The sequence below is a fragment of the Micromonospora sp. NPDC047812 genome (genome assembly GCF_040704175.1).
In the GTDB taxonomy this organism is placed as follows: domain Bacteria; phylum Actinomycetota; class Actinomycetes; order Mycobacteriales; family Micromonosporaceae; genus Micromonospora.
In genome coordinates this window covers 113,922-170,864 of the sequence record NZ_JBEYRY010000008.1, presented here as the reverse complement: position 1 = coordinate 170,864, position 56,943 = coordinate 113,922, and the positions used below count along the sequence as shown (strand labels likewise).

Annotated in this window: 49 protein-coding genes and 3 pseudogenes (2 of these 52 running past the window's edge); 23 read left to right on the top strand and 29 right to left on the bottom strand. The window is 74.8% G+C overall.

Features of this window, described 5'->3' with window-relative positions; all coding sequences use genetic code 11:
- Positions 1–487, bottom strand: a pseudogene (locus tag AB0883_RS25355) (transposase); its annotated part reaches 413 nt to the left of the window's first position; the annotation flags it as partial.
- Between the two features lie 21 nt (positions 488–508).
- Complete coding sequence (locus tag AB0883_RS25350; protein ID WP_366643744.1) at positions 509–784, bottom strand: transposase; 276 nt, start codon at positions 782–784, stop codon at positions 509–511.
- 59 nt (positions 785–843) lie between these two features.
- Between AB0883_RS25350 and AB0883_RS25345 the strand changes: the two genes are divergently transcribed.
- On the top strand, positions 844–2,004 hold the full coding sequence (locus tag AB0883_RS25345) for an NADH-quinone oxidoreductase subunit D (RefSeq protein WP_366643742.1): 1,161 nt from the start codon (positions 844–846) through the stop codon (positions 2,002–2,004).
- 68 nt (positions 2,005–2,072) lie between these two features.
- On the opposite strand, the gene AB0883_RS25340 is transcribed toward AB0883_RS25345, so the two are convergent.
- The 4 genes from AB0883_RS25340 to AB0883_RS25325 all read right to left on the bottom strand — a co-directional run bounded on the left by AB0883_RS25340 (position 2,073) and on the right by AB0883_RS25325 (position 6,792).
- Positions 2,073–3,785, bottom strand: coding sequence for a hypothetical protein (locus AB0883_RS25340; protein ID WP_366643740.1), 1,713 nt, complete (start codon positions 3,783–3,785; stop codon positions 2,073–2,075).
- 169 nt (positions 3,786–3,954) lie between these two features.
- Positions 3,955–4,959: a glycine betaine ABC transporter substrate-binding protein gene (locus tag AB0883_RS25335; RefSeq protein ID WP_151456517.1), complete on the bottom strand. Its 1,005-nt coding sequence runs from the start codon at positions 4,957–4,959 to the stop codon at positions 3,955–3,957.
- Between the two features lie 253 nt (positions 4,960–5,212).
- A complete protein-coding gene (locus AB0883_RS25330; protein ID WP_121401579.1) occupies positions 5,213–5,935 on the bottom strand; it encodes an ABC transporter permease in 723 nt (240 codons plus the stop codon).
- 173 nt (positions 5,936–6,108) lie between these two features.
- Complete coding sequence (locus tag AB0883_RS25325) at positions 6,109–6,792, bottom strand: ABC transporter permease (RefSeq protein ID WP_311413184.1); 684 nt, start codon at positions 6,790–6,792, stop codon at positions 6,109–6,111.
- Between the two features lie 2 nt (positions 6,793–6,794).
- Between AB0883_RS25325 and AB0883_RS25320 the strand changes: the two genes are divergently transcribed.
- Positions 6,795–7,796, top strand: a complete 1,002-nt coding sequence (locus AB0883_RS25320; RefSeq protein WP_366643736.1) for an ATP-binding cassette domain-containing protein — start codon at positions 6,795–6,797, stop codon at positions 7,794–7,796.
- 12 nt (positions 7,797–7,808) lie between these two features.
- On the opposite strand, the gene AB0883_RS25315 is transcribed toward AB0883_RS25320, so the two are convergent.
- The 7 genes and pseudogenes from AB0883_RS25315 to folP form a co-directional block, all read right to left on the bottom strand.
- A complete protein-coding gene (locus AB0883_RS25315) occupies positions 7,809–8,306 on the bottom strand; it encodes a hypothetical protein (protein ID WP_366643734.1) in 498 nt (165 codons plus the stop codon).
- A gap of 60 nt (positions 8,307–8,366) precedes the next feature.
- Entirely contained in the window at positions 8,367–8,681 is a 315-nt protein-coding gene (locus AB0883_RS25310; RefSeq protein ID WP_366643733.1) for a hypothetical protein, read from the bottom strand.
- A gap of 54 nt (positions 8,682–8,735) precedes the next feature.
- The gene (locus AB0883_RS25305; RefSeq protein WP_366643732.1) at positions 8,736–9,950 is read right to left on the bottom strand and encodes an ABC transporter permease; all 1,215 of its coding nucleotides are present in this window, start codon (positions 9,948–9,950) and stop codon (positions 8,736–8,738) included.
- Positions 9,951–10,071: 121 nt separating this feature from the next.
- The gene (locus AB0883_RS25300; protein WP_121401747.1) at positions 10,072–10,614 is read right to left on the bottom strand and encodes a DUF3180 domain-containing protein; all 543 of its coding nucleotides are present in this window, start codon (positions 10,612–10,614) and stop codon (positions 10,072–10,074) included.
- A 19-nt stretch (positions 10,615–10,633) separates the two neighbouring features.
- Entirely contained in the window at positions 10,634–11,161 is a 528-nt protein-coding gene (folK, locus tag AB0883_RS25295; protein ID WP_366643730.1) for a 2-amino-4-hydroxy-6-hydroxymethyldihydropteridine diphosphokinase, read from the bottom strand.
- Positions 11,158–11,523: a dihydroneopterin aldolase gene (folB, locus tag AB0883_RS25290; protein ID WP_366643776.1), complete on the bottom strand. Its 366-nt coding sequence runs from the start codon at positions 11,521–11,523 to the stop codon at positions 11,158–11,160. Before folB ends, folK begins: the two co-directional genes overlap by 4 nt.
- 81 nt (positions 11,524–11,604) lie before the next feature.
- A pseudogene (gene folP, locus AB0883_RS25285) lies at positions 11,605–12,441 on the bottom strand (dihydropteroate synthase); the annotation flags it as partial.
- Between the two features lie 343 nt (positions 12,442–12,784).
- Here folP and AB0883_RS25280 point away from each other — a divergent pair.
- The 7 genes from AB0883_RS25280 to AB0883_RS25250 are packed head-to-tail and all read left to right on the top strand — an operon-like array spanning position 12,785 to position 21,231.
- The gene (locus AB0883_RS25280; protein ID WP_121401588.1) at positions 12,785–13,099 is read left to right on the top strand and encodes a hypothetical protein; all 315 of its coding nucleotides are present in this window, start codon (positions 12,785–12,787) and stop codon (positions 13,097–13,099) included.
- Between the two features lie 13 nt (positions 13,100–13,112).
- A complete protein-coding gene (locus AB0883_RS25275) occupies positions 13,113–13,475 on the top strand; it encodes a hypothetical protein (protein ID WP_121401589.1) in 363 nt (120 codons plus the stop codon).
- A gap of 49 nt (positions 13,476–13,524) precedes the next feature.
- Positions 13,525–16,938 (top strand): ATP-binding protein, encoded by a 3,414-nt coding sequence (locus AB0883_RS25270; RefSeq protein ID WP_366643727.1) that lies wholly within the window; start codon positions 13,525–13,527, stop codon positions 16,936–16,938.
- A gap of 1 nt (position 16,939) precedes the next feature.
- On the top strand, positions 16,940–18,895 hold the full coding sequence (locus tag AB0883_RS25265) for an MFS transporter (RefSeq protein WP_366643725.1): 1,956 nt from the start codon (positions 16,940–16,942) through the stop codon (positions 18,893–18,895).
- Positions 18,892–19,449, top strand: a complete 558-nt coding sequence (locus AB0883_RS25260) for a hypothetical protein (RefSeq protein WP_366643724.1) — start codon at positions 18,892–18,894, stop codon at positions 19,447–19,449. Before AB0883_RS25265 ends, AB0883_RS25260 begins: the two co-directional genes overlap by 4 nt.
- Positions 19,446–20,615 (top strand): M23 family metallopeptidase, encoded by a 1,170-nt coding sequence (locus AB0883_RS25255; protein WP_366643723.1) that lies wholly within the window; start codon positions 19,446–19,448, stop codon positions 20,613–20,615. The genes AB0883_RS25260 and AB0883_RS25255 overlap by 4 nt, the downstream gene beginning before the upstream one ends.
- Positions 20,616–20,628: 13 nt before the next feature.
- A complete protein-coding gene (locus AB0883_RS25250) occupies positions 20,629–21,231 on the top strand; it encodes a hypothetical protein (protein ID WP_366643721.1) in 603 nt (200 codons plus the stop codon).
- Positions 21,232–21,235: 4 nt separating this feature from the next.
- On the opposite strand, the gene AB0883_RS25245 is transcribed toward AB0883_RS25250, so the two are convergent.
- A complete protein-coding gene (locus AB0883_RS25245; RefSeq protein WP_366643774.1) occupies positions 21,236–21,790 on the bottom strand; it encodes a hypothetical protein in 555 nt (184 codons plus the stop codon).
- Positions 21,791–21,985: 195 nt separating this feature from the next.
- Here AB0883_RS25245 and AB0883_RS25240 point away from each other — a divergent pair, with 195 nt between their 5' ends.
- Positions 21,986–24,535: an FtsK/SpoIIIE domain-containing protein gene (locus AB0883_RS25240; RefSeq protein ID WP_366643720.1), complete on the top strand. Its 2,550-nt coding sequence runs from the start codon at positions 21,986–21,988 to the stop codon at positions 24,533–24,535.
- The gene (locus tag AB0883_RS25235) at positions 24,532–25,287 is read left to right on the top strand and encodes a hypothetical protein (protein WP_366643719.1); all 756 of its coding nucleotides are present in this window, start codon (positions 24,532–24,534) and stop codon (positions 25,285–25,287) included. Before AB0883_RS25240 ends, AB0883_RS25235 begins: the two co-directional genes overlap by 4 nt.
- Before the next feature lie 81 nt (positions 25,288–25,368).
- On the opposite strand, the gene folE is transcribed toward AB0883_RS25235, so the two are convergent.
- The 4 genes from folE to AB0883_RS25215 all read right to left on the bottom strand — a co-directional run bounded on the left by folE (position 25,369) and on the right by AB0883_RS25215 (position 29,402).
- On the bottom strand, positions 25,369–26,031 hold the full coding sequence (gene folE / locus AB0883_RS25230; RefSeq protein WP_366643772.1) for a GTP cyclohydrolase I FolE: 663 nt from the start codon (positions 26,029–26,031) through the stop codon (positions 25,369–25,371).
- A 38-nt stretch (positions 26,032–26,069) separates the two neighbouring features.
- Positions 26,070–28,094, bottom strand: a complete 2,025-nt coding sequence (gene ftsH, locus AB0883_RS25225; protein ID WP_366643718.1) for an ATP-dependent zinc metalloprotease FtsH — start codon at positions 28,092–28,094, stop codon at positions 26,070–26,072.
- A gap of 493 nt (positions 28,095–28,587) precedes the next feature.
- Complete coding sequence (hpt, locus tag AB0883_RS25220; RefSeq protein WP_366643717.1) at positions 28,588–29,163, bottom strand: hypoxanthine phosphoribosyltransferase; 576 nt, start codon at positions 29,161–29,163, stop codon at positions 28,588–28,590.
- A gap of 101 nt (positions 29,164–29,264) precedes the next feature.
- Positions 29,265–29,402: a hypothetical protein gene (locus AB0883_RS25215; protein WP_199729671.1), complete on the bottom strand. Its 138-nt coding sequence runs from the start codon at positions 29,400–29,402 to the stop codon at positions 29,265–29,267.
- A 150-nt stretch (positions 29,403–29,552) separates the two neighbouring features.
- Between AB0883_RS25215 and AB0883_RS25210 the strand changes: the two genes are divergently transcribed.
- Positions 29,553–30,509 carry a helix-turn-helix domain-containing protein gene (locus tag AB0883_RS25210; RefSeq protein WP_366643716.1) on the top strand — a complete coding sequence of 319 codons (957 nt, stop codon included), beginning with the start codon at positions 29,553–29,555 and terminating at the stop codon, positions 30,507–30,509.
- 33 nt (positions 30,510–30,542) lie between these two features.
- Here AB0883_RS25210 and AB0883_RS25205 read toward each other — a convergent pair whose 3' ends face one another.
- From AB0883_RS25205 to dacB, 4 genes are all read right to left on the bottom strand, one after another.
- Positions 30,543–32,183: a gamma-glutamyltransferase family protein gene (locus tag AB0883_RS25205; RefSeq protein WP_366643715.1), complete on the bottom strand. Its 1,641-nt coding sequence runs from the start codon at positions 32,181–32,183 to the stop codon at positions 30,543–30,545.
- Between the two features lie 69 nt (positions 32,184–32,252).
- On the bottom strand, positions 32,253–33,245 hold the full coding sequence (gene tilS, locus AB0883_RS25200; protein ID WP_366643713.1) for a tRNA lysidine(34) synthetase TilS: 993 nt from the start codon (positions 33,243–33,245) through the stop codon (positions 32,253–32,255).
- 10 nt (positions 33,246–33,255) lie between these two features.
- Positions 33,256–34,326, bottom strand: a complete 1,071-nt coding sequence (locus AB0883_RS25195) for a zinc-dependent metalloprotease (RefSeq protein ID WP_366643711.1) — start codon at positions 34,324–34,326, stop codon at positions 33,256–33,258.
- A gap of 129 nt (positions 34,327–34,455) precedes the next feature.
- Positions 34,456–35,883, bottom strand: coding sequence for a D-alanyl-D-alanine carboxypeptidase/D-alanyl-D-alanine-endopeptidase (gene dacB, locus AB0883_RS25190; protein WP_366643771.1), 1,428 nt, complete (start codon positions 35,881–35,883; stop codon positions 34,456–34,458).
- Between the two features lie 506 nt (positions 35,884–36,389).
- On the opposite strand from dacB, the gene AB0883_RS25185 reads away from it, so the two are divergent.
- On the top strand, positions 36,390–36,896 hold the full coding sequence (locus AB0883_RS25185; protein ID WP_358089485.1) for an inorganic diphosphatase: 507 nt from the start codon (positions 36,390–36,392) through the stop codon (positions 36,894–36,896).
- Positions 36,897–36,929: 33 nt separating this feature from the next.
- Here AB0883_RS25185 and eccD read toward each other — a convergent pair whose 3' ends face one another.
- On the bottom strand, positions 36,930–38,330 hold the full coding sequence (eccD, locus tag AB0883_RS25180) for a type VII secretion integral membrane protein EccD (RefSeq protein ID WP_366643709.1): 1,401 nt from the start codon (positions 38,328–38,330) through the stop codon (positions 36,930–36,932).
- Between the two features lie 101 nt (positions 38,331–38,431).
- Here eccD and eccCa point away from each other — a divergent pair, with 101 nt between their 5' ends.
- The 3 genes from eccCa to AB0883_RS25165 all read left to right on the top strand — a co-directional run bounded on the left by eccCa (position 38,432) and on the right by AB0883_RS25165 (position 44,769).
- Positions 38,432–42,400, top strand: coding sequence for a type VII secretion protein EccCa (gene eccCa, locus AB0883_RS25175; RefSeq protein ID WP_366643708.1), 3,969 nt, complete (start codon positions 38,432–38,434; stop codon positions 42,398–42,400).
- Positions 42,401–42,474: 74 nt separating this feature from the next.
- Positions 42,475–43,881, top strand: a complete 1,407-nt coding sequence (mycP, locus tag AB0883_RS25170) for a type VII secretion-associated serine protease mycosin (protein WP_366643707.1) — start codon at positions 42,475–42,477, stop codon at positions 43,879–43,881.
- 123 nt (positions 43,882–44,004) lie between these two features.
- On the top strand, positions 44,005–44,769 hold the full coding sequence (locus AB0883_RS25165; protein ID WP_366643706.1) for a phosphatase PAP2 family protein: 765 nt from the start codon (positions 44,005–44,007) through the stop codon (positions 44,767–44,769).
- 4 nt (positions 44,770–44,773) lie between these two features.
- Here AB0883_RS25165 and AB0883_RS25160 read toward each other — a convergent pair whose 3' ends face one another.
- The 6 genes from AB0883_RS25160 to AB0883_RS25135 all read right to left on the bottom strand — a co-directional run bounded on the left by AB0883_RS25160 (position 44,774) and on the right by AB0883_RS25135 (position 50,123).
- Positions 44,774–45,952 carry a MarP family serine protease gene (locus AB0883_RS25160; protein ID WP_366643705.1) on the bottom strand — a complete coding sequence of 393 codons (1,179 nt, stop codon included), beginning with the start codon at positions 45,950–45,952 and terminating at the stop codon, positions 44,774–44,776.
- Between the two features lie 63 nt (positions 45,953–46,015).
- A complete protein-coding gene (locus tag AB0883_RS25155) occupies positions 46,016–46,708 on the bottom strand; it encodes a CoA pyrophosphatase (RefSeq protein WP_366643704.1) in 693 nt (230 codons plus the stop codon).
- A 29-nt stretch (positions 46,709–46,737) separates the two neighbouring features.
- Entirely contained in the window at positions 46,738–47,361 is a 624-nt protein-coding gene (locus AB0883_RS25150) for a TlpA disulfide reductase family protein (protein WP_366643769.1), read from the bottom strand.
- Positions 47,362–47,390: 29 nt separating this feature from the next.
- Positions 47,391–48,179: an endonuclease III gene (gene nth, locus AB0883_RS25145; RefSeq protein WP_366643703.1), complete on the bottom strand. Its 789-nt coding sequence runs from the start codon at positions 48,177–48,179 to the stop codon at positions 47,391–47,393.
- 61 nt (positions 48,180–48,240) lie between these two features.
- Positions 48,241–49,404, bottom strand: coding sequence for a CapA family protein (locus AB0883_RS25140; protein WP_366643702.1), 1,164 nt, complete (start codon positions 49,402–49,404; stop codon positions 48,241–48,243).
- Between the two features lie 56 nt (positions 49,405–49,460).
- Positions 49,461–50,123, bottom strand: coding sequence for an adenosylcobinamide amidohydrolase (locus AB0883_RS25135; RefSeq protein ID WP_366643701.1), 663 nt, complete (start codon positions 50,121–50,123; stop codon positions 49,461–49,463).
- Between the two features lie 218 nt (positions 50,124–50,341).
- Here AB0883_RS25135 and AB0883_RS25130 point away from each other — a divergent pair, with 218 nt between their 5' ends.
- The 7 genes and pseudogenes from AB0883_RS25130 to AB0883_RS25100 form a co-directional block, all read left to right on the top strand.
- Positions 50,342–51,019, top strand: a complete 678-nt coding sequence (locus AB0883_RS25130) for a Crp/Fnr family transcriptional regulator (RefSeq protein ID WP_089003062.1) — start codon at positions 50,342–50,344, stop codon at positions 51,017–51,019.
- 71 nt (positions 51,020–51,090) lie between these two features.
- Positions 51,091–51,852, top strand: a complete 762-nt coding sequence (locus AB0883_RS25125; RefSeq protein ID WP_366643700.1) for a metallophosphoesterase family protein — start codon at positions 51,091–51,093, stop codon at positions 51,850–51,852.
- Positions 51,853–52,042: 190 nt separating this feature from the next.
- The gene (locus AB0883_RS25120) at positions 52,043–52,645 is read left to right on the top strand and encodes a TetR/AcrR family transcriptional regulator (RefSeq protein WP_357870949.1); all 603 of its coding nucleotides are present in this window, start codon (positions 52,043–52,045) and stop codon (positions 52,643–52,645) included.
- A 53-nt stretch (positions 52,646–52,698) separates the two neighbouring features.
- Positions 52,699–53,481: pseudogene (locus tag AB0883_RS25115) on the top strand (TIGR03084 family metal-binding protein); the annotation flags it as partial.
- A gap of 104 nt (positions 53,482–53,585) precedes the next feature.
- Positions 53,586–55,367: an acyclic terpene utilization AtuA family protein gene (locus AB0883_RS25110; protein WP_366643699.1), complete on the top strand. Its 1,782-nt coding sequence runs from the start codon at positions 53,586–53,588 to the stop codon at positions 55,365–55,367.
- Positions 55,364–56,503, top strand: coding sequence for an acyl-CoA dehydrogenase family protein (locus AB0883_RS25105; protein ID WP_366643698.1), 1,140 nt, complete (start codon positions 55,364–55,366; stop codon positions 56,501–56,503). Before AB0883_RS25110 ends, AB0883_RS25105 begins: the two co-directional genes overlap by 4 nt.
- Before the next feature lie 55 nt (positions 56,504–56,558).
- On the top strand, positions 56,559–56,943 hold the 5' portion of the coding sequence (locus AB0883_RS25100; protein ID WP_366643696.1) for a carboxyl transferase domain-containing protein. Its footprint extends 1,217 nt past the window's final position; only the first 385 of its 1,602 coding nucleotides appear in the window; the start codon lies at positions 56,559–56,561; its stop codon lies off the right edge, out of view.

The following is a 56,943-nucleotide window of genomic DNA, read 5'->3' as shown; positions in this document are numbered from 1 at the left end:
TTTCGCGCACGAGTCGAGTGGTGAGCTTGTGCAGGTGATCACGTCTGCGATCGCCGATGCGGGCGTGGACGCGGGCCACCTTGAGCCGGGCCTTGGCCCGGTTGTGGGAGCCCTTCTCCTTACGGGCCAACCCTCGCTGGACGCGGGCCAGCCGAGCCCGGTCGGCCCGTTCGTGCCGGGGGTTGGCGATCTTCTCCCCGGTGGACAGAGTGAGCAGGTGCTCGAGGCCGGCGTCGATGCCGACCGTGCTCTCGATGGTCGGGAGGGTCTCGATCCGGTCCTCACAGAGCAGGGACACGAACCAGCGGCCGGCCGAATCACGGGACACGGTCACGGTGGACGGGGACTGCCCTTCGGGCAGCGACCTCGACCAGACGATGGCCAACGGGTCGGTCATCTTGGCCAGAGTGAGCTGGCCATCTTTCCAGCGGAACGCGCTGGGGGTGAACTCGGCCGAAGCTCGCGACCTACGCTTGGCCTTGAAGCGCGGGTAGCGGGCGCGCTTGTCTCAGAACGCCGCGAAGGCGCCTTGCAGATGCCGCAGCGTCTGTTGCAGCGGAACGGAGGAGACCTCGTTGAGGAAGGCCAACTCCTCGGACTTCTTCCAGGCGGTCAGCATCGCGCTGGTCGCGTTGTAGTTGACCCGTTCCTGCCGCTGGTACCACGCCTCGGTGCGGGCGTGCAGGGCCAGGTTGTAGACCTTGCGCACACACCCGAACGTTCGGCTCAACAGCTCTTCCTGCTGAGCAGTCGGGTAGAAGCGGAACTTGAATGCCCGCTTCACCCTTGAAACCCCGTTTCTTCCCCGGGCCGAAGGCCCGGGACATCCGCAGAAGGAGCCTCATGACCACGGACGCCGGCGACCTCCGCGAGCTGACCGTCGGCACCGGGGCCGGCGGCGAGCAGCTCGGCACCGACATGGTGCTCAACATCGGGCCGCAGCACCCCTCCACGCACGGCGTGCTCCGGCTCAGGCTGGTGCTCGACGGCGAGCGGGTGGTGGCCTGCGAGCCGATCGTCGGCTACATGCACCGGGGCGCGGAGAAGCTGTTCGAGGTCCGCGACTACCGGCAGATCATCGTGCTGGCCAACCGGCACGACTGGCTCTCGGCCTTCTCCAACGAGCTGGGCGTGGTGCTCGCCGTGGAACGGCTCATGGGCATGGAGGTCCCGGAGCGGGCCACCTGGCTGCGGATGGCGCTGGCCGAGCTGAACCGGGTGCTCAACCACCTGATGTTCCTCGGCTCCTACCCGCTTGAGATCGGCGCGATCACGCCGATGTTCTACGCCTTCCGCGAGCGGGAGACCATCCAGGCGGTGATGGAGGAGGTCTCCGGCGGCCGGATCCACTACATGTTCAACCGGGTGGGCGGGCTCAAGGAGGAGGTGCCCGCCGGCTGGACCGGCCGGGCGCGGGCCGCCATCGCCGAGGTCCGCCGGCGGATGCCGGACCTGGACAACCTCATCCGGCGCAACGACATCTTCCTGGCCCGTACGGTCGGCGTCGGGGTGCTCTCCGCGGCGGACGCCGCCGCGTTCGGCGCGTCCGGGCCCGTCGCCCGGGCCTCCGGCCTCGACCTGGACCTGCGCCGCGACGAGCCCTACCTGGCCTACGACCAGCTGGACGTGCCGGTTGTAACGAAGACCGCCGGGGACTGCCACGCCCGCTTCGAGGTGCTGCTCGACCAGGTGTACGCCTCGCTCGACCTCGCCGAGCAGTGCCTGGACCGGGTGGACCGGCTCAGCGGGCCGGTCAACACCCGGCTGCCGAAGGTGCTCAAGGCCCCGGAGGGGCACACCTACGCCTGGACCGAGAACCCGCTCGGCATCAACGGCTACTACCTGGTCTCCCGGGGCGAGAAGACGCCGTGGCGGCTCAAGCTGCGCACCGCGTCGTACGCGAACGTGCAGGCGCTGGCCACCCTTCTCCCGGGCTGCCTGGTGCCGGACCTGATCGCCATCCTCGGCTCGATGTTCTTCGTGGTCGGCGACATCGACAAGTGACCCGACCGCGCCCGCCCGGTCGAGGGGCGGCGCGGCGGCTGCCGGTCGGGGCGGCCGGGCGGGCGGGGTCAGCGCCAGCGGTCGGCGTTGCGGGCGCCGCCCGCGCGGGGCTCGTCACCCTGCGGCGGGTAGCCGTGGTGCTCCTCCTGCCGCCGGCCGTACCGCTCCGGCCCGGGCTCCGCCCGACGAGTGCGGTGCGCCTCGGGCGGACCGGCGTCGTGCCGCGCCCCGGGCTGGTGTCCCCGCTGACGGGGCGGACGCCACTCGTCCGGCACCGGCACCCCGCCGGCCGGCAGGGCCGGGGCGTCGTCCGGCTCCGGCCAGCCGCCGCGCCACCCGTCGTCCGCCCGGTCCGGACCCCGGCGCGGCTCGTCCCGCCGGACCGCCGCCCAGCGGTCCGCGACCCGGTACTCGGTGCCGGTCGCGTCCGCGTGCACCTCGGCACGCCGCTCCCCGACCCGCAGCTCCCGACCCCGGTCGTCGTCCCGTACGGCGGCCCACCGGTCCCCGGCGCGCAGCTGCGACCAGTACTCCCCGCCCTCCGCACCCGGCTCGTCCGGCGGGTACGACCGGCCGCGCCCACGCGCTTCGGCCGGCGCCGCCCAGCCCGGTGCCTCCGCGCCGCCCCGACCCGGGTCGTCCCACTGCTGTCCCCGGTCGTCGTGCCGCCCCGGCCACTCGCGCTCGCCCCGCTCGCCGGACCACTCCCGGCCGCCGGGCTGGGCGGACCACTCCCGGCCGCCGGGCTCGGCGGACCACTCCCGGCCGCCGGGCTGGACCGGCCGGGGGCGGTCGTCCCGGGCGGCCCCGGGGCCCGGCCGCGACGCGTCGTCGTCCCGGCGTGGCCGGTCCTCGCGGCGGGACCGGTCGTCCGGTCCGCCGTGCCCGTGACCGGCCCAGGGACGGTCGTCCGGCTCACCCGGCCACGCCCGCTCCTCCTGCTCCGGCGACCAGCGTCCCGCGTACCCGCCGCCGTACCGGGCCGCCCGGTCGCCGGGAACGGACGCGGCGCCGTCCACGATGGTGTGCCGGGTGGTGACGTGCACGGTCTCGGTGTGCCGCACCACTCCGAGCGGCCGGGCCGAGGGCGGGCCCGCCGGCTCCGTCGGCCGGCCCGCCCCGTACACCCCGGCCGCTCCGCCGGCGGCCGGCCGGTCCGCGCCGTGCCCGCCGGCCGCACCCGTAGCCGGCCCGGCCACGCCGTACCCGGCGACCGGGCCGGGCGCGGGCCGCTCGGCACGCGGAGCCGGCTGCGGCATGCGGGCGGGCTCCTCGTCGTCCCGGTCGGCGCGTCCCCGGTGGGGCACCGCGTCGTCCTGGTCCGGCACCCGCCTGCGGCCGGTGACCGCGTCGTCGGCGGACGCCCGGGCCCGGCCGGCGCCGGCCGGGGCGTCGACGCCGGCCAGCGCGGCGCTGCTCGCGTCCAGCCGCCGACGCAGCGCGGTGACCTCATCCTGTGCCCGCTGGGCGTGGTCGAGCGCCTGGTTGCCGCGTTGGGCGGCGGCCACGATCTCCCCGCGCAACTCGCGGCGGAGCTGCTCGATCTCGTCCAGCAGCTCGTCGGTGCGGGCCGGGCCCGCGCCGTCGGCGCGCAACGCGATCGACAGGCCGATCAGGACCACGGCAAGGATGGCCAGCACGGCGGCGAACCGCAGCGGGCCGTTGCCGTCGGCGACGAGCAGGATCAACGCCGCCACCGGCGCCAGGGCCACACCGACCCAGAAGAGCACGGTCAGCAACGACGGGCTGCGCTTGTCGGCGGGGGCGACCGGGGCTGGCATGGGTCCGCAGCCTACCGAGGGCTGCCCCGCCGGGGAAAGGGCGAACAGGGCATCCGGCGTCTTCGCCGCCGATCGCCCCGCCGACCGTCGACCGACCGGGCGGGCCGGCAGCCGTCGGACCGCCCGTCGGCCCGCCGGTGGCACGGGGCCACCGGCGGCCGGTCGGGGATCAGCCGACGGCCAGCGCGCCGTCCGAGGAGAACACCAGGCCCACGCTCGCGGCCCCGGTCTTCAGCGCGTTCTTGGTCTGCGGGCCGCCCTGGTCCAGCGAGCTGAACGAGCCGGCCTTGAAGTCGTAGACCTGGACGAGCCCCGCCTGGCACTTCGGCCGCTGCGGGCACTCCGGCGGCCCGGCCAGCACCGTGGCCTGGCCGGAGCACTTGGCGGCCAGCTCGGAGAGCGTGCTGACGCCGTACTTGTCGGCGAACGCCTTCGTCACGGCAAAGGCGTTCTGGTCCTGCGCGGCGGCCGGCGTGCCGAAGACGAGGCCCGCCTTGTCGCCGGCCGCCTTCAGCGCCGCGACGGTCTTCTCCAGCTCCGGCGAGGAAACCGGCTGGGCGTCCTTGCCGTTGGCCTTGGTGTTGAGGAACTCGGCCATGGTCGCCGCGTACTCCGGGACGACCTGGATCTCGCCCTTCTCCAGCGCCGGCTCGTAGAGCTCGCGGTTGCCGATCTGCTGCACCTTGGCGTCGTAGCCGGCGGCGGTCAGGGCGATCTTGTAGAGCTCGGCCAGGATCTGGTTCTCCGTGAAGTTGGCCGCGCCGATCACGATCTGCCCGCCGGGGCCCTTGGCGATGCCGGCGGTGACGCCGTTGGCCGCCGCGAACTCCTCGGCCGCCTTCTGGGCCGTCTTGCGGTCGACGTCGACGGCCTTGTTGAGCTGGATCAGCTTCGGCGTGTCGAGTGCGGCCGACACCTTGTCCAGCGCCGCGATCAACTGCGGGTTGGCCGCGTCGGCGTTGACCGCCGGGATGACGTTGTCGGTGTTCTGGAGCTTCTTGTCGTCGTCGAGGACGACGAGCTGGTCACCGGCGACCGGCGCGCAGCCGGCCCCCGAGGCCGCCTGCTCCGGGGCGTCCGTGCCGGAGGAGCCGGCGTCGCCGCAGCCGGTCAGCAGCCCCGCCGCGGCGAGGGCTCCCACCGCACCGACCGCCAGGCGTGTACGTGCGCGCATCAGTGCCCGCCTTCCGTGTCCCGGCGCGACCCTGTCGGGCCGGCCGCGTGTCCGACGGGCGATCTGGTCCGGCCGCCCGCTGTGTCCCACGGGCGGCTCGCCTTGCGGCCGCCCGGTTTCCCACCCCAACATCTTCCACGCGGGACCGACAACCCGAGGCGGAGTTTGTCACCGGATCGTCACCAGAGGTGAACCGGATTCGCCGTCCCGCGTCCGCTCGGGCTCGGCGTCCGGGCGGGCGGGCGGACGACGCTCAGCCGCCGGCCACCGCCTGAGCCGCCCGGCGACGCGCCCGACGGCGACCGGCCCGCAGCGGGCGCGGCGTGACCAGCCGCTCGACCAGGGCCAGCACCAGTTCCAACAGCATGGCGAGCCCGGCCACCAGCACGCCGCCGGCGATGATCTGGCCGCCGCCGGCGGCGATGTCCAGCCCGAAGCCCGCCCGGATGATCTGGCCCAGGCCGCCGCCGTTGACGAAGGACGCCAGCGCGGCCGTCGCCACCACCTGCACCGCCGCCGTGCGGAACCCGGCCGCCAGGTAGGGCACCGCCAGCGGCAGCTCGACCCGGCGTAGCAGCTGCCACCCCGAGAAGCCCATCCCGCGCGCCGCGTCCCGGGCCTCCGGATCGGCCTGCCGCACCCCCGTGTACGCGTTGGCCAGCAGCGGCGGCACGGCGAAGACGGCCAGCGCGACCACCACCGACGGCCGGCCGAAACCGAGGAAGGTCAGCGGCAGGATGGTGAGCAGGGCGAGCGTGGGGACGGCGAGCGACACGTTGGACACCAGCACCACCAGGCCGCCGCCCCGGCCGGTGTGCCCGAGCCAGAGCCCGATCGGCCAGGCGACCAGGCAGCCGAGCGCCACCGCCGCCGCCGACATCGACAGGTGCTCGCCCAGCCGGTCCAGGACGCCGCCCGGGTTCGTCCAGTTCAGCGGGTCGTTGAGCCAGACCAGCGCCGCCTCGACCGGATTCACCGAGCCAACCTCCCGCTCGCGACCGCGGGACTCCGCCGCGCTGCGTTCCTCGCGCTCACCGGACCAACCCTCCGCTCGCGACCGCGGGACTCCGCTGCGCCGCGTTCCTCGCGCTCACCGAACCAACCTCCCGCTCGCGACTGCGGGACTCCGCTGCGCTGCGTTCCTCGCGCTCACCGGGCCCGCTTCAGCCAGGGGGTCAGCAGCCTGCCCGCACCGGCCAGGACCAGGTCGAGCACCAGTGCGAGCAGGACGCAGAGCAGCGTCCCCGTCATGATCTGCGCCTTGTAGAAGTTGTTCTGGAAGCCGGCGAAGATCAGCTGCCCCAGGCCGCCGCGCCCGATCACCACGCCCACGGTCACCAGGGCCACCGTGGAGACGGTCGCCAGCCGCAGCCCGGTGAGGATGCCCGGCAGGGCCAGTGGCAACTCGACGCGGAACAGCCGGCCCCAGCGGCCGTACCCCATCCCCTCCGCCGCCTCGCGGACCTCGGGGGGCACCTGGTTGAGCCCGGCGACGGCGTTGCGGACGATCACCAGCAGCGCGTAGAGGACCACCACGCTGAGCGCGGTCGCCGCGCCGATGCCCAGGTAGGGGGCGACGAACGCGAACAGCGCCAGCGACGGCACCGTGTAGAGCACCCCGGTGAGGGCCAGGACCGGCCCGGCGAGGGAGCGGTACCAGTACGCGGCGACCGCCAGCGGCAGCGCGATCAGGGCGGCGATCAGCACCGCGCGAGCGGTCAGCGAGGCGTGCTCCCGCACGGCGGCGAGGATCGTGTCAGAGTTGTCCCGCACGTACTGCCAGGAGAACCACGGGTTACCCGGGTCGGCCCGGTAGCTCAGGCGGAAGGACATGTGTGGACGTTACCCCGGAGGGCACCGCCCCCGCCGAACCGCGCGCGGCGTCGATCACGCTGGAGGGCATCCGGAAGCGTTATCCGGACGGCACCGAGGCCGTACGCGAGCTGAGCTTGGACATCAGAGCCGGCGAACTGGCGGTGCTGATCGGACCGTCGGGCTGCGGCAAGTCCACGGTGCTCCGGATGGTCAACCGCCTCATCGAGCCGACCGGCGGCCGGATCCTGCTCGGCGGCGAGGACGTCACCCGGGTCGACCCGGTCGGGCTGCGCCGCCGGATCGGCTACGTGATCCAGAACGTCGGGCTCTTCCCGCACCAGACGGTCAGCGCCAACGTCGCCACCGTGCCCCGGCTGCTCGGCTGGCCCCGCCAGCGCAGCCGCCGCCGGGTCGACGAGCTGCTGGAACTGGTCGGGCTCGACCCGGCCACGTTCGGCCGCCGCTACCCGCACGAGCTCTCGGGCGGGCAGCGGCAGCGGGTCGGGGTGGCCCGGGCGCTGGCCGCCGACCCGGTGGTGCTGCTGATGGACGAGCCGTTCTCGGCCGTCGACCCGATCGCGCGGACCCGGTTGCAGGAGGAGTTCCTCCGGTTGCAGGCCGAGGTGCGCAAGACCATCGTGCTGGTCACCCACGATCTCGACGAGGCGGTCCGGCTGGGCGACCGGATCGCGGTGCTCTCCGAGGGCGGGCGCCTGGAGCAGTTCGACACCCCGGCCACCGTGCTGGGCGCGCCCGCCACGCCCTTCGTCCGGGAGTTCGTGGGCGCCGACCGGGGCATCCGCCGGCTCGCGGTCACCCCGGTCACCGGCGGGGCCGTCGAGCCGCTGCCGGAGGGCGGGGTGGCCGGGCTGCCGACGATGCCGGTCGGCGGCTCGGCGTACGACGCGCTGGGGGTGCTGCTGACCTCGGCCGCGGACCGGGTCGTGGTGACCGACGGGGAACGGCCGATCGGGGTGCTCAGCCGGGAGCGGCTGCTCGAACTGGGCGCGCCCGAGCGGTGAGGCGCGGCCCGGTCAGGCGCGACCGCCGAGGCTGGCCGTGCCGATGACCCAGCCGGAGAGGAAGCCGTACGTCGCGCCGGCGCCGCCCGCCTGGATCGCCGTCAGCAGCGCCGGCTCCGGGCCGAGGAAGGCGGCGATCAGCGAAGCGAAGCCGCTGGCCAGGACGTACGCGGCCCAGCCGGAGAAGAACTGCGTCCCCGACCCCTGCACCCGGGCCACCTGCGAGGTGGGCAGCAGGTAGAGGAAGAGCGCCGCGAGGATGACCAGCAGGACGGCCCGCAGGTTCGCCACGAGCAGGTTGCCGGTCGCCCCGTCCCCGCTGAAGTGCCACGCCGGCCAGGAGAGCAGTTGCAGGTACCAGCCGCCGGCGGAGTTCGGGTCGGTGCCGGCGGCCCAGCCGACGTACGCCGGGCTGCCGCAGACCGCGACCAGGAGGAGCGCCGCGAGCGCGCCCGTGCCCGCCGCCGTCCCGTAGCGACCGCCGGTGCGTGACGGGTTGGTGAGCGCCATGATCGGGTCAGTTCCCGGCGGAGCGCGGGGGGCAAACCTGTCCGGGGCCGTCGACCGCCGTCACCCTCGCGGGTGCTTCATCAGGTAGTCGATGAACGCGGCCCGCAGCAGCGGCGCCGACTCCTCGTAGCCGTGCCCGGTCAGCTCCCGCCACAGCGCCGCGGCCTCGTCGATCGTCGGCCCGACCGAGTTGGGCGCGCCGTCGAGGACAGCGGCCTCGTCCGCGTTCGGCAGGTGCCGCAGCACGGACCAGAAGAAGCGCACGTCGTGGCGCTCCCGGGCGACCGCGAACGCACGCTCCCGCAGTTCCTCGGTGGACAGCGCGTCGAGTTCCCCGAACGACGGGCCGGCGGAGGTCGATGGTGTGTCGGTCATGCCGCCGAGCCTAACCGGCGAGATCACTCCCGGCCCGGTGGACGCGGCGCCGGCTCACCGGTCGCCGGCGTCCCAGCGGCACGGGCCGGTCTCCCAGCCGGGATCCCTCCACGGGTCCACCGGGCTCTCCGGGGACCGCCTCGGCACGGCGGGCGGCCAGTCGCCGACCGGGTCCGCCGCCGGCGCCGTCCAGCCCGCACCGATCCGGCCGTCCCCGGCGGGGACCGGTTCCGCCGCCGCACCGGTCGCCGGCCGCCCGTACGCCTCGACCAGCCGGGTGACCAGCAGCCCGACGCCGAGCGCCGCCGCGCCGACCGCCCACCGGCTCACCGTCCAGCCCCGGGCCTGCGCGTACGCGAGGAAGACCGTGACCAGGCAGACCGCCAGCAGGGTGCCGAAGACGCCGCCCCGCCGGCCGTAGGCGCTGGTGCCGGCGAGCAGCGCCAGGCCGACCGCGAGCACCGTCCAGTCCAGCCCGGGGTCCGGCGCGACCGGGGCGGTGTCCCGGCTGGCCGTCAGCATGCCGGCCAGCGCGGCCAGCACCGTGGAGCCGACGAGCGCGCCGGAGGTGACCACCGCCGCCACCACGCCCCGGCGGCGGGCGGGATCCACGACCGGGCGGAACCGGCCGACCACCCGGCGGACGGCCCGCACCGAGCCGAACAGACCGCCGAGCACCGCGACGGCCGCGAAGCCGACGAAGAGGTGCAGCGCGCCGCGCTCCGGGTCGTAGTCGCCCTGCGGCAGGACCGACGCCGAGCGCTGTTCGACGTACACGATCACCCCGGCCGCGCCCGCGAGGGACGCGGCCCAGCCGGGCACGTGCAGCACCACCACGACCAGCGCCAGGGCGAGCCCGCCCAGCGCGGCGACCAGCAGGGCCGGGCCGGCGGCGGCGCTGACGCCCCGGTCGCCCTGTTCGGCGACGTGCAGCGCGGCGGCGACCGCCACGGGGCCGACGGCCAGGTTCACGGCGGCGGTACGCAGGGTCAGCCCGGCGGCCAGCCCCAGCAGCCCGAGCACGACCGCGTCGAGGAGCAGGGAGCGCAGCCCGTCGCCCCGCAGCGCGGCCGGGTCCTCCCGCCAGAGCAGGTACGCCAGGACGACCAGCCCGGCCAGGAGCAGCAGCTCCCAGACGACGTGGACGGCGAACCGGTCGCGACCGGGCTCGCCGTGCGCGGGGTCGTCGAAGACGTTCTCCAGGACGGAGGCGGGGATGCCGGACGAGGGCTCGGGGGACGGCTCACGCTCCGGTTCGTCGTACCGCATGACGCCGCCTCCCACGTGGCCGCCCGTCCAGCCTGGTCCGACGCGCGGGCGGACCGGGGCGGCGTTGCTCTCCGGTCGGAGGCACCGTACCCGCGCGGGAGGCCGGGCGTAACCCCCGGAATCAGCGTGGGCCGGGGCGGCCCTCCCGGCCGCCGGGCTCGCGGTCCTCGTCGTCCTCCTGCTCGGGAACCCGGCAGGAGCGCTCCAGCCAGAGCGCCGCCGCCACCAGCGCCAGCCCGGCGAGCAGGCCGGCACCGGCGATCGGCCGATCGTCCATCGCGGCGTCGGTGCGCTCCACGAAGAGCCAGCCGGTCAGCCCGGCGTAGAACCCGGTGAAGATCGCGCCGGCCAGCGCGGACGCCTTCGCCAGCACCACGAACCGGGCCACCAGCAGCGGATTGACCGGCTCTCGGCCCGGCCTGCGCTCGATGCGCCCCCGGGTGTTGACGGCGGCGTACGCCTCCAGCACGGCCAGCGCGGCGAGCGTGACCACCGGCAGCCAGGGCAGTTCCGGCAGGTAGTCGTAGTAGAGGGTGCTGATCAGCAACCAGGCCACCGCGGCGGCGCCGAGGGCGGCCACCACCAGGGTGGAGATCCGGGTGGGACCCATCCGGGACCGCTCGGGGCCCGTCCCGCCCGGTCGCGGGGACTGCGCCTGCGTCATGCCGGCCGGCTCCACTGGGTCATGCCGTCGACTCTATCGCCAGATCCGGCCGGGGGCGCAGATCCAGCGCGTCGTCGGCCACCGGAGAGGTGTTGAGCAGGTCGGTCAGCCAGCCGTGCCCGGGCAGTCGCCCGTACGGCTGGAGGTCGATCCACGGCCGCAGCACGAAGGCCCGCAGGTGGGCCCGGGGGTGCGGCAGGGTCAGCTCGGGGTCGTCGCTGAGCACCGGCTCGTCGCCGTCGGCCCACACGGCGATGACGTCGACGTCCAGGGTGCGCGGCCCGAAACGCCGCTGCGGGTCGCGGGTGCGCCCGGCGGCGCGCTCCGCCGCCCTGGCCCGCTCCAGCCAGTCGTACGGGGTCGCGGCCGGGTCCTCGGCGAGCAGAACGGCGTTCAGGTACGCGGGCTGGTCCGCGTCCCCCCACGGTGGAGTCTCGTAGACGCCGGAGACCAGGAGCACGCTGTCGCCGAACGCCGAGACGGCGCAGCGCAGGTGGGCGAGCCGGTCACCGAGGTTGCTGCCCAGAGAGAGGACGGCGCGGGTCACCGGTCCCGCCGCCGCGTCATCGTGACGGCCACGTCGGTGAAGGCGTGCGGGACGGGCGCCTCCGGCTTGTGCACGGTGACCGTGGCGGCCTCGACCCGGGGATCGGCCAGGCAGACGGCCAGCAGCCGGTCGGCGAGCGTCTCGATCAGGTTGACCGGCTCGCCGGTCACCACCGCGACCAGTTGCTCGGCCAGTTCGCCGTAGTGGACGGTGTCGCCCACCTCGTCGGAGCGGGCCGCCGGGGCGAGGTCCATCTCCAGGACGGCGTCGACCACGAAGTCCTGGCCCTGGACGCGCTCGAAGTCGTACACCCCGTGCCGGCCGTGCGCCCGTAGGCCGGTCAGCTGGATCCGGTCGGTCATCGGTCTCCCCCCGTGGTCGGCGGTGCGGTCCGCCCGTCCGGCGCCGGCGTGGGCCGCCCGGGCCCCACCGGTGGGCGCGGGCGCCAGGCGGGGCGCGCCCGTGGCCTGCCAGACGGCGAGGGCGTCCACGGTGGCCCGGACGTCGTGCACGCGTACGCCCCAGGCGCCGGCCGCCACCGCGAGCAGGCTGGTGGCGACGGTGGCCACGTCGCGGCCGTCCGTGGGGCGGGGGGTGCCGTCGGGACCGGCCAGCAGCCGCCCCAGGTAAGACTTGCGGCTGGACGCGAAGAGCAGCGGGAAGCCGAGGTCCAGCAGCTCGGACAGGTGCCTGCTCAGCTCCCAGTTGTGCGCGGCCGTCTTGGCGAAGCCCAGCCCCGGGTCGACGACGATGCGGTCGGCGGCGACCCCGGCCCGCAGCGCCTCGTCGACGCGGCGGCCCAGCTCGGCGCGCACCTCGGCGACCACGTCGGCGTAGCGGGCCAGCTCCCCCATCTCGCGGGAGTGGCCCCGCCAGTGCATGAGCACCCAGGGGCAACCGGCGTCGCGGACCACCCGGGCCATGTCGGGGTCGGCGAGGCCGCCGGAGACGTCGTTGACCACGGACGCGCCGGCGGCGAGGGCCGCCTCGGCGACCCGCGCGCGGGTGGTGTCGATGCTGACGGGCACGCCGGCGGCGGCCAGCTCCCGGATCACGGGGACCACCCGGGCCGTCTCGGTCCCCGCGTCGACACGGTCGGAGCCCGGCCGGGTGGACTCGCCGCCGACGTCCACCAGGTGGGCGCCGTCGGCCCGCAGCCGCACGCCGTGTCCGACGGCGGCATCGAGGTCGGCGTACCGTCCGCCGTCGGAGAAGGAGTCGGGCGTGACGTTGAGGACGCCCATCACCACCGGGTCCGAGGCCCGTACCAGATCGGTCACGGCTAGACCGTACCGGTCGGCCGGAGCGCCCCCAGCGGGCCGGGTCGTGGGCGATGACATGCGCATTCGAACGGGTGTACGATCGGTCGTCCCGGTCGTATCGGGCAGACTCTTCGCGGCTTGTCGCAAACAGTGGGTGCCCGTACGCTTTGGAACTGCCCGGCATCGAGATGGCGAAGCCTGGAGGGAGGGCCGAAGCGGGAGAATCCGCCCAAAGCTCACCACCCTCCGTGGTGGGTAACGAACGCAGGGTCGCCGACGCTGCGCACAGGGAGCACCGTTCCCGCCAGGCATGCCTACTGCACCACCGCGGCGCCGCCGGCCGCGACTTGGGGAGGTTCCAGTGATCGCCATCGAGCTGATGGAGACGGCGACGTCCGCCGCCGCCCACACGCTCTCCGCCCTGGCGTCGACTCCACTCGCCGAGCCCGCGCCCAAGGGGATCGACACCGAGGGTGTCGTCACGTTCTTCGCCAGCAAGATCGCTCCGATCCTGCTGGCCGTGCTGGGCGTCATCTTCATCGGGCGCGCCAGCCGGGGTGAGATCTCCAAGGTCCTCACCAGCTCGGCGATCGCGATCGTCGGGCTCGCCTTCATCGCCGGAGCCGCCACACTCTTCTTCATCGGCGACTACCTGATCGACCTGATCTTCGAATAGGCGCGGGCACGAGATGCGGCTGCGCACCGACGACGACATCTACCGGGCTCGCCTGGTCTACCTCGGGCCGCCCGGCTACACCCTTCCCGTCCACCTGCCGTACGCCCAGTACGGGCTGTTCATGCTGCTCGTCCCCCTCTACATGTTCATCCACTGGCTGTTCACGTTCCAGGTCGAGCTCTTCCCCGCCTGGGAGATCGCGCTCGCCATCGTGAGCACCTCGTTCATCTTCCGGTACGTCGACCCGGACCGGCCCGCGCGCATGGTGATCCGCACCGCGCTGACCGACTGGCGGCGGACCCGGGAGCCGGCCGCGGAGCAGCGGGACCCCCGCCTGGTCGGCAGTCGGATCAGGATCCGGGAGGAACTGGCATGACCGGTCGCACCCCGACCAGGCAGTCGAACGACGCGGATGAGGCGGTCGCATGAATCGCAGTTCCACGCCGGGTTCCCCGGCAGGGCGTCCGGCCGTCCCGCACGGTAACCGTGCGCGGTCGTTCGACTACCCTGATGATCCCGAGACGGACGAGGTCGCCCTCGATCCGGCCCTGGTGACGACACCCGGGCACGGCGGCGTGGGCGTCTTCCAGGCCCCCCGTCCGGCGCCACGCCGGACGCCGCCGGCCGAGCCGCAGGCCGCCGGCACCGGCGACAGCGCCGACATCGACTCACCCTTCCTCGACCTGTTCGGCGGCACGCGCCCCGGCGCGACCCGGCCGGCGGCGCCCCCGCAGCGGGCCGGCGGGCGGGAGCAACCCGCCATCGGGCAGCAGTCGGCGACCGCCGCACCGGCCCCGGCCGCGCTCCCGCCGGCTCCCGCCGCCCCCCTGCCGCCGCCCGCACGGGCGGGCCACGGGGCCGACGCCTACCGGAGCGGCCACCCGGCCGACGCGGCCCACCGGACGTCCCCGGCGGTCACACCGGCCGTCGAACAGCCCCCGGCCGGCGCGTACGAGCCGCCCGCCCGCCCGGCCAGGTCCCGGGTGCCGCACCAGTCAGGGGACCGGCTGCCCACGCTCCGCCCACCGGCGGAGGCGGAGAACGCGACGACCAGCCTGCCGCCCGTCGCGGCGGCGCCGCCGTCGTCCCACCCGGCGCCTCTCCAGCAGCCACCGCCGCTCGACCCGCCCGCGCCGGACCCGGCGCCCGAGCCGGCGTCCCGCCGCACCGGGGAGCGCCCGCCGGAGCGGGCCGGCCGGGAGGTCGCGCCGCCGCGGCAACGCTCCGCCGGCCGGCGGAGCCAGCCCACCAAGCCCGCCCGGGTCAAGCCACCGAAGATCAAGTTCGGGGACCGGGACCCGGCGGTCGAGCTGGCCATCACCGAGATCGCCGGCCACCTCACCTTCACCCCCAACACCGTCACCGCCTGGTACTGGCTGCCGGAGGTGCGCTGGGCGTTCCGGCCGGACGCGGAACGGGAGGCGCTGCTCTCGGCGATCTCCGAGCAGTACGCCGGGCTGGCCGGCTTCCGACTGCACCTGCGGCGCACCACCCGGCCCTTCCCCGCCGACGAGTGGGCCCGCACCATCGACGCGCACACCGCTTCGCCGCTGCCCGACGTGCCCGGCACCGCCGGCTGGGGCGACCACCTCGTGGCCGCGCAGCGGCACCTGCTCTCGGTCAACCACGCCGAGGGGCAGACCTACCTCGGCGTCACCTTCGCCCGGCGCTCCCTCGGCGACTCGCTCACCGAGCGGCTGCTGCGCACCTTCGGCCGGGGCGTGGCCGAGGGCGAGCGCCGCAAGCTCGGCCGCACCGTCGAGCAGTTCGACGAGGTGCTGGGCGCGTTCGGCATGCGCGGCCGGCGGGTCAGCGCACAGGAACTGGAGTGGCTGCTCTACCGCTCGGTGGCGCTCTGCATGGCGCCACCCGGGCAGCTCTCCCCGCTCACCGACGGCAAGTGGGAACGCGGCGACCTGCTCGCCCTCACCGAACAGGTCGAGCGCTACCGCACCCCGTACGGCTCGACCGTCAAGCTGGTCAACCGGATGACCGGCGAGGAACGGCACGTCGCCGTGCTGGCGGTCGGCCGGATGGAGCCGCTGGAGATCCCCGAGCGGCACGAGCCCTGGCTGCACTTCCATGAGCGGCTGCCGTGGCCGATGGAGCTCTCCACCCGCGTCGACATCCTCGGCTCCGGCGACTCCTTCCGTAACCTGGAGCACCGGCTGCGGATGATCCGCTCCCAGCAGCTCGACTACGCGGAACACGGCATCGACGCCCCGCCCGAGCTGGAGCGGCTGGCCAAGCGCGCACTGGTCATCGGCGACGAGATGACCACCGGGCTGCCGGTCGACTCGGCCCGCGCGCACGGCTGGCACCGGATCGCCGTCGGCGGTCGCAACCGCGAGGAGTGCCTGGAACGGGCCCGCCGGTTGATCCAGCTCTACTCCCGCGAGCTGCGGATCTCGCTGCAACACCCGAAGAACCAGGACTGGCTGGCCCGCGAGTTCATCCCCGGCGAGCCCATCGCCAACACCGGCTACGTCCGGCGCATGCCGGTCAACCTGCTCGCCGCGGCGCTCCCCCAGGCCGCCTCCACCGTCGGCGACCGGCGCGGCGACCTCATCGGGCGCACCGCCGGCACCTGCCGCCGGCCGGTCTTCCTCGACCTGCACTTCCCGATGGAAGTACGCGAACGCTCCGGGCTCGCCGTCTTCGTCGCCGAACCGGGCGGCGGCAAATCCACCCTGCTCGGCGCGCTCGGCTACCTCGCGGCCCGACGCGGGGTCCAGGTCACGCTGCTCGACCCGTCCGGCCCGCTCGCCCGGCTCTGCGCCATGCCGGAGCTGCGGCCGTACGCGCGGGTGCTGAACCTGACCGGCTCCGAGCACGGCACCCTGGCCCCGTACTCGCTCATCCCGACGCCGCTGCGCAGCGAGTTCGGCACCGGGGCCGCCGGTGACCGGGAGTTCGAGATCGCGGTCTCCAACGCCCGCGCCGAGCGGCGGATGCTGGTGCAGGACATCTGCATGATGCTGGTGCCCCCACAGGTCGCCCGCGAGGCGTCCACCGCCACCCTCTTCCGCCACGCCGTACGCCAGGTGCCGGCGGAGGAGACCTCCACCCTGGACGACGTGGTCGCCTGCCTCAGCCAGCTCGACGACGACGCCGGCAAGGAACTGGCCAACCTGCTGCTCGACACCGCCGAGATGCCGCTGGCCATGCTCTTCTTCGGCCGGCCGCCGGAGGGACTGCTCGGCGCCGACGCCGCCCTCACCGTGATCACCATGGCCGGGCTGCGACTGCCCGACCTGAAGATCGAGCGGGAATACTGGTCCGCCGAGGAATCGCTGGCCCTGCCGATGCTGCACACCGCGCACCGGCTCGCCGTACGCCGCTGCTACGGCGGCTCGATGTCGTCGCGGAAGCTCGTCGGCCTGGACGAGGCGCACTTCATGGAGGGGTGGCGCTCCGGTCGGTCGTTCCTGGTCCGGCTCGCGCGCGACTCCCGCAAGTGGAACCTCGCCGCGCTGGTGGCCTCGCAGAACCCGCGGGACATCCTCGGGCTCGACGTGCAGAACCTGGTCTCGACCGTCTTCGTCGGCCGGATCGCCGAGGACGCGGAGATCGCCTCCGAGGCACTCCGCCTGCTGCGGGTGCCGGTCAACGACGGCTACGAGGCCACCCTGGCCTCCCTCTCCACCGCCGACGCCACCAGCGCGACCCGGCTCGGCTTCCGGGAATTCGTCATGCGGGACGTCGACGGCCGGGTGCAGAAGGTCCGGGTCGACGTCTCGTACGTCGACGGGCTGCTGGACCACCTCGACACCACCCCCGCCGCGATCGCCGCCGCTGCCGGGGTGCTGCCGGCAATCCTGCCGAACATGGAGGCGTGACATGGCGCGGGCCCGGGCACGGTTGGCGGCGTTCCTGCTCGCGGTCGGCGTACTCGCCGGGGCCACGATCGGCTGGCCGGCCGTCGGTGCCGCGGCGGCCCCCGCACCGCTGACCGCTCAGGCGAAGGCCGACCTCTGCACCACCGCGGAGTGGCAGGCCGACTTCCGCACCTGCGTCGGCAAGCTGAAGGACGTGTCGGCAGCCCGGGCGGAGTGCCTGGAGCCACCAACGCCCGGAGCTCCCGACGCAGGTCTTGCTGGCTGGTTCGCCAGTTCCCCACCGGAAGCCTCCACCGGTATCACCGGCAGATACAGCCTCTACGGCTACGCCGGGTACAGCTACACGACATACGACATCGGATGCGCGTCAACCGTGCTCCACCCGGACTACAAATTCACGACTACCGTCGCCAACGGCGAGTTCATGATCGCCACTGCAGTGATCGGCGCTTCCAACGCGCTGCGGGAACGCGCTTGGGACCCGCGCTCGATGTGGGGCTGGGCCGACCCGCTGGTGGACCAGGCGACCAAGGCCGTCTACCAGAAGGTGTTCAGCGTCTTCGGCATCGTCACGCTCTGCGTGGTCGGCCTGTACCTGCTCTGGCGCTCCCGCCAGTCGGACATGAGCAACGCGATGACCACGGCAGGCTGGGCCCTGCTGGTGATGGTGGCGGTGACCGCCCTGGCCGCCTGGCCGGTCAAGTCGGCCAACATCGCCGACGGCACCCTCGTCACCACCCTGGGCGTGGTGCATGACGCCGTCGGACCGCAGGTGGAGGAACCTGCGCCCGGCCGATGCATCGACCCCAATCCCGAACGCTGCAAGGACAACCGTAAGCCCGCCGTCCGAGCCAGCGACACCGCTACCGAGTCCATGCTGTACCGGAACTGGCTACGGGGTGTCCTTGGGTCGGCTGACAGCGAAACCGCCAAGAAGTACGGCCAGGCCCTCTACGACGCCCGATCGCTGACCTGGGGTGAGGCGCAGTCTATCCGTGCAAATCCGGCGACGCGTCAAGCCACCATGGAGGCGAAGCAGCAGCAGTGGATGAAGGTGGCCGAGCAGATCAAGGAAGAGGACCCGGAGGCGTACGAGTACCTCCAAGGCGTCCGGGACATGGACCGGGTGGGTGCTGGTTTCATCGCGGTGCTGGCCGCCGTGCTCTTCGCGATGTTCGACCTGACCGCCTCGCTGCTGGTGCTGCTGGGCTTCCTGATCTTCCGCTGGGCGGTGATCGCCGCGCCGATCCTCGGGACGGTGGGCCTGATGCGCCCGGCCAGCGCCGGGTTGCGGCGGTTGGCGAACGCGGTGGTCGCCGCCGTCTTCAACATCGCCATCTTCGGCACCGGTGCCGCCATCTACCTCTTCGCGGTCGACCTCATCATGAGCACGCCGACCCTGCCCGGCTGGCTCCAGGTGGTGCTGGTCTGGCTCTGCGGGGTGGTCGGCTGGCTGCTGCTGCGTCCCTACCGGAGGATCACCCAGCTCGGCGGCAAGGACAGCAGCGAGGCGGTCAGCTCGGCCGGCTCGTGGCACCGGCGCTTCTTCCGGGACATGCGCACCGCCGCCCGTCTCGACGTCGCTGAGCCCGGCGGCACGGCCGAGCCGGCAATGGGCCGGCGCAGTGCCGTCGTGGCGGAGCAGCGCACCCTCCGGCCCGAGGCCCGGCGGGAGGATCCGGCACACGCCGCCACCCGCGGTGGGCCGGCCGCCAAGCCCGGTGGGGAGGAGCGGCAGCGGCCCGACGGCCGAGAGTCGGCCGCCGAAGAGGCGGCGCCGTCCGAGGAACGGGGCACCTCCCGCCCGGTCGCGCCCCGCCCCCGGCGGCGGCAGCCGGCCACCTGGACGGAGCCGGACGTGCCGGACGAGAACCCCTCATTCGTCATCTACCGTCCCGGATCCGCCGAACGCGAGCCTGACCGGCCCACTCCCCGGATCCGGTCCGAGGCGCGGTGAGTGCGGTGCGGCGGGCGGTCGAATTCCTGGTCACCCGGGTCCTCCGGTCCCGGTTCGGCGTCGCGATCGGCATCGCCGTCCTCGTGTTCGGGATCATCGGAGCGGCGCGGCTGGTGTCCGGACCCGGCGATCCCACCTCCGAACTAAGTAACCGCCCGAGCCGGCCGATCACCACGGTTGCCCCGACCGTCGGTGACGACGGGGCGTTCTCGACGGGCGCTCCCCCCTCCCCGGTCACCCGACCCGGCGACCTCACGCCGGAGCAGACCGCCGAACGCTTCGTCGCCGCCTGGCTCGGCAAGCCGGGCATCACGGCGCAGCGGTGGCAGGAGGGCCTACGTCCGCTGTCGACCTCGATGCTGACCGACAAACTGGCCGGCGTCGACCCGTCCGGGGTTCCGGCCGGGCAGGTGAACGGCGATGTCACGCTCCGGCCCCGGTCCGAGAACTTCGTCGAGGTGCTGGTTCCGCTGGACACGGGACGGCTCCGCCTCGAACTGGTGGCGCCCGAGGGGCGATGGCTGGTGGACGCGGTGGACTGGGAGCAGCGATGAGCGACGAGACACGACCCCGCCGTCGGCAACTCCGGCTCGGCGCGTTGGCCGCCGCGTTGACCGCAACACTCGCCCTGCTCTGCTGCACCGGCGGCGCGGGTGCATTCTTCCTTACGGAACTGGGCGGCGAGTCCAGTACCGGTATGACGTTGGCCAGCCAGGATTGCAAGGAGAATTCCCAGGTAAATGTAGTAGGCGACATGCCTCGGATACCTCAATACGGCGATCGTCAGCTCCGTAACGCCGCGCGAATCATCAAGGTGGGGCAGGAGATGAAGGTGCCGCCTCGCGGGTGGGTGATCGCTGTGGCGACCGCCATGCAGGAGTCCAGACTTCTCAATCTGGCAAACCGGACGGTTGGCGAGTCCGAGAACCTGCCCAACGAGGGCATAGGCGCTGACCACGACTCCGTCGGTCTCTTTCAGCAGCGGGCCGGCTGGGGCAGCGTGGCTCAGCGAATGCGGCCGGAGTACGCCGCTCGGAAGTTCTACGAGAAGCTGGTCAAGGTGCCCGGCTGGGAGACGATGTCGCTGACCCGGGCCGCGCAGGCCGTGCAGATCAGCGCCTTCCCGGACGCGTACGCCAAGCACGAGGACGTCGCCGCCCAGATCGTCAACGCGCTGGCCGGCGGGGCCGCTCGGATCGTGTTGGTCGGGGAAAAGCAGGAGTGCGACCGCGCCGCCGGAGGACAAATCGCCGCCTCCGGTTGGACGGCTCCCATACCCGGCGGCGTCGGCTCAGGATTCCGCACCGCGAGCCGACCCGGGCACAACGGGGTAGACATCGCCGCACCGAAGGGCACCGACATCCGGGTCGCGGCCACCGGACGCGTCCTGGTGTCCCGCTGTGACCCTGACAATCGCGGCAGGCGCACCTGCAACGTGGACGGCTGGCCGAACAAGGGCGGCTGCGGCTGGTTCGTGGACGTCCTGCACGCCGGTGGCTTCATCACCCGCTACTGCCACATGGTCAGCAAGCCTCGGGTCACGGTCGGCCAACTCGTCGAGGCCGGAACGGTCATCGGCGAGGTGGGCAGCAGCGGCAATTCCTCCGGCCCTCATCTGCACTTCGAGGTACACAAGGACGAGGACCGGAGCAGCCGGGGCGCCATCGACCCGGTGCCGTTCATGCGATCGCGCGGCGCGCCGCTCAAGGGCACGGGATGAGACGCTCGCCGTCATGAACGAGCCGCTTCCCGACCCGTTCGCCGACCATCCGGACTGGGCTCCCCGGCCGCCCCGACCGATCGAGATCGTGCCGGCCACCGGCCGCGTCGAACTCCGCGGGCAGCGCGTGCTGGTCGGCCTGCCCGGGTTCGGCTGGCGCGGTGACCTACGCGCCGACGACCGGGTGGTGCAGGGCAGCCGGACCTACGTGCCGGTCATCCCCGAGCACGAGTGGTACCGGGCGGAGTCCGACCAGGTGGAGGTCTTCGCGCCGCTGGTCCCGGTCGAGCGGGTCTGGGTGGAGACGGTGGGGGCCCGGCGGCCGGACGCGTCGGTGGATCGCGGGACGGGCGTCCGCTTGGTCTCGCTGGACGCCCCGGCGCACCGCATGCCGACCCCCGTCTTCGAGTCGGACGCCGTCACGGGTCGCCGGGTGGTGCACGTCGTGGACTCCGTCGAACACCGTGATCTGCGTGCCGTCACCGAAACCTACTCCGGCGCGGAGGGCGACATCTGCGTCCGGGTGACGCCGGAGGTGGAGTGGTACCGCTGGGCCTGGCGGGGCCAGTCGCCGACCACACTGGAAGTCCCGGTGCATCTGCTCTGGATTGAGTGACGACTCAGCTCGCTGGCGCTCCGGCACAGACTCGCCACCCGTTTCTGTCCTGTGCCTCGAAACGCCATGGGTCAGTGAGGCTTTGTTGCACTCCGTCCACAGAGGCACTACGACGGATGACAGCTGTGACCGTGGCCGCCGATGAGCCGTTCATGACCACGACGATGTTCTCGATATTGATCGAGAAGCTCGTCCCCAGTTCCCGTTCACGTCGCTCGACCTGAGTTCGCAGATCATCAATCGACTGCAGCGGGCCGCCACAGGTGAAGAGCAGAGCTCGGTTCTGGTCGCGCGAGACAAGCGCAGCCTGCAAGTAGTTGACGACAGCCACGTCCGGAGATCCGCGGTCCGGTGCCGCGGCACGGTTGTAGAGCACGTATCCGGCGGCCACTCCGCCGAGGCAGAGTGCCACGACGACGCTCGTGACCACGGTGAGCACGGTGCGCAGCCGCCGCCGTGGCCGCTCCGGCACCGGGGCCGGCGAGGGCGGCGCCAGGTGGTCCGAGGGAGGCCGTTGCGCCGGTACGCGGGAGACCTGGGAACCGGCGGGGGGCTGCACTGATTCCACCCTCTGAGGCTAGCGGCTGGACGCGGTAGACCCAATGCCCCAGATCCAGCGGATCGTGACGGACCACTCCCCATCGGTGAGATCCACGACATCCCCGGCGCAGTGCCGCCGCGCATCCCGGACGAGTCGGCCCGGCTGGGTTACGGTCTCTGCGCGGGGAGGGGTTGCCGACCTCGGGCAGAGGGGGTGGACGCGGTGGCCGGTCCGAAGGCACGCACCAACCGCGCCGCCGCACTGCACCGGCGGGCCGCCGCCACCGCGACCGCCGCCGCGAGCGTCCTCGACGACACCAGACCCGTCCCCGCCGACCAGCGCCGCCAGTACGAGCTGGCCGACCGTCTCCGGTCCGCGGCGGCGGTGCTGGCCCCCGGCTGGGCGGGCGCTCCCCTGGAGACGGTGGCACCGACCACACCGGCCGGTGAGGGGCCACCTCCCTTCGTCCGGGTCGGTACGGCGGCACCGCTGGACGACGCCCGGTTCCCCGCACTGGTGCCGTTGCTCGGCACGGGCCACCTCTCGGTGGACGTGGACGCCCGGGATCCCCGGGTGGCGGGGCTGCTACGGAGCGTACTGCTGCGGCTGTTGGCGGCGACCCCGGCCGGGGCGCTACTGGCCCGCGCGGTGGACGCGACCGGCACGGCCCTCGCGCCGTTCACGCCGCTCGCGGACGCGGGCCTGCTGCCGCCCCCGGCGGTGGACGTGGCGGGGCTGCGGGCCGTGCTCACCGAGGCCGAGCAGTGGGTGGCGCCGGGGACGAGCGGGCGACGCCGGCACGACCGGACGCTGCTGCTGGTGATCGCCGCCCTGCCCGAGTCGACCGGAGCCACCGACCTGGCCCGGATCGAGGCCCTGGCCGAGCCGGGCCGCTCCGCCGGCCTGCACCTGGTGGTGGCGGGCTGGCCTCCGGCGGGCGACCGGGAGCCGCTGCCGCAGGCGACGACGCTGGCGGTCCGCACCGCGTACGCGCTGCTGGGTGACCCGCCGGGCGGGTCGTTCGCCGGCCCGGGCGCCGAGCCGCCGGGCGGGCTGAACTCGCCGGTCTTCATCGAGGCGGATCCGCCGGCCGAACTCGTCGACGCGGTCTGCCGCCGGCTGGCCGCGCAGGTGGAGGCGGGTTCCCGGCTGGCGCTCACCGACCTGCTGCCGGCGGCCGACGAGGAGCTGTGGACGACGAGCGGGGTGGGCGGGCTGACCACGACCGTCGGGGACGCCGGTGGCCGCCCCGTGTCGCTCGGCTTCACGGAGCTGACGCCACACTGGCTGGTCAGCGGCCGCTCGGGCGCGGGCCGGTCCACGTTCCTCACCACCGCGCTGCTCGGCCTGACCGCCCGGTACGGCCCCGACGAGCTGGCTCTCTACCTGGCGGATCTCGCCGACGCCGAATCCTTCGTGGAGTTCCTCCAGACCGAGCGCGACCGGTCGTGGATCCCCCAGGTGCGGGCCGCCGCGATGGCCGCCGACCGGGAGTACGTGCTGAGCCTGCTGGACGAGCTGGTGGCGGAGGTGCGCCGCCGCGAGGAGGCGGGCGGCCGGGCCGGGGGGCAGCGCTTCGCCGAGCTGCGGCAGCACCGGGCCATGCCCCGGATCGTGTGCGTGCTCGACAATCTCCCGCTGCTCTTCGCCGAGCGGGACCGACTGGCCGCCGACGCCGCCGCCCGGCTGGACGCGCTGGCCCGCACCGGGCGCGCGTACGGGGTGCACCTGGTGCTGGCCGGCGAGGGCGACCTGGGGTTGGGCTCGCGTACGGACCGGGACTCGGTGCTGGGGCAGTTCCCGGTGCGGGTGGCACTGCCCGGCGGGGGCGCCGTGCTGGAGCCGACGAACGACTCGGCCGCCGGGCTGCCGGTGGGCAGCGCGGTGGTGAACACCGCCGGCGGGCTCGGCGGGCCCCGGGGCGCGATCCGGGGGCACGAGCGGATGGTCCGGTTCCCGGACCCGCAGGACCACCCCGACACGGTGGAGGAGCTGCGGCACCGGCTCTGGTCGGCCCGCCCGGAGGGGGCCACCCCGCCGGTGGTCTTCGCCGGTTACGCCCGCCCGCTGCTGCGCAACGACCCCCGGCACCGGGCCGCGCTCGCCGGGCAGGCGCCCGGTCCCGCCGCCCTGCTGGGCCGGGCGGTGGACGTGCCCCGGACCACCGTCGCGGTGTCGCTCGCGCCGGCCCCGGGGCGGAACCTGGCCGTGCTCGGTCCCGGGCCGGAGGCGGCCCGGCTGCTCGCCACCGCGGCGCGCAGCGCGGCGGCGCACCACGCGCCGGGGGCCGCCCGCTTCGTGCTCGCCGCGCCGGACGAGGAGTGCCGGCCGCTGACCGAGGCGTTGGCGGCCGAGCTGGCCGGGCGGCACCCGGTGGACACGGTGGACGTCGCCGGCCTGCTCGCCGCCGTGGACGACGCCGTGCCGGCCTACCTGGTGGTCTTCGGACTGGACGTGCCGACGCCGGAGCAGTTGCCCCCGGAGCGGCTGCGCGCGCGGCTGCGGGAGGGACCGCCCGCCGGCCGGCACCTGCTGGGCCGCTGGCGGACGGTGCCGTCCTTCGCGGCGCTGCTCGAACCCGAGGGCGAGGTGGACAAGCTGGCCGCCGTGGCCGTGGTGGACCTGCCGGGCGCGCAGCTCGCGTCGGTCTTCGGGCGGCAGGTGCAGTGGCGGCCCCGCCCCGGCCGGGCGGTGCTCTGGGACGGCCCCGGCGAGCAGGGCACCGTGCTGGTCCCGTTCGGCGAGGAGGGGGATCCGGTATGACCGGCGGCGGGGCACGGACCTCGACGGGGCACGCCGCGCCGGGGCGGCAGCGTCCCGGCGCCGACCCGACGCCGGAACGCACCGACACGGCCGGGCCGGCGGGAAGCGTCGACCCGGTGCGCGCCGCGTGGACCGAGTACCTCGCCGCCGCCCGCCAGCTCGACGGGGTACGCCGCGACGCGGCCACCGCCGCCGGCGAGCAGGCCCGGTCGGTGCAGGCCGCCCGCGAGGAGTTGACCGCCCTACGCACTCGGCTGGCGTCGCAGGAGGCCCGACTGCGCGAGCGGGGCGTACCGCCGATCTCGCTGGTTCCGACGCCGCCGGAGGTGACCGAGGCGGTCCGGGCGATGGCGGGCGGGCCGGCGGCGGTGCTGGCCGCGCTCCGCGCCGCCCGGGGACGGGCGGACGCCGCGGACGCGACGCTCTCCGCGCGTGGGCTGCCCCGCCTGGCCGCCTGGCCGCCGCGCCTGCGGAACCTGCTGGTGTACGGGCCCCTGGCGCTGCTGGTGCCGGCGATCCAGCTCGCGTTGTTCGTGGCGACCGGCACCGGGGCGGCCAGCGTGGCCGCGCTGGTCTGCGGGCTGCCGATGCCCGCGGTGGCGTTCGTGGCGGGCTGGATCGGCGTCGGGCGGCTCTTTCCCCCGCCGGCGGGCGGCCGGATGGAGCGCACGGCCCGGCTCGGTGCCCTGGTGTGTCTGGTCCCGGCGGTGCTGGTCAGCGCGGGCCTGTTGCTCGCGATGCTGGCCGGCTGAGCGGCACGACCCACGTCGGCGGGCTGACACGCGCCGGCCGGCCGACCCGTGGTGCGGGCTCGGCCGGCCGGTTTCTCACGGTCAGCGGTGGATCAGCGCCATCGCCTCGGCGCGCGACTTGGCGTCGCGCTGGAGGGTGCCCCGCACGGCGGACGTGATGGTCTTGGCGCCCGACTTCTGGATGCCGCGCATCGCCATGCACATGTGCTCGCATTCGAGCACCACCACCACGCCGCGCGGCGCGAGCCGCTCCATCAGCAGGTCGGCGATCTGCGAGGTGAGCCGCTCCTGGACCTGCGGCCGGCGGGCGAAGACCTCGACCAGCCGGGCCAGCTTGGACAGGCCGGTGATCCGGCCGTCCGGCCCCGGGATGTAGCCGATGTGGGCGCTGCCCCGGAACGGCAGCAGGTGGTGCTCGCAGAGGCTCATCACGTCGATGTCCCGGACGAGCACCAACTCCTCGTGGTTGGCCTCGAAGGTGGTGCTGAGCACCTGGGCCGGGTCGACCCGGAGGCCGGCGAAGAGTTCGGCGTACGCGCGGGCCACCCGGGCCGGGGTCTGCTGGAGCCCGTCGCGGTCCGGGTCCTCCCCGACGGCGATCAGGATCTCGCGGACGGCCTTCTCGATCCGCCCGAGGTCCATGGTCTCCTCGACGGGCCGACCGGTGAGCTTGCCGCTGATCAGGCGCGCGGCGACGTAGTCGAGGGTGTCGTCGCCGTCCGGCTCGGTCGCGGAGACGGCCAGTTCCCGGTGCTCCCGGGAACTGGCCGTCGGGTCGGTGCTCAGTGCGTACCGTCCGAGTTGTTGGAGTTGTTCGGGCTGCCGCCGCCCACCGTCGCCTGGGCGCCGTCGGCCTGGGCCTGCACCTTCAGCGCGTCCTTCTCCGCCGGCGTGAGCACCGGCGGCTCGGTGGAGGGCTGGCGCTTGCCGAAGCCGTTGTACGGCGCCATCGGCGGCCGCTTGGCCACCCGGGCGCAGATCCGGGCCATGTCGGCGGTGGAGAGGGTCTCCTTCTCCATCAGCTCCAGCACGATGTTGTCCAGGACGTCCCGGTATTCCACCAGGATCTCCCAGGCCTCGTCGTGGGCCAGCTCGATCAGCGCCCGCATCTCGCCGTCGATCTCGGCGGCGACGGCGTCGGAGTAGTCCCGCTCGTGGCCCATGTTGCGGCCGAGGAACGGCTCGTCGCCGCTGGTGCCGTACTTGATCGCGCCGAGCTTGGAGCTCATGCCGTACTGCGTGATCATCGCGCGGGCCAGCTGGGTGGCCTTCTCGATGTCGTTGCCGGCGCCGGTGGTCGGCTCGTGGAAGACCAGCTCCTCGGCGGCCCGGCCGCCCAGCGCGTACGCCAGGGTGTCGACCATCTCGGCGCGGGTCTGGGTGTACTTGTCCTCGGTGGGCAGGACCAGGGTGTGGCCCAGCGACCGACCGCGGGACAGGATCGTCACCTTGTGCACCGGCGCGGCGTGCGGCAGCGCCCAGGCGACCAGCGCGTGCCCACCCTCGTGGTACGCGGTGATCTTCTTCTCCTGGTCGCTCATCACCCGGGTCCGGCGCTGCGGACCGGCGATCACCCGGTCGATCGACTCCTCCAGGGAGTCGTTGGTGATCGCCCGCTGGTCCTTGCGGGCGGTGAGCAGCGCGGACTCGTTGATCACGTTGGCCAGGTCGGCACCGCTGAAGCCGGGGGTGCGCCGCGCCACCGCGTCGAGGTCGACGTCGGGGGTGAACGGCTTGCCCTTGGCGTGCACCCGCAGGATCGCCTTGCGGCCCTCCATGTCGGGGGCGTCCACCGGGATCTGCCGGTCGAAGCGGCCGGGGCGCAGCAGCGCCGGGTCGAGGATGTCCGGCCGGTTGGTGGCGGCGATCAGGATGACCCCGCCCTTGGTGTCGAAGCCGTCCATCTCGACGAGCAGCTGGTTGAGGGTCTGCTCGCGCTCGTCGTGACCGCCGCCCATGCCGGCGCCGCGGTGGCGGCCGACGGCGTCGATCTCGTCGACGAAGACGATGGCGGGCGCGTTCGCCTTGGCCTGCTCGAAGAGGTCGCGGACCCGGCTGGCGCCGACACCGACGAACATCTCCACGAAGTCCGAGCCGGAGATCGAGTAGAAGGGCACCCCTGCCTCGCCGGCGACGGCGCGGGCCAGCAGCGTCTTACCGGTGCCGGGCGGGCCGAAGAGCAGGACGCCCTTCGGGATCTTGGCGCCCAGGGCCTGGTACTTCGCCGGGTTCTGCAGGAAGTCCTTGATCTCGTGCAGCTCCTCGACGGCCTCCTCGGCGCCGGCCACGTCCGCGAACGTGGTCTTCGGCGTGTCTTTGGTGATCATCTTCGCCTTGGACTTGCCGAAGTTGAGCACGCGGGAGCCGCCGCCCTGCATCTGCGACATGAAGAAGAGCAGCAGAAGCACCAGCAGGGCGATCGGGAGCAGGTTGACCAGCAGGCTCACCCAGATGCTGTCGGACGACACCTCGACGTTGGCCGGGCCGGTGACCCGGTTGTTCGCCTTGGCCTCGAGGACCTCGTTCCAGACCTCGTCGCCGACCTCGTAGGGGAACTGCGCCTCGATCCGGTCGGTGTCGGTGTCACCGAACTTGGCCTTGTCCTTCAGGTCGAGCCGGAGCGTCTGCTCCTTGTCCTGGAAGACAACCTTGTCGATGCCGCCCTTGTTGAGCTGGTCGAGCGCAATGGAAGTGTCCACCCGGTGGTAGCTGGGACCAGCGGTGAACAGTTGACTGAGCACAACGGCGCCGAGGATGACCAGGATGATCCAGACCACCGGTCGGCGGAAGAAACGCGTACGTTCCATGCTGTTGTCGAGCGCCGAGGCGCCCGCATCCTCCTGATCGACGTCCTGACCGTCTGATGGTGTCGCCGCCTGCGGCGGCGGCCGGAGCCGCCGTGCGGGCCGGCTCGACCCCGAGGCACGAAACTGCCGCGCCGCGGTCATTCGACGGTACACCGTGCACGCGAGCAGTGAGCTTGCGAGCCCCGCAGTCGCGCACAAAGGGAACAGCTGTGCGCGCACCGAGCGAGCTTGCGAACCCCGCGATCGCGCACGATCCGATCATCGTGCGCGCGCGGAACGCGCCTGCGAGCCCAACAATTACGCGTAGGGCGAACCGGGTCAGCCGGCGTGACGGGAGCTCCGCGCCCGGCCTCCCGTCCGCCCGGTACCGCGGTTCGAGGGGTCGGGCGTGGAGGGTGCCTCCACGCCACCGGCCTCTACCGTAGTCCGATTCGCTGAGAGCCCGCTGAACGTCCGCTCGACCGGCGCCGATGCGCCGGGGCCCGGCGGGGGCTCAGGACCGGGCGTACACCTCGGGCTTGAGCACCCCGACGTAGGGCAGCTCGCGGTAGCGCTCGCCGAAGTCGAGGCCGTAGCCGACGACGAACTCGGTCGGGATGTCGAAGCCGACGTACTTCACCGGCACCGGCACCTTGACCGCGTCCGGCTTGCGGAACAGCGCGACCACCTCGACGCTCGCGGCCGAACGGGACTCCAGGTAGCGCAGCAGCCAGGACAGGGTCAGGCCGGAGTCGACGATGTCCTCGACCACGACCACGTGCCGGCCGGCGATGTCCCGGTCGAGGTCCTTGAGGATGCGGACCACGCCGGAGGAGGTGGTGCCCTGGCCGTAGGAGGAGATGGCCATGAAGTCCAGCTCGGCGGGCGGCCCGCTGCGTCCCAGCGCCCGGGCGAAGTCGGCCATGAACATCACCGCGCCCTTGAGGACGCAGACCAGCAGGAGCCCGTCATCGACGTCGGCGTAGTCCGCCGAGACCTGCTTGGCGAGTTCCGCGGTCTTCTCGCGGATCTGCGCCTCGGAGATGATCACGTGGTCGATGTCGGCGTCGTACCAGGAGCCGTCAGCCATGGCTCCTAGCCTGCCGTACGCCGGATGGCCTCCGTCGGCGGGGCCGCCCCTTCTGGGCGCGGTCCCACCCCGGACGAACCTCTCAAAGGCCGCGATCCACCTCAGCAGGCACGCGACCGCCAGCGGCGACCGTCGTCGGACGGCTTCCAGTCGGCCGAGTCCCGGCTGTCGGCGGTGAGGCCGGCGGCCGAGGCCAGGGCGAGGACGACGAAGAAGAAGAGGAAGAGCAGGATCTCCATGGCGGCGCTCGCTTTCGCATGGTTGCTGTCGTTTTCGCCGCCGGTGCGCACCGGACTGGAACCAGTCTCCGCCGGCCACCACCGCCCGGACAGTGGCAGGAATGCCACTCCCCCTCGATTTCCTGCCACCCGCGCGGTTACCCTCGTCACATGCTCAGATCCGTCGCGGTTCTCGTCCTGGACCAGGTCGCCACGTTCGAACTCGGGGTCCTCGCCGAGGTCTTCGGGACCGACCGCACCGCCGACGGGTTCCCCGACCACCGCTTTCACGTGTGCAGCCCCGACGGGGCCCCGGTCCGCACCTCGTCGGGCTTCCACCTGACCCCGCACGCCGACCTCGGCCCCATGGAGGAGGCCGACCTGGTCGCCGTCCCGGCCCACCACGGCACCGTCGTCCCGGCCACGGTGCTCGCCGCGCTGCGCCGCGCCGCCGACCGGGGGGCGTACGTGTTCAGCGTCTGCTCCGGCGCGTTCGTGCTGGGCGAGGCCGGCCTGCTCGACGGCCGGGAGTGCACCACCCACTGGCGGTACGTCGACGAGCTGCAACGCCGCCACCCGACCGCCCGGGTCCGGTGCAACTCGCTCTACGTGCAGGACGACCGGCTGCTCACCAGCGCCGGCACGGCCGCCGGCATCGACGCCTGCCTGCACCTGATCCGCCAGGAGCACGGCTCGGCGACGGCCACCCGGCTGGCCCGCCGGATGGTGGTCCCCCCGCACCGCGACGGCGGGCAGGCGCAGTACGTCGAGGCACCCATCCCCGCGACCCCCGAGGCGCCGACGCTGGAGCCGGTGCTGGAATGGCTGATGGGCCACCTGGACCGCCCGGTGACCGTCGACGAGCTGGCCGCCCGGGCGGAGATGTCCCCGCGCACGTTCGCCCGACGGTTCCGCGCCGAGACCGGCACCACGCCGCACGACTGGCTGACCAACCAGCGGGTGCTGCTGGCCCGGCGGCTGTTGGAGGAGACCGGGCTCAGCGTCGAGGCCGTCGCCGACCGGGCCGGCTTCGGGGACGCGGCGGCGCTGCGGCACCACTTCGCCCGCCGGGTCGGCGCCACCCCGCACACCTACCGGACCACCTTCCGCGACCGGGTGGGGGCCTGAGCCCTCGGGCCGGTCACGGGGCCGGGAGCCCGGTCACCAGCCGAGCATCCCACCGCCCACCCGGGGTTCCGAGCCGACGACGTAGCCGCCGTCCGGCAGCCGCCAGATCGCCTGCCCGTGCCCGAAGACCCCCGGCTCGTCCGCGACGGCGATCTCGTGGCCCCGGGCCCGCAGCTCGGCGACCGCGGCCCGCCCCTCGGCGGTGGCGACCAGCCCCGACTCGACCAGCACCGACCGGCCGGCGTGCCAGTACCAGCGCGGCGCGTCCAGCGCCGCCTGCGGGTCGAGCCCGCCGTCCAGCGTCGCCGAGACCAGCTGCACGTGCCCCTGCGGCTGCATGTGCCCGCCCATCACCCCGAAGGGGCCCACGGGCCGCCCGTCGCGGGTCAGGAAGCCGGGAATGATCGTGTGGTAGGGCCGCTTCGCCGGCCCCACCACGTTGGGGTGGGCGGGGTCGAGGCGGAACCCGAGCCCCCGGTTCTGCAGGGCGAAGCCGTGCCCGGGCAGCACCACGCGGGAGCCGAACGCCAGGTAGGTCGACTGGATCAGGCTGACCATCATGCCGCCGGCGTCGGCGGTGCAGAGATAGACCGTGCCGCCGCGCTCCGGGTCGCCGGCGGTCGGCTCCCCGGCCCGCCCGGTGATCAGCGCGCGGCGGGCCGCCGCGTACGCCGGCGAGAGCAGCGCCTGCGTCGGCACCGGCACCCGCTCCGGATCGGCGACGTGGGCGTGCGCGTCGGCGAAGCCGAGCTTCATCGCCTCGATCTGCCGGTGCAGCCGCTCGACCAGCGGCAGCCCGGCGAGGTCGGCCCCGTCGAGGATGTGCAGCGCCAGCAGCGCCGCCAGGCCCTGCCCGTTGGGCGGCAGCTCCCAGACCTCGTGGCCCCGGTAGCGGGCGGACACGGGGGTCACCCAGGTCGAGGCGTGCCGGGCCAGGTCGTCGCCGGTGAGCAGGCCGCCGGTGCGGGCCGCGTGCGCGGCCAGCGCCTCCGCGATCCCGCCCCGGTAGAAGTCCTCCGCCCCGGTGTCGGCGATCAGCCGCAGGGTCCGCGCCGCGTCCGGGTTGCGCCAGCGCTCCCCGGCCCGGGGCGCCCGGCCGCCGGGCGCGAACACGCGGTCGAACTCGACGAACTCCGCACCGGTCGGGCCGGGCGCGGCGAGCGCCCGCGACCAGATCCCCGCCACGCCGGGGGAGACCGGGTGACCGTGCTCGGCGTAGCCGATCGCGTCGGCGAAGAGATCCGCGAAGGGCAGCGAGCCGAACCGGTCGTGCAGGTCGCGCCAGCCGGCCGGCGCGCCGGGCACGGTCACCGGCAGCCAGCCCCGGGCGGGCATCGCCGCCCCCACCCGCTGCGCGCCGCCCAGGGCGTCGACCGGAGCCGCGCCGCGCCCTCCGGTCGCGGCGAGCACCAGCTCCCGGGTCAGGGTCGCCGGGGACCGGCCGGAGGCGTTGAGGCCGTGCAGCCGCTCGCCGTCCCAGACGATGGCGAAGAGGTCGCCGCCGATGTCGTTGGAGGGGGGCTGCACCACGGTCAGGGTGATCGCGGTGGCCAGGGCCGCGTCGACGGCGTTGCCGCCGCGTCGCAGCACGGCCAGGCCGGCCGCCGCGGCCAGCGGCTGGCTCGTCGCCACCGCGCCGTGCGGCGCGAAGAGCGGCTGTCGGGGGTACGCCATGCGCAATGTCTACCGCCTCCCGGCGGATCCCGCGGCCCCGGAACGGGCCCCCGTTCCCCGGCGAGCGGATCAGCGGGGGCCGATGGCGGCGAGCCGGCCGTCGCGGCGCAGCACCCGCAGCCCGCCCGGCAGGTGCGCCGCCCCCTGCCCCCGCCAGCCGGTGACCAGCGTGTCCAGCGCGGTCACGTGCCGGTGCGACAGGGCGGCCGGCGGGGCACCCAACTCCCGGGCCCAGGCGTGCAGCACCCGGCCGCGCACCGCGGGCGGGAGATCGGCCAGCGCCCGCACCGCGAGCCCGCCGTCGGGATGGCGGACGTCGTCCAGCGCGGCGGCGGCCAGCTCGTCGAGGACCGCGTTGTCCGCCGCCACCAGCCGGGCGGTCCGGGCCAGGTTGTCCAGCACCCCCGGCCCGAGCGCGCGGACCAGGGCGGGCAGCAGGTCGGCCCGGACGCGGGCCCGGGCGTACGACGGGTCGGCGTTGTGCGGGTCCTCCCAGGGGTTCAGCCCGAGCACCGCGCACGCCGTGCGGGTCTGCTCCCGGCCGACCTCGAGCAGCGGGCGCAGCAGCGGCACCCCGTCGAGGTCCCGTCGGGCGGGCATCCCGGCCAGCCCGCGCGGGCCGGCGCCCCGGGCGAGCGCGAGCAGCACGGTCTCCGCCTGGTCGTCGCGGGTGTGCCCGGTGAGCAGGGCCGCCGCCCCGAGCCGGTTGGCCACCTCGGCGAGCGCCCGGTAGCGGGCCTCGCGGGCGGCCGCCTCGGGCCCGCCCGGTCGCCCGACCACCTCCACCCGTACCGACTCGACCGGAGCCAGGCCGACCTCGCGGGCCCAGGTCACCACCGCCGCGGCCCGCCGTGCCGAGCCCTCCTGGAGGCCGTGGTCGACAGTCACCAGGCCGGCGGCGCGACCCGTCCGGGGCGCCACGAACGCGGTGGCGGCGGCCAGCGCGAGCGAGTCCGCGCCGCCCGAGCAGGCGACCAGCACCGGTCCCCCGGGCGGCAGGTCGGCCAGCGCGCGGCGGACCGCGACCCGGATCGCGGCCACCGGCGGGGCGAGCGCGGCCACGGGCGTACGGTCAGCCGAGGGTCGGGGCCGGGCCGACCGGCCCGTGCACCCGCGCCACCCAGGCGTCCGGGTCGCCCAGCTCCTCCAGCCGGGGCAGGGTGAGCGGCGAGCCGAAGATCTTGTTGAAGCCCGCCATGCCGACCCGGTCCACGACGCCGTGCACGAACTTGCGGCCCTCGGCGTACTGGCGCATCTTGACCTCGATGCCGAGCAGCCGGCGGATGGCCTTCTCCAGCGGGTTGCCGGCCTCCCGGCGCCGGTTGAACGCCGCCCGGATCTGCTCGACGCTCGGGACCACCTGGGGGCCGACGCCGTCCATGACGAACTCGGCGTGCCCCTCCAGCAGGGTCATCAGCGCGGTGAGCCGGTCCAGCACGGCCCGCTGCGCCGGGGTCTGCACGATGTCCAGCACGCTGGTGCGGCTCTCCGGGTCCTTCACCGCGTCCGAGAGGGTGGCCACGCCCCGGCGCAGCCGCTCCAGCAGGTGCTCGCCGCCGCTGGACGACGCGTCCACGAAGGCCTGCACCTCGCTGAGGAAGTACGCCCGCATCCACGGCACGGCGGTGAACTGGGTGCGGTGGGTCACCTCGTGCAGGCAGACCCAGAGCCGGAAGTCGCGCGGGTCGGCCCCGAGCTTGCGCTCCACCTCGACGATGTTCGGCGCGACCAGCAGCAGCTGCCCCGGGTCGGCGGAGAAGACCTCGTACTGGCCGAGGACGCGGCCGGAGAGGTAAGCCAGCACGGTGCCGGCCTGCACGCCGGTGACCCGCGAGCCGATCGCCTCGGTCAGCGCGCCCGGCTGCTTGTCCTTGGTGAGCCGGCCGACCAGTGGGGTGATGACCTCACGCAGGCCGGCGATGTTGGTGGCCGCCCAGTCCCGCCGGTCCACCACCCGCACCGGCGGGTGGGAGACCTGCGAACGCAGCCCCGTGTAGTCCGCGACGTGCCCGGCCGCCTCGTCGGTCAGCCGCCGCAGCTCAGCGACCACGTCGGTGGCCTCGGCGTACGACACCCGGGGGCCCGACTTGCTCAGTGCCCCCGCGGTCGCGGCGGCCAGATCCCAGTCCACGAACTGCGCCATGCACCCCACCGTACCCGCGCCGCGACACCCCGGCCCGGGCTCGCGTCCGGCGATCGACGCCGGTCCCGCCCGACGGCGGTCCTCCGTCCGGGGCCCGCACCGCGCGGTGGCGGTGCCGCGCGGTGGCGGTCAGCGGCAGCCGCAGCCGGCCAGGGCGGCGCCGATCCGGTCCAGCGCTCCCCGGGCGGCCGTCAGCCCGTCGGGGGGCACCGCGTCGGTGAGCACCGCGAAGGTGAGCAGCCGCCCGTCTGCCGTACTGACCAGGCCGGCGATGGCGTGCACCTTGGTCAACGTCCCGGTCTTGGCCCGGACCACCCCGGCGCCGGCCTTCGTCGCCGCCGTCTCGTAACGGTCGGCGAGGGTCCCGGACCAGTCGGCCACGGGCAGGCCGCCGAAGATCGCGGCCAGCTCGGGGCGGCTGCCGTCGCCCGCGAGCGCGATCAGGTCGGTGAGCAGCGAGGGGCTGATCCGGTTGCTGCGCGACAGGCCGCTGCCGTCGGCGAGGGTGAGTTCGTCGGCCGGCAGGCCCAGCTCCCCGGCCACGGCGTCCATCGCCGCCCCGGCGCCGGCGAACGAGGCGGGCTGGTTGCGGGCCAACGCGACCTGTCGGGCCAGCGCCTCGGCGACGATGTTGTCGCTGTCGCTGATCATGACGTCGACCAGCCGGACCATCGGCAGGGACTCCACCCTGCCCAGCTCCGCGCCGGGTCCGGGGGCGGCGGCGGGGGTCGCGCCGGCAGCGGGGGCGGTGCCGCGGGCGACCGCGCCGGCCGGCACGCCGAGCAGCCGGGCGAAGGCCCGGCCGGCCGCGAGATCCGGTTGGGCGACCCGCTCGGCCCAGTGGTTGCCGGCCGCCTCGTCCTTCTTCGCGCGCGTCACGTCGCTGCGGGCCCCGTCGGTCATCAGCGCCGTGATCGCGCCGCCGTAGCCGCCGGTGGGGATGTCGTCGTCCCAACCCGGCTCGAAGACCGGGCCGGAGTAGAGCGACGAGTCGACGGTCACCCTCGTCGGCTTCGTGCCGCCGAGGGCCGCGCGCACCTGGGCGGCGAGGTCGTCCAGGCGGGCCGCGCCCGGGTAGAAGCCCTTCTTGTCGACCGCCAGCGTGGGGTCGCCACCGCCGACGATCACCACCTCTCCGGGGGCCGCGCCGGCGACCGCCCGGGTCGGGATGCGGTACGCCGGACCGCGCGCGGCGAGCACCGTGACGCCGGTGACCAGCTTGGTCACCGAGGCGGGCACCGTGGCGTCGTCCTCGCCCCGGCCGAAGAGCGGCTGGCCGGTGGTCACGTCGGCCACCGAGACGTGCACCCGGTCGCCGAGGGCGGGCACGCCGACGAGCGGGGCGAGCGCGGCGCGTACGCCCTCGGGGGTGGGCATCGGGGCGTTCGCGTCCGTGCCGGCCAGCACCTCGACGGGCGCCGGTTCCGCCACCGTCGCGGCGGCGCCGCGACCGGCGGGCTCGTCGCCCAGCCAGTCCGCCACCGGTCCCGGCCGGACCACGGCGATCCCGACGGCGGCCAGCGCCAGCACGAGCACCGCGGCCAGCACGACGGGCAGGGCCCGGCGGCGACGGGGGGCCGGCGCGGGCGGCGCGGCGGGGACCGGGGCGCCGGGGCCGGGTGGCCCGCCGGCGGGCCGGTTCGCGGCGGCGGCCCAGAGGTCGGTCGAACCCGACGAGATGTCCTGACCCGTCGGACCGGTCGCGCCGGCCTGACCACCGGGACCGGCCTGGGCGCCGTTGCCCGGGGGTGGGCCGGGCGTCAGGTCGCGGTCGCCCTGTGACGCGGGCGGGCGGGGAAGGTGGGCGTCGGGCACCGGGAACCGCCCGGTCGCCCCGCCGGAAGCAGATCGACCGGTACCCGGTCCAGCGTCGGCATCCGGACGGTAGTGTGAATCTTCCCTCCCCACGGCCCCCTCCTCGCCCCCGAAAATCTGCTTGGGTGACACTACTTCGGTCCGAACACTATGCGGCGGCCGGAGCCCGCGGGTGGGCATTCACCCGTGCGGGAGCGGCGTGCCGCTGGTTTCCGTTGGCCAGCGTGGGCAAACGAGGGAGCGTGCAGATGGATTTCGACGTTACGGTTGAGATCCCCAAGGGTCACCGCAACAAGTACGAGGTCGACCACGCGACCGGCCGGATCCGGCTGGACCGTACCCTCTTCACCTCCACGCAGTACCCGGCCGACTACGGCTTCATCGAGGGGACGCTGGGCGAGGACGGCGACCCGCTGGACGCGCTCGTGCTGGTCCCCGAGCCCACCTTCCCGGGCTGCCTGATCCGGTGCCGCACCATCGGCATGTTCCGGATGACGGACGAGAAGGGCGGCGACGACAAGGTCCTCTGCGTGCCCTACGAGGACCCGCGCCAGGAGCACCTGCGCGACATCCACCACCTCGGCGAGTTCGACCGGCTGGAGATCCAGCACTTCTTCGAGGTCTACAAGGACCTGGAGCCCGGCAAGTCGGTCGAGGGCGCCACGTGGGTGGGGCGGATCGAGGCCGAGGCGGAGATCGTGGCGTCGTACCAGCGCGCCCGGGAGGCCGAGGCGCGCGGCGAGTCCGCGCACTGACCCCACCAGACCACCGACGGGCCCGGGGGCCGCTCAGCCGAGCAGCCCCCGGGCCCGCTCGTACAGGTCGAGCACCGCGCAGGCGACGGGCACCACCGACACCACCAGGGCGGTGTCGGTCAGGTCCGCGATCCGGCCGACGTACGGGGAGACCGGGCGGCGGGCGTACGTGGTGCCGGCGGCCACCGCCACGAGAGCGAGCGCCAGCCCGCCGACGACCAGTGCGAGGCGGCCGGTCGGGCCGAGGCGCCCGACGAGCACGGCGCCCAGCACGGCGTACCCGGCGAGGCCGGCGGCGACGGTCGGCACCCGGTGACGCAGGGACACGAACAGCCGGGAGCGCAGCAGCAGCACGGCCGCGGCGACCGCCACCAGCAGCCGGCCGGCCGTCCCGCCGGAGAGGCACAGCACCACCGCGGCGGCGGCGGCCAGCACGGCGTGCCCGAGCAGCATCCCGGTGAGCATCTCCTCGGTGCGGGCCACCGCCGCGTAGACCCGGTCCCGGTCCGGCAGGTCGCGGGCCCGGTCGGCGCCGCCCGGCTCGGTGGTGGGCAGGGTGATCGGGGGCAGCGGCACCTTGCCGAGCCGGATGGCCAGCAGCGGGACCGCCCCCACGGCGAAGACCAGCACGCAGAGCAGGACCGCCGCCGTGCCGGCCGGGCTGAGCAGCAGTCCGCCGAGGGCCGCGAGCGCGCCCACGAACCCGGCGGTGGCGCCCGCCACGAAGACCCGCAGCCGGGTGGCGACGCCGACCAGCCCGAGCACCGACACCAGCAGCAGCGCCACCGACCCGGCGAGCAGCTCGGGCGCGCCGATCCAGCGCAGCCCCGGGACCGGCCCGACCGGGTCGCCGGAGCTGACCGCCAGCGCGCCCGCCGCGGCCGCGTACGGCAGGGCGTAGCCGCCCAGCGTCGCGCCGGCCGGCCCGTCGGCGTGGGCGCGGGACGCCACCACCCCGGCGAGGGTGAGCAGGAGCGCCACCACGGCGGCGGCCGGCCAGGCAGACTCGTGCGCCGGCCCGCCGGCCGTCACGGCGAGCAGCCCGACGGCCAGCGGCACGGCGGCCCCGGCCACGGCGGCGGCCCGGGTGGCGGCCGGTGACCAGGCCCCGCCGCGCCGCCGGGCGCCGTCGGCGATCGCCTCGACCACGTCGTCGTACTCCAGCTCGGGCCACTGCGCGCGGGCCGGCACGAGGTGCAGCACCTCGCCGTCGCGGACCCCCTGCGGCAGCAGCGCCTGGGCGGTGGTCAGCACCGCGCCGTCGGTGCGCCGCAGCACCCAGCCGCCGTGCCGTTCGCCGTCGTCGGCGAGCCCCTCGCCGGCGTGCCGCAGCACCTCGGGCAGCAGCTCGGCCAGGGGCACCTGCTCGGGGAGCGCGACGTCGACCCGCCGCTGGGGGGCGCTGATGGTGACCCGGGCCAGCCCGATCGTCATCGACTGATCTCCATCTCCGGCGGGGTTGGTGGCTGCGCGGACGACAGGACTTTACCTACCATGAGCCAGGCTCGGGTTACCGAGCGCTGTCAGGAGGTCGAGTGTCCACTGTCGTCATCAAGCGGCCACCCCGCCGACCGGCGCCGGAGATACCGGTGGGTGAGCTGCCGGTGGACGCGCCGCCGGAGATCCCCGCCGTCGCCGGCGGGCGCTGGCAGCAGCTGCTCATGGTGCTGCCGATGCTCGGCGGCACCGTGGCGATGGCGATGATGTTCGGCCGCGGCGGGGGCGCCTACTCCTACGTGGTCGGCGGGATGTTCGGGCTCTCCTCGCTGGCCATGCTGGTGACCTCGTGGGGCAGCGCCTCCGGCACCCCGAAGAAGTCGGAGATGATGGCCGCCCGGCGGGACTACCTGCGGCACCTGACCGTGCTGCGGCGCCGGGTCCGGCAGACCGCCGGGCAGCAGCGCGCCGGGCTCTACTACCGGCACCCGGATCCCGGCCGGCTCTGGTCGACCGTCGACAGCCACCGCGTCTGGGAACGCCGCCCCACCGACCCGGACTTCGCGGTGGTCCGGGTCGCCGTCGGCCCGCAGACCCTCGCCACCCCGCTGGTCCCCCCGGTCACCCGCCCGCTGGAGGAGCTGGAACCGATGACCGCCGGCGCGCTGCGCCGGTTCCTGGACGCGTACTCCGTGGTGCCCGACCTGCCGGTGGCGCTCTCGCTGCGCAGCTTCGCCCGGGTCTTCGTGCGGGCCGCCGGCCCGGCCGACGACGGCGACGGGCCCGCCGCCCAGGCGCTGGCCCGGGCGATGCTCGCCCAGCTCGCGGTCTTCCACGCCCCGGACGAGCTGCTCGTCGCCGTCTGCGCCGGGCCGGAACGGCGGGACGCCTGGGAGTGGGTCAAGTGGCTGCCGCACGCCCACCACCCCACCCGCACCGACGCGCTCGGCCCGGTGCGGCTGGTCACGAGCGCGGGCGCCGAGCTGGAGGGGCTGCTGGACGAGGTGCTGGCCAGCCGGTCCCGGTTCAGCCCCGCCGGCCCGGCCACCGACGGCCCGCACGTGGTGGTGGTGCTCGACGGGGGCGACCTGACCGGGGCCACCGACCTGACCGGCGACGGCGGCATCGACGCGGTCACGATCATCGACCTGGACACCCCGCCGCCGCGCCTGCTGGACCGGTTCGCGCTGCTGCTGGAGCTGCGCGGGGGACGGCTGCACTCCCACTCCGCCGAGGGACACGCCGAGGTCGGTACGGCGGACCGGCTGGACCCGGTCGACGCGGAGGCGGTCGCCCGGCGGCTCGCCCCGCTGCGGCTGGCCACCGCGGCACGCGGCCCGGACGCCCCGCCGGGCGCGGAACTGGGCCTGCCCGAGCTGCTCGGTCTCGGCGACCCGGAGAGCTTCACCGCCGAGCAGGGGTGGGCGCCCCGGTCCGCCCGGGAGCGGCTGCGGGTGCCGATCGGGGTGGGCACCGACGGCGGCGCCATCGAGCTGGACCTGAAGGAGTCGGCGCAGGACGGGATGGGGCCGCACGGCCTGCTGATCGGGGCGACCGGCTCCGGCAAGTCCGAGCTGCTGCGCACCCTGGTGCTCGGGCTGGCCGCCACGCACAGCTCGGAGCAGCTCAACTTCGTGCTGATCGACTTCAAGGGCGGCGCGACCTTCGCCTCCTTCGACCGGCTGCCGCACACCGCCGCGGTGATCACCAACCTGGCCGACGCGCTGCCGCTGGTCGACCGGATGGTCGACGCCATCAACGGCGAGCTGGTCCGCCGCCAGGAGCTGCTGCGCCGGGCCGGCAACTTCGCCAGCCTGCGCGACTACGAGCGGGCCCGCGCCGCCGGCACCCCGCTCGCCCCGCTGCCGTCGCTGCTGCTGATCTGCGACGAGTTCTCCGAGCTGCTCTCGGCCAAGCCCGACTTCATCGACCTGTTCGTGCAGATCGGCCGGCTGGGCCGGTCGCTCGGCGTGCACCTGCTGCTGGCCTCGCAGCGGCTGGAGGAGGGCCGGCTGCGCGGGCTGGACACCCACCTGTCGTACCGGATCGGGCTGCGGACCTTCTCGGCGCTGGAGTCGCGCACGGTGCTCGGGGTGCCCGACGCGCACGAGCTGCCCCGCTCCCCCGGGCACGGCTACCTGCGCTTCGGCACCGAACCGCTGGTGCGGTTCAAGGCCGCGTACGTCTCGGGGGCGCTGCGCCGGCGCGGTGCGGCGCCGGGCGCGGGCGGCACCGGGGCCCCGCGCCTGCTCGCCTTCTCCACCCACCTCGTGCCCAAGCCGGAGCCGGTCGGGCCGCCCGCCCTGCCCGCGACGGCCGACGAGGGCGGCACGGAGAGCCTGCTGGAGCTGATGGTCGACCGGCTCGCCGGGCAGGGGCCGCCCGCCCACCAGGTCTGGCTGCCCCCGCTCGGCCGGGCGCCCGCGCTGGACGAGCTGCTCGGGCCGGTCGGCGTCGACCCGACGCGCGGTCTCGCCTTCGGCAACCCGGAGCTGCACGGTGCGCTCCAGGTGCCGGTCGCGGTGGTCGACAAGCCCTTCGAGCAGCGCCGCGACCTGCTCTGGCTGGCGCTGGACGGCGCCGCCGGCCACGTCGCGGTGGTCGGCGGCCCGCAGAGCGGCAAGTCGACCGCGCTGCGCACCCTGATCTGCGCCCTGGCGCTCACCCACACCCCGGCCGAGGTGCAGGTCTACTGTCTCGACTTCGGCGGCGGCGGGCTGGCGGCGCTGCGCGACCTGCCGCACGTCGGCGGGGTCACCGGCCGCGCCGACCCGACGGCCGTCCGGCGTACGGTCGGCGAGATCGCGACCCTGCTGGTCGACCGGGAACAACGCTTCGCCGAGCTGGGCGTGGAGTCGATGGCCGCCTGGCGGCAACGGCGGGCCGCGCTGACGCACACCGGCCAGCCCGGGGCCGACCCGTTCGGCGACGTGTTCCTGGTGGTGGACGGCTGGGCCACCCTGCGCGGCGAGTACGACGACCTGGAACCGCTCATCACCGACCTGGCCACCCGAGGGCTGTCGTACGGGGTGCACGTGGTGGCGACGGCGGTGCGCTGGCTGGACTTCCGGCCGGCGATCCGGGACCTCTTCGGTTCCCGGCTGGAGCTGCGCCTCGGCGACCCGGCCGACTCGCTGGTGGCCCGCCGGGCGGCGACGAACGTGCCGGAGAAGACCCCCGGCCGGGGCATCACGGCGGAGAGCCTGCACTTCCTCACCGCGCTGCCGCAGCTCGCCGCCTCCGGCGGGGACGCCACGGACCTGGTCAAGCGGGCCGCCGAGGGCTGGTCCGGCCCGGTCGCGCCCCCGGTGCGGCTGCTCCCGCCGGTGCTCCCGTACGCCGAGCTGGACCTGACCGCCGCCACCGGCCTGCGCATCCCGGTGGGGATCGCCGAGGCTGACCTGCGCCCGGTCGCGCTGGACTTCGCCACCGAGCCGCACTTCGTCGTCTTCGGCGACGCCGAGTGCGGCAAGTCGTCGTTCCTGCGCGCGCTGGCCACCTCGATCATGACCCGGTTCACCCCCGAGCAGGCCCGGGTCATCCTGGTCGACTACCGCCGCAGCCTGGTGGACCTGACCGAGTCGGCGTCGCCGCACCTGATCGGGTACGGCTCCGCCGCGGCGCACACCACCGACCTGATCGAGTCCGCCGCCGGCTACATGGCGGGGCGGGTGCCCGGGCCCGACGTCACGCCCGCCCAGCTGCGGCAGCGGTCGTGGTGGTCGGGGCCGGAGCTGTTCGTGCTGGTCGACGACTACGACCTGGTCGCCAGCGGGCCGTCCAACCCGCTGCGTGCCCTGGAGGAGCACCTGCCGCACGCCCGGGACGTGGGGCTGCACCTGGTGCTCGCCCGCCGCTCGGGCGGTGCCGGACGGGCCCAGTACGAGCCGCTCGTGCAGCGCCTGCGCGAGCTGTCCACCTCGGGGCTGGTCATGGCGGGCAGCCCCGAGGAGGGGGCGCTGGTCGGCCCGGTCCGGCCCGGCCCGCTGCCCCCGGGGCGCGGCCGGCTGGTCACCCGGCGCGAGGGCATACGCCTCGTCCAGCTGGCCCATCTGCCGCCGCCGTGACCGGTGTCCCGGGAACGCCCCGCAAGGCGGCGAGGAACCGGTAATCTCCGATCGTCATGTTTGCGTCGCGATGAATGCCTGAGGATGTGACGACCTTGCGGCACAGCTGTCCGCCAGCGGCTCGGCGGATCGCCGGACGTACGTTGCTCGGTCTGGCGGCCGCCGTCGTGTCGGTCGCGGGTCCGGTCACGGCGGCCGACGCCGCCCCTCGGCAGCCCGCCGCCCGGCCGGTCCTGCACCCTCCGGCCGCCGCCGTCCCGGTGGCGCTCGCGGCGCCCGACAGCAAGAACCGCCCCGACCAGGTCCGCGACGAGCAGTGGCAGCTCGACGTGTTGCAGGCGAAGGCCGCGTGGCGCAGCTCGACCGGTGAGGGGGTCACCGTCGCGGTGATCGACTCCGGGGTGGACGCCGGCCATCCCGACCTGGCCGGCCAGGTGCTGCCCGGCCTCGACCTGGTCGCGCCCCGGGGCGCGGCCGGCGACCCCGATCCGGTCGGCCACGGCACCACCGTGGCCGGGCTGATCGCCGGCCGCAACGACGACGCGCGGGGGGCCGTCGGCCTGGCGCCGGACGCCCGGATCCTCCCGGTCCGCGTCCTCGACGCCGAAAACCGCTACGACGACGCTCTGATCGTCGCGAAGGGCGTGCGCTGGGCTGTCGACAACGGCGCCCGCGTGATCAACCTTTCCCTCGGCGGCAGCGGCGACAGCCCCGCCCTGGCGGCGGCGCTGGACTACGCCTTCGCCCGGGACGTCGTCGTGGTCGCCTGCACCGGCAACCTGGGCAACTCGTCCAACGCGAAGGTCTGGTACCCGGCCCGGGAGCCGGGCGTCATCGCGGTCGCCGGGTCGGAGCGCGACAGCGACAACCTCTGGTCCGGTTCGATCACCGGGCGGGCCACCGTGCTCACCGCCCCCGCGACCGGCCTGGTCGGGGCCCGGCCGGGCGGCTACTGGCGGGTCCAGGGCACCAGCTTCGCGGCGCCGCTGGTCGCCGCCACCGCCGCGCTGGTGCGGGCCCGCTACCCGGAGATGTCCGCCGGCGACGTCGTCAACCGGCTGCTCACCACGGCCCGCGACATCGGCCCCACCGGCCGGGACGACCGTTTCGGGTACGGCATGGTCGACCCGGTCGCCGCGCTGGACGCCGAGGTGAGCCCGGTGGGCCGCAACCCGCTGGACGACCAGTCCTCGCCCGGCGTGGTCGGGTTCGGCCCCGCCCCGGGGTCGACGCAGCCCGACCTCGCGGGGGTCGGCGGCGACCCGCGCGGCTTCACGGTGCCGCGCCAGCAGTCCCGGTGGGCGGCGCAGCCGGCGGGTACGCAGGAGGACGGCACGCCGGAGCAGCTGTGGACCGGGGCCGCGTTCTTCGTCGCCCTGCTGACCGGGGCGGCGCTGATGGTGCGCCGGTTCCGCCAGTGGACCCCGCTGGCCTCGCCCCGGCGCGGCACCGGGGCGTGGCGTCGTCCGCCGGCGCGCTGAGCCGCCGGCGCTCCCGTCGTCGCCTCCCGGGCGGAGCCGTCGTCGCCCCCGCACGGGCGACCCGCCCCGGCGGAGGTTCCCGATCAGGTCTGACCGGGCCGCGTCCCGGGTAGAACGATAGTCATGAGCCCGTCCGGCCCGCGTACCCTCGCCCCGCCGCGCTCCTCGTGGCGTGACCGCCGCCTGCACCCGGACCACGCCCGGGGCCTGCGGCTGACCCTCGCGGCGGCTGCCGCATTCCTGGTGGCGGTGCCGTTCACGCTGCTGGCCGTCCTGGTCCTCGGAGACTGGTCCCCGCTGCGCCGACTGGACACGGCGGTCACCGACGCGCTGGTCGGCTACGCCGCCGACCACCCGGCGTGGGTACGCCTGATGACCCTCTGGACCGACGTGTTCGCCCCGATGCCGCTGCGCGTCGGGGCCCTGGTCCTGGTCCTCTGGCTGGCCCGCCGGGGTGCCCGGCAGTTGGCGGTCTGGGTGGCCGTCACCATGGCGGTCGGCGGCCTGCTCAGCCCGCTGCTCAAGCTGCTCGTCGGTCGGCCCCGGCCGGACCTGCCGGACCCGGTGGCCGAGGCGCCCGGCCTGGCCTTCCCGTCCGGGCACGCGCTCAACGCCGCCCTCGCCGCCGGGGTGCTGCTGGTGGTGTTCCTCCCGCACGCCCGGCCGGCCGCACGCCGGGTGGTGTGGACGGCCGCCGTGCTGCTCGCCCTGGTGACCGGGTTCAGCCGGGTGGCCCTCGGCGTGCACTGGACCAGCGACGTGCTGGCCGGCTGGCTGCTCGGCGCGGCCGTGGTGGCCGCGACCGCCGCCGCCCTCACCGTCTGGCGGGCCGACCCGCCCGGCCGGCCGGCTCCCCGCGAGGGTCACGGGCCGGCGGCGGGACGCTGACCGGTCAGGTGCAGTCGCCGGTGCCGACGGCGCGGGTGCGCTCGGCGCCGGCGAGGGCGACGGGACGAGCCTCGGCCGCCGTCACCGCGAAGCCGGTGTTCGGGTCGTCGGCCGCCGCCGCGAAGATCACCCCGAGCACCAGCCCGTTCGAGGAGACCAGCGGGCCGCCGGAGTTGCCGCTCTGCACCAGCGCCCGGATGGTGTAGACCTCCCGCGTCACGTTGCCGGCGGAGTAGATGTCCGGCCCGGTGATCCGGTCGACGTCCCGGATCCGCGCCGACTGGGCGTTGTACGGCCCGTCGAGCGGGAAGCCCAGCACGATCGCGTCCGCGCCGCTGCCCGCGTTGCCGGCGGCGAACCGCATCGACGGGCCGGGCAGCCCGGGCACGTGCAGCACGGCCAGGTCGCGGTCGGGGTCGTAGACGACCACCTTGCTGTCGTACCGGTCGCCGTTCAGCTCGACGACGGTGGACCGGGTCCCGGCGACGACGTGGGCGTTGGTCATCACCCGGTCGTCGGCGTAGACGAAGCCGGAGCCCTCGATCCGGCGCGAACAGCTCGGGGCGGAGCCGAGCACCTTGACCACCGCACGCTGGCTGTTGACCACCACCTGGGAGCCGGCGAGCGCCGGGTCGGGCGGGGACACCTGCCGGGCGCGGGTGGGCGCCAGGTCGCCGAAGACGTCGGGGAAGCCGTTGGTGTCGACGGTGTCCCGCAGCGCCGTGGAGAGCTGCTGCGCCTGGTCGGGCAGGACCCGGTCGACCACCGTGAGCAGCGCGCTGTTGCGGACCGACGAGGCCAGCCAGGGCAGCGACGACGAGCCGAGCGGCACCGCGACGAGCCAGGCGACCAGCAGCACGGCGAAGAGCGAGACGAACGCCCCGCCGACGTCGTCGACCCGCTTGGCGACGTCACTGGTGATCGTCTTGCGCAGGTGCGAACCGAGCCAGCCGGCGAGCGCCTGGCCGACCACCGCCAGCCCGAAGATCGCCACCAGGGAGATCAGCACCCGGGTGCCGCTGTCGACGAACTGCTGGGCCAGCAGCGGCCCCACCTGGAGGCCCACCAGCGCGCCCAGGAAGAAGCCGGAGAACGACAGCACCCCGATGACGAAGCCCTGGCGGTATCCGCTGATCGCGAACACGAGCATGAGCAGCAGCAGTACGAGATCCACGGCGGACACGCGTCAAGCGTACGGGCACCGGGCTCGCGAGATGACCATCGCTTGCGGAAGGTGACCGTCCGGTCAGCGCACCGGGGTCTCGTCGACCGCGTCGGTGCCGGCGGAGGGCGCCGGGGCAGCCCCGGTCGGCGGCAGGTCCACGACCCGGTCGCGGGGCCACGGCCTGGCCCAGCCGCCCATGTCGAGCAGGGCGGCCAGCACCCCGGCGGTGAAGCCCCAGACCAGCATCCCGCGCGCCGAGAAGGCCGGGCCGATCCACCCGCTCGGGTGGCGGACCCGCATCCGGTTGGCCGGGTCGACCAGCTCGGCGACCGGCAGCCGGGCCACGTGCGCCACCTCGGCCGGCTCCCGGGGGTGCACCGGGTGCGGCGCGTGCCACCAGGCGAGCACGGGGGTGACCACGAAGTCGCTGACCGGGATCCAGAGCTTCGGCAGCTCGGCCAGGACGGTGACGCTGGCCGGGTCGAGGCCGACCTCCTCGTTCGCCTCGCGCAGCGCGGTCGCCCGGGCGTCGGCGTCCTCCGGGTCGGCCGCGCCGCCGGGGAAGGCGGGCTGGCCGGCGTGGTTACGCAGGGTGGCCGCCCGCTGGAGGATCAGCACGTCCGGGCCTGCGCCGGGCTCCTCGCCGAGCAGCACCAGCACCGCGCTCTCCCGTCCCCCGCTCTCCGGGGTGACCAGCCGGGTGAAGTCCTCGCTGCGCGCGCTGCCGAGCCGGGTCAGCAGCGGGTCGAACCAGCCCGGCGGACGCCGGTTCACGCCGGCACCCCCGTGCCCCGCCGGACAGCTCATGCCGGCACCGTCACGCCGAGGTGCTGCCGGACCAGCTCGGCCAGGCTGGCGTCGTCGAGCGCGCCCGAGGAGTCGACGTGCCGGACGCGAGACTGCCCGTCGACGAAGACGGTCAGGGGAATGCCCTTGCGCAGCAGTTCCTGCTTCACCCTCTCGCCCCGGTCGACCAGCACCGGGAAGCGGACGCCGAGGTCCTCGCCGATGGCCTGGGCGGCCTCGCGGCCGTCCCCGCTGTTGACGCCGACCACCCGGAACTGGCCGGCGGCCCGCTCGCTGAGCCGCTGGAAGGCGGGCAGTTCCTGGCGGCAGGGCGGGCACCACGAGGCCCAGACGTTGACCACCGCCGGACCGCGCAGGTCCCGCAGGGCCACCGGGGCGCCGCCGGTGAAGCACTCCAGGGTCAGCTCGGGCAGCACCTGGCCCCCGCCCCCGGCGGGTGGGGCAGGTGCGGCGGACGCGGGCGGCGTGCCGAGGGCGGAGCAGTCCTGGAAGGGCGACGGCCGGTTGGCGGCGGCCTTCTGCCGGTCGGTGGGGCCCGGATCCTTCTCCTCGGTGCCGGCGGTGCACCCGGCGACGGCCAGCAGCACGGGTACGAGCAGGGCGGCGAGCCGACGGTTCATCGGTCGCGACACCCGTCCACTCCGCGCGCTCACGGTGCCTCCGCCACGACGGCCTGGACCGGCACCAGCTCCGGGTCGACCCCGGCCGCCACCGCCAGGTCCCGGGCCCGGGGGCCCTTGAGCAGCTTCGCGGCCGCCGCCGGCTCGGTCGGGCCGGTGCCGTACGACGGGCAGAGCTTCGCCAGCGTGCACGCGCCGCAGGCCGGCTTGCGGGCGTGGCAGACCCGCCGGCCGTGGAAGATGATCCGGTGCGACAGCATGGTCCAGTCGCGCCGCGGGAAGAGCGCCCCGATCGCGTGCTCGATCTTGACGGGGTCGGTCTCGGCGGTCAGCCGCCACCGCTGGACCAGCCGCTGGAAGTGGGTGTCGACGGTGATCCCGGGAACGTCGAAGGCGTTGCCGAGGATGACGTTGGCGGTCTTGCGGCCGATGCCGGGCAGCGTCACCAGGTCGGCGAGCTTGCCGGGGACCCGGCCGTCGTACCGCTCCACGAGGGCCTGGCCGAGCTTGATCAGCGAGTCGGTCTTGTTGCGGTAGAAGCCGGTGGGCCGGATCAGCTCCTCCAGCTCCGCCCGGTCCGCCCCCGCGTAGTCGGCGGCGGTCGGGTAGCGGGCGAAGAGCTTCGGGGTGACCTCGTTGACCTTCTTGTCCGTGCACTGCGCGGAGAGGATCGTCGCGACGGCCAGCTCCAGGGGATTGGAGTGGTCCAGTTCACAGTGCGCGTCGGGGTGGGTCTCGGTCAGTACCCGGCCGATCCGCCGGGCGCGACGGGTGCGCCCGAGGTCGGTCTCGGTGAAGCCGGAGGAACTCGTGGTCACGCCGGCCAGCCTACGTCGCCCGGCCGACGGTCGGCCGGGTCCACGCGCCGTGCCGTCCCGGTCAGCCGCCCTGCGGCGCGCTGATCGCGCCGGAGTCGTCGAACCGGGCGCCGGTCTCCGGGAAGTCGCTCTTGGTCAACTGCTGCACGAGGCCCAGCCCGCGGTCGTCGCGGTCCATGGTCGGCTTGCCGATGGAGTTCATGTACGTCGAGACGAACGAGCCGCCGGCCCAGCTGCCGTCCGGCTTCAGCGACACCTTCAGCACCCCGCCCCAGCCGAGCCGGCCGGCGTTGCTCAGCGAGTTGCCCCCGCCGGCGAAGTTGCCCAGGCTGTACGCGATCAGCCGGCCCTTGTAGAACTCCATGCCGCGCAGCACGTGCGGGCCGTGCCCGACGATCAGGTCCGCCCCGGCGTCGATCATCGCCTTGGAGAACTTGACCGGGTCGCCCCGGTTCTCGCCGAGGAACATCTCGGTGCCGGGCTTGACCCGCGTCTTCTCGGAGCCCTCGCCGCCCATGTGCACCTGCACGACGACCACGTCGGCCATGCCGGCCGCCTTGGTGATCACCTTCTTCGCCGCGGCGATGTCGGTCAGGCTGTTGGACCAGACGTACGACGAGAAGCCGGCGACCGCGACCTTGACCCCCTTGACGTCGACCACGGTGATCTGGTCGGGCGCCCCGGTGTGCGCGAGTTCGTACTTCTCCAGCGCCTTCTGGGTGTTCTCGTAGCCCTTCGGGCCGAAGTCGTAGCCGTGGTTGTTGGCCTGGTTGAGCAGGTCGAAGCCCGCGTCGCGCAGGTGCGCGGCGTACTCGGGCGGGGCCCGGAACTGGAAGCAGCGGGTCGAGTTCGGGCCGCACTTGCCGGTGCCGGTGTCGACGGTGAGCGGCTCCTCCAGGTTGCCCATCACCAGGTCGGCGTCGAGCGCCTTCTCGACCGAGTCGAAGAAGCCCTTCCCGCCGTCGGGGGGCAGCCGGTTCGGCGCGTTGCCCATGATGATGTCGCCGGTCGCCGAGAGCGAGATCGCCTGCTCGGCGGGCTGCGCGGTGCTCGTGGGCGCGCCCGAGCGGACCGGGGCGCCGGTGTTGCCGCCACCCGTGCCGGGCTGCCAGACCGCGTCGGACCCGGACCCGGGGCCCCCGCAGCCGGCGGTGAGCAGGACGGCGAGCAGCGCGCCGAGGGCGAGTGCGGCCCGGCGACGCGGAGGGGAGGCGGCAGCGTACATCGAGCGCGACCTTATCGGCTGTGCAACGCCGAAACGAGGGCCGATCGGACGGAGTCTCAGCCCGCCGGTCGGTCCGACCACGGCACGACGGTGCCCGCCCCGCCCGCCGTCACGGCGGCGTGCACGGCCCGGGCCAGCGGGGCGCCCCAGGTGGAGCGCGGTCCGCCGTACGCCGATTCGGGGCCGTCGACCGGGCAGAGCACGGTGACCGCGTCCGTCGGGGTGCCGGTGCCCGGCACGCCCAGCTCCGCGATCGCCTGCGCCTTCGCCTCGGTGGCCGTGGCGACCGCGTTGACCAGGGCGGCGTCGCCGAGCCGGGCCGGGACGTACACCACGATGTTGACGGTGCCGACCCGCTGGGCAAGCGCCGCCGGGGCGGGCTCCGCCGCCCGGACCGGGGTGCCCAGGCCGACCGTCGCCCAGGCCCGCACGCCGGTGTCCGTCCGGGCGACCACCTCGGCGACGTCCACCCCGGTCAGCAGGCCCACCCCGGGCCCGTCGAGGTCGAGCCGGTCGGCCAGTTCGGCCAGGTGGTCGGCGGGGTCGTCCCGGTCGTACGACATGGGCACGGTCGCGTTGACGACCCAGTGCCGGACGCCGATCCCGCCACCCAGCGGCGCGGAACTGACCGCGCGCAGCGGGCGGTCGGCGCGCCAGACCAGCAGCGGGACGTCCCGACCGTCTTCCTGGCGGGCGGTCAGCACGGGTTCACTCAGCACGTGGGTGACCCTACGACCCGGGCGTCGGGGGCCGCTCCGGCGCCCGGGCGGGCGCGCGATCCTACTGCTTGATCAGGGCCGGCAGGTTACGCCCAACGATCAAGATTCCAGGGGTGCAGCTCTGATTGCTGCTCACGTGCGCCTAGACTGGCGACGCGCGAGGGATCAGCGGACGGCGGACCCGGCCGACGGACGGCACGCGCAGGCGGAGGTGCGCGATGGACGAGGTACTGGCTCGCAGCGGGATCTTCCAGGGCGTCGACCCGGAGGCTGCCGAGGCGCTCGCCAAGGAGATGGAGACGCTCGAGGTCCGTAAGGGCGAGATCGTCTTCAACGAGGGCGAGCCCGGCGACAGTCTCTACATCCTGCTGTCCGGCAAGATCAAGGTGGGTCGGCGCGCTGCCGACGGCCGGCAGAACCTGATCGCGGTGATGGGCCCGTCGGACATGGTGGGCGAGCTGTCGCTCTTCGACCCCGGCCCGCGCACGGCGACGGCCACGGCGGTCACCGACACCCGGCTGGTGCGGCTGCGCAAGCAGGCCCTGCGTCCGTGGCTGAACAACCGCCCGGAGATCGCCGAGCAGCTGCTGCGGGTGCTCGCCCGCCGGCTCCGGCGCACGAACGACTCGCTGGCCGACCTGATCTTCACCGACGTGCCCGGCCGCGTCGCCAAGAACCTGCTCCAGATGGCCGGCCGCTTCGGCACCCGCGACGGCGGGGTGCTGCGGGTGACCCACGACCTCACCCAGGAGGAGATCGCCCAGCTCGTCGGCGCCTCCCGGGAGACGGTCAACAAGGCGCTGGCCGACTTCGCCTCGCGCGGGTGGCTGCGCCTGGACGGCAAGAGCATCATCATCCTCGACCCGGAGCGCCTGGCCCGCCGCGCCCGCGTCTGACGCGTACGACCCGGATCTGCCTCGGGCAGAATCGCTGGACACCGTGCCCGCCCGGCGGGCACGGTGAAGCGATGCTGGACCGGGTCGCCGTTCTCTCCGACATCCACGGTGCGCTGCCGGCGCTGGAGGCCGTGCTGGCCGAGCCGGACGTCGCCGCCGCCGACCTGATCGTGCTCACCGGCGACATCGCGGCCGGCCCGCAGCCGGTCGAGGTGCTGGACGTGCTCGCCGGTCTCGGCGACCGGGCCTGCTGGGTACGGGGCAACGCGGACCGCGAGCTGGTGCAGGCACGCGCCGGCCGCCCGTCCCCGATCGACGTCTCCAACTGGGCGGCGGAGCAGCTCCGCGACGACCAGGTGGCCCGGTTGGCGGCGCTGCCGCTGACGGTCACCCTGGAGGTCGGCGGCCTCGGTCCGGTGCTGTTCTGCCACGCCACTCCCCGCGACGACGAGGAGGTCGTGCTCGTCGACTCCCGGATGGAACGCTGGGCGGAGGTGCTCGCCGACGTCCCGGCCGAGGTGGGGACGGTGGTCTGCGGGCACACCCACATGCCGTTCACCCGGCTGGCCGACCGGCGGCTGATCGTCAACCCGGGCAGCGTCGGGATGCCCTACGGCGGCCCCGGCGCCTACTGGGCCCTCCTCGGGTCCGGGGTGCACCTGCGGCGTACGCCCTTCGACGTGGACGCCGCCTGCGCCCGGGTGGCGGCCGAGTCGGGCTTCCCCGACGCCGCCGAGTGGGCGGACGAGTACCTGCGCTCCCGACACAGCGACGCCACCGCCCTCGCGGTGTTCGCCCCGCGCGACGGCCGCCGAGCAGTGACCGACGGATGACTCCCGCCCGGGTGGGACGACGCCCGTCGCGCCCTGTCGAGCTGCCCCGTCCATAGGACCGGCCGGCCTCCCCCTCCCGACGCGAGCCCAGGCGCACCTGGTCACCAGCCTCGGCCGGCACACGACGGTCCGCCGCCGGCCAGAAAAAGTCAGTCTTGACTGTTTGTTTCGGTGGCGGCAGGCTGTCCCCGTGCCCGCATCGACCCGCGTCCCTCAGCAGGAACGCAGCCGCGCCACCCAGGCGCGGCTGCTGGAGGCGACCGTCGAGTGCCTGGTCGAGCACGGCTGGTCCGGCACCACCACCACCGTCGTCGCGGCCCGGGCCGGCGTCTCGCGCGGCGCCCAGCTGCACCACTACCCCACCAAGGCCGCGCTGGTCACGGCCGCCGTCGCCCACCTCGCGGAGCGGCGGGCAGAGGAGCTGCGCACCGAGGCCGAGGCGCTGCCGCCCGGCCCGCAGCGGCTCGACCGGGTGATCGACCTGCTCGGCGCGGCCTTCACCGGCCCGCTCTTCGTCGCCGCCCTCGAACTGTGGGTCGCCGCGCGCACCGACCGGGAGCTGCGCGAGGCCCTGGTGCCGCTGGAGGCCCGGGTCGGCCGCGAGATGCACCGGCTCACCGTCGCGCTGCTCGACGTGGACGAACGCCGTCCGGGCGTACGCGAGGCGGTGCAGGCGACCCTCGACCTGCTCCGGGGGCTCGGCGTGGCCAACCTGCTCAACGACGACTCGTCCCGCCGCACCGCCCTGCTGCACACCTGGAAGCGCCAGCTCGCCACCCTGCTCACCCCCTGACCGTCCGCCGTGACCGGCCCGCCCTGGCCGCCCGCCCAGCCCCCGGAGGCACCATGGTCGACCTCAAGGACCTGCTCGCGGACCTGGCCGACGAGTCCCAGCAGCTCGACGACCTGGTGACCGGCCCGCCGGCCGACTGGGGGCGCGCCACGCCGTCGCCGGGCTGGAGCGTCGGGCACCAGATCGCCCACCTCGCCTGGACCGACCACGTCGCGCTGCTCGCCGCCACCGACGCCGAGGCGTTCCTCGCCGCCGTGCTCGCCACCCCCGACCCGGCCCGGCTCGTCGACGCCGGTGCGGAGGAGTTCCTCGCCCCGCCGGGCGAGCTGCTCCCCCGCTGGCGTGCCGGCCGGGCGGCGCTCGCCGACGCGTTGTCGCGGGTGCCGGCGGGCGGGAAGCTGCCCTGGTTCGGCACGCGGATGTCGGCCGCCTCGATGGCCACCGCGCGGATCATGGAGACCTGGGCGCACGGCACGGACGTGGCCGACGCGCTCGGCGCGACGCGCCCCGGCACGGCCCGACTGCGGCACGTCGCGCACCTCGGCTTCCGTACCCTCGGCCACAGCTTCGCCGCCCACGGCCGGCCGGTGCCGACGGCGCCGGTGCGGGTCGAGCTGGCGGCGCCGGACGGCGACACCTGGACGTACGGCCCGGCCGACGCCGCCGACCGGGTCACCGGCCCCGCGCTCGACTTCTGCCTGCTGGTCACCCAGCGCAGGCACCGCGCGGACCTGGCGCTGGCGGCGACCGGCCCGGTCGCCGACGCGTGGCTGGACGTCGCGCAGGCCTTCGCCGGCCCACCGGGTCCCGGCCGCCCGCCGACGGCCACCGCGACCGGCACGGCCCCCGCAACCGACACCGCCGCCTCGGCCGGGCCGGCCGAGGCGACCGACACCGCCGACACCGCCGGCAGGGCCGGCGTGGCGGGCGGGGTGCCGGCGTGAGCGACGTGCTGCGGGTGGGCAACGCCTCCGGCTTCTACGGCGACCGGTTCGCGGCGTGGCGGGAGATGCTCGACGGCGGCGAGTTGGACGTGCTGACCGGCGACTACCTCGCCGAGCTGACCATGCTGATCCTCGGCCGGGACCGGCTTCGCGACCCCTCCCTCGGCTACGCGAAGACCTTCCTCCGCCAAATGGAGGGCTGCCTCGGCACCGCGCTGGACCGGGGCGTACGGATCGTGACCAACGCGGGCGGGCTGAACCCGGCCGGCCTGGCCGCCGCCATCGGGTCCCTCGCGGACCGGCTCGGCCTGACCGTCCGCGTCGGACACGTCGAGGGCGACGCCCTCGCCCGCCCGGACGCGCTCACGGCGAACGCCTACCTCGGGGCGTACGGCATCGCCGCCTGCCTGGACGGCGGGGCGGACGTGGTGGTCACCGGCCGGGTGACCGACGCGTCCCTGGTGGTCGGGCCGGCGATCGCCCGGTTCGGCTGGGGCCGCGACGACCTGGACGCGCTGGCCGGGGCGACCGTCGCCGGTCACCTGGTCGAGTGCGGGGCGCAGGTCACCGGGGGCAACTTCAGCTTCTTCACGGAGCTGCCCGACGGCGGGCGGCGTCCCGGCTTCCCGGTCGCCGAGCTGCACCCCGACGGCTCGTGTGTGATCACCAAGCACCCGGGCACCGGCGGCGCGGTCACCGTGGAGACGGTCACCGCCCAGCTGCTCTACGAGGTCGGCGGCCCGGCCTACCTCGGGCCGGACGTGGTGACCCGGCTGGACACGGTGGAGCTGGGCGCCGACGGGCCGGACCGGGTGCGGGTGAGCGGCGTCCGGGGCACGCCTCCGCCGGGCACCCTCAAGGTGGGCGTCAACAACCTCGGCGGCTTCCGCAACTCGATGACCTTCGTCCTGTGCGGGCTCGACATCCCCGCCAAGGCGGCCCTGGTCCGCGGTCAGGTCGAGGCGGCGGTCGGCACGGAGGGGCTGGAGTTCGTCCTGGCCCGTACCGATCACGCGGACGCGGTCGAGACCGAGGCGGCGAGCGCGCTGCTGCACGTACACCTGCGCGACGGCGACAAGGCGCGGGCCGGGCGGGCCTTCTCGTCCGCCGCGGTGGAGCTGGCCCTGGCCTCCTATCCCGGCTGCACACTGACCACGCTGCCCGGCGACGCGACGCCCTACGGGGTGTTCACCGCCGACGCCGTGCCGCAGGACGCGGTGCCGCACGTCGCGGTGCTCCCCTCCGGCGAGCTGGTGCCGATTCCGCCGCCGGCGCGCACCGCCGGCCCGCCCGACGGGCCGGCGCCCGCCGCAACGACGCCCGCCGCCGACCCGACCGGAGCAACGACCCCGGCGGCTGACCCGCCGGCCGACCGGCCCACCCGGCGCGCGCCGCTCGGCGAGCTGGTCGGGGCCCGCTCCGGCGACAAGGGCGGCGACGCCAACCTGGGCGTCTGGGCCCGCACCGACGCGACCTGGTCGTGGCTGCGCGGCTGGCTGACCACCGCGCGGCTGCGCGAGCTGCTGCCGGAGACCGCGCCGCTGACCGTGGAGCGGTACGAGCTGCCGAACCTGCGGGCGGTCAACTTCGTCGTCCGGGGCCTGCTCGGGCAGGGGGTGGCGGCCTCCACCCGGTTCGATCCGCAGGCCAAGGCGCTCGGCGAACTGCTCCGCTCCCGGCTCGTCGACCTACCGGCGGAGCTCACGCCCGGCCCGGACTCCCCGCCTGGCGGCCCGGACTCCCCGGCCGGCGGCGCGACGCCCCGGGAGGGCCGATGACCATCGTGGACACGCCGGAGCGCCGGCAGCTGCGGGAGCTGGCCCGGGCCTTCGTCACCCGGGAGGTGCTGCCGCGCCTGGACGACTGGGAGCGGGCCGGCGAGATCCCCCGGGAACTGCACGCCACCGCCGCCAAGCTCGGCCTGCTCGGCATCGGCTTCCCGGAGGCCGTCGGCGGCAGCGGCGGGGACCTGCTCGACTCGATCATCGTGACCGAGGAGATCATCCGCTCGGGCGGCTCGTCCGGGCTGGTCGCGGCCCTGTTCACCCACGGCATCGCCCTGCCGCACATCGTCGCCTCCGGCGACGCGGAGCTGATCGACCGGTACGTCCGGCCGACGCTGGCCGGCACCATGATCGGCGCGCTGGCGATCACGGAACCGGACGGCGGCTCCGACGTGGCGAGCATCCGCACCCATGCGCGGCGCGACGGCGACCACTACGTGGTCAACGGGTCGAAGACCTACATCACCAGCGGCGTCCGGGCCGACTTCGTGACCACCGCCGTCTGCACCCTGCCGCCGGGCACCGGCGCCCTGACCCTGCTGGTGATCGACAAGGGCACGCCGGGCTTCACGGTCGGGCGCCGGCTGGAGAAGCTCGGCTGGCACTGCTCGGACACCGCCGAGCTGTCCTTCGCCGACGTGCGGGTGCCGGTGTCCAACCGGGTCGGCGCGGAGGACACGGCATTCCTGGCGATCATGCAGAACTTCGCCGCGGAGCGGCTCTCGCTGGCCACCCAGGCGTACGCCATCGCGCAGCGTTCCGTGGAACTGGCGGTGCGCTGGTGCCGGGACCGGTCCACGTTCGGCCGTCCCCTGGCGAGCCGGCAACTCGTCCGGCACCGGCTGGCCGAGATGCACACCCGCGCCGAGGCGGCCCGCGCGTACGTGCACCAGGTGGCGGCGCGGGTCGCGGCGGGCGAGCCGGTGGTGACCGAGGTGGCGATGGCGAAGAACGTCGCGGTGGCCGCCTGCGCCGAGGTGGTCGACCAGGCGCTCCAACTGCACGGCGGCTACGGCTACCTGCGCGACGCCGAGGTCGAGCGGCACTACCGCGACGCCCGGATCCTCGGCATCGGCGGCGGCACCACCGAGATCATGAACGAGATCATCGCGAAGGGCATGGGCCTGTGAGTGCGAGGAGTGAGCCGGGTTTGCGAGCCCCGCAGTCACGAACGAAGGAGGCTCTGTGACCACGTTGCGCAGCGCGATCGATCCGTCCTCGCCGGGACACCGCGCCAACCGGGAGGCCCTGCTGGAGCGCCTCGCCGAGCTGGACGCCGCCCTCGACCAGGCCCGCGCCGGTGGCGGCGAGAAGTACGTGACCCGGCACCACGGGCGCGGCAAGCTGCTCCCCCGGGAGCGGATCGAGCTGCTGCTCGACCCGGACAGCCCGTTCCTGGAGCTGTCCCCGGTGGCGGCGTACGGTACCGACTTTCCCGTCGGCGCCAGCGTGGTGACCGGCATCGGCGTCGTCGAGGGCGTCGAGTGCCTGGTCGTCGCGAACGACCCGACGGTACGCGGCGGCGCGGTGAACCCGTGGTCGCTCGCGAAGACCCGCCGGGCGGGCGAGA

What these genes read in the sequence shown, in the direction of transcription:
- folB (WP_366643776.1), bottom strand. Translation starts at nt 11,523, where the DNA reads ATGACCGACCGGATCCAGCTGACCGGCCTACGGGCGCACGGCCGGCAC.
- AB0883_RS25265 (WP_366643725.1), top strand. Translation starts at nt 16,940, where the DNA reads ATGGCGCGGGCCCGGGCACGGTTGGCGGCGTTCCTGCTCGCGGTCGGC.
- AB0883_RS25165 (WP_366643706.1), top strand. Translation starts at nt 44,005, where the DNA reads ATGAGCCCGTCCGGCCCGCGTACCCTCGCCCCGCCGCGCTCCTCGTGG.
- ftsH (WP_366643718.1), bottom strand. Translation starts at nt 28,094, where the DNA reads ATGGAACGTACGCGTTTCTTCCGCCGACCGGTGGTCTGGATCATCCTG.
- eccD (WP_366643709.1), bottom strand. Translation starts at nt 38,330, where the DNA reads ATGACGATCGGGCTGGCCCGGGTCACCATCAGCGCCCCCCAGCGGCGG.
- AB0883_RS25205 (WP_366643715.1), bottom strand. Translation starts at nt 32,183, where the DNA reads ATGGCGTACCCCCGACAGCCGCTCTTCGCGCCGCACGGCGCGGTGGCG.
- AB0883_RS25310 (WP_366643733.1), bottom strand. Translation starts at nt 8,681, where the DNA reads ATGACCGACACACCATCGACCTCCGCCGGCCCGTCGTTCGGGGAACTC.
- AB0883_RS25300 (WP_121401747.1), bottom strand. Translation starts at nt 10,614, where the DNA reads ATGACGCAGGCGCAGTCCCCGCGACCGGGCGGGACGGGCCCCGAGCGG.
- AB0883_RS25140 (WP_366643702.1), bottom strand. Translation starts at nt 49,404, where the DNA reads ATGTACGCTGCCGCCTCCCCTCCGCGTCGCCGGGCCGCACTCGCCCTC.
- AB0883_RS25195 (WP_366643711.1), bottom strand. Translation starts at nt 34,326, where the DNA reads ATGGCGCAGTTCGTGGACTGGGATCTGGCCGCCGCGACCGCGGGGGCA.
- AB0883_RS25215 (WP_199729671.1), bottom strand. Translation starts at nt 29,402, where the DNA reads ATGGAGATCCTGCTCTTCCTCTTCTTCTTCGTCGTCCTCGCCCTGGCC.
- AB0883_RS25335 (WP_151456517.1), bottom strand. Translation starts at nt 4,959, where the DNA reads ATGCGCGCACGTACACGCCTGGCGGTCGGTGCGGTGGGAGCCCTCGCC.
- AB0883_RS25250 (WP_366643721.1), top strand. Translation starts at nt 20,629, where the DNA reads ATGAACGAGCCGCTTCCCGACCCGTTCGCCGACCATCCGGACTGGGCT.
- AB0883_RS25325 (WP_311413184.1), bottom strand. Translation starts at nt 6,792, where the DNA reads ATGTCCTTCCGCCTGAGCTACCGGGCCGACCCGGGTAACCCGTGGTTC.
- AB0883_RS25105 (WP_366643698.1), top strand. Translation starts at nt 55,364, where the DNA reads ATGACCATCGTGGACACGCCGGAGCGCCGGCAGCTGCGGGAGCTGGCC.
- AB0883_RS25185 (WP_358089485.1), top strand. Translation starts at nt 36,390, where the DNA reads ATGGATTTCGACGTTACGGTTGAGATCCCCAAGGGTCACCGCAACAAG.
- AB0883_RS25270 (WP_366643727.1), top strand. Translation starts at nt 13,525, where the DNA reads ATGAATCGCAGTTCCACGCCGGGTTCCCCGGCAGGGCGTCCGGCCGTC.
- AB0883_RS25275 (WP_121401589.1), top strand. Translation starts at nt 13,113, where the DNA reads ATGCGGCTGCGCACCGACGACGACATCTACCGGGCTCGCCTGGTCTAC.
- AB0883_RS25345 (WP_366643742.1), top strand. Translation starts at nt 844, where the DNA reads ATGACCACGGACGCCGGCGACCTCCGCGAGCTGACCGTCGGCACCGGG.
- AB0883_RS25130 (WP_089003062.1), top strand. Translation starts at nt 50,342, where the DNA reads ATGGACGAGGTACTGGCTCGCAGCGGGATCTTCCAGGGCGTCGACCCG.
- AB0883_RS25210 (WP_366643716.1), top strand. Translation starts at nt 29,553, where the DNA reads ATGCTCAGATCCGTCGCGGTTCTCGTCCTGGACCAGGTCGCCACGTTC.
- AB0883_RS25235 (WP_366643719.1), top strand. Translation starts at nt 24,532, where the DNA reads ATGACCGGCGGCGGGGCACGGACCTCGACGGGGCACGCCGCGCCGGGG.
- AB0883_RS25305 (WP_366643732.1), bottom strand. Translation starts at nt 9,950, where the DNA reads ATGCGGTACGACGAACCGGAGCGTGAGCCGTCCCCCGAGCCCTCGTCC.
- hpt (WP_366643717.1), bottom strand. Translation starts at nt 29,163, where the DNA reads ATGGCTGACGGCTCCTGGTACGACGCCGACATCGACCACGTGATCATC.
- mycP (WP_366643707.1), top strand. Translation starts at nt 42,475, where the DNA reads ATGCCTGAGGATGTGACGACCTTGCGGCACAGCTGTCCGCCAGCGGCT.
- AB0883_RS25150 (WP_366643769.1), bottom strand. Translation starts at nt 47,361, where the DNA reads ATGAACCGTCGGCTCGCCGCCCTGCTCGTACCCGTGCTGCTGGCCGTC.
- AB0883_RS25315 (WP_366643734.1), bottom strand. Translation starts at nt 8,306, where the DNA reads ATGGCGCTCACCAACCCGTCACGCACCGGCGGTCGCTACGGGACGGCG.
- AB0883_RS25255 (WP_366643723.1), top strand. Translation starts at nt 19,446, where the DNA reads ATGAGCGACGAGACACGACCCCGCCGTCGGCAACTCCGGCTCGGCGCG.
- AB0883_RS25125 (WP_366643700.1), top strand. Translation starts at nt 51,091, where the DNA reads ATGCTGGACCGGGTCGCCGTTCTCTCCGACATCCACGGTGCGCTGCCG.
- AB0883_RS25340 (WP_366643740.1), bottom strand. Translation starts at nt 3,785, where the DNA reads ATGCCAGCCCCGGTCGCCCCCGCCGACAAGCGCAGCCCGTCGTTGCTG.